The sequence below is a fragment of the Amycolatopsis sp. cmx-11-12 genome (assembly GCF_046269425.1).
Taxonomy (GTDB): domain Bacteria; phylum Actinomycetota; class Actinomycetes; order Mycobacteriales; family Pseudonocardiaceae; genus Amycolatopsis.
The window spans coordinates 1-42,084 of the sequence record NZ_JADNQM010000054.1 but is presented as its reverse complement, the minus strand read 5'-3'; the positions used below and the strand labels follow the sequence as shown (position 1 = coordinate 42,084).

35 protein-coding genes are annotated in these 42,084 nt (G+C 66.0%); 18 read left to right on the top strand and 17 right to left on the bottom strand.

Annotation, left to right across the window (positions count from 1 at the left end):
• The first annotated feature begins 1,156 nt into the window (after positions 1 to 1,156).
• The 7 genes from ACLARN_RS41035 (at position 1,157) to ACLARN_RS41005 (ending at position 6,759) form a co-directional block, all read left to right on the top strand.
• A complete protein-coding gene (locus ACLARN_RS41035) occupies positions 1,157 to 1,921 on the top strand; it encodes a hypothetical protein (RefSeq protein ID WP_409496885.1) in 765 nt (254 codons plus the stop codon).
• Positions 1,922 to 1,964: 43 nt separating this feature from the next.
• On the top strand, positions 1,965 to 2,330 hold the full coding sequence (locus ACLARN_RS41030) for a hypothetical protein (protein ID WP_409496884.1): 366 nt from the start codon (positions 1,965 to 1,967) through the stop codon (positions 2,328 to 2,330).
• 146 nt (positions 2,331 to 2,476) lie between these two features.
• On the top strand, positions 2,477 to 3,481 hold the full coding sequence (locus ACLARN_RS41025; protein WP_409496883.1) for a DUF932 domain-containing protein: 1,005 nt from the start codon (positions 2,477 to 2,479) through the stop codon (positions 3,479 to 3,481).
• Between the two features lie 351 nt (positions 3,482 to 3,832).
• A complete protein-coding gene (locus ACLARN_RS41020; RefSeq protein WP_409496882.1) occupies positions 3,833 to 4,231 on the top strand; it encodes a hypothetical protein in 399 nt (132 codons plus the stop codon).
• 74 nt (positions 4,232 to 4,305) lie between these two features.
• A complete protein-coding gene (locus ACLARN_RS41015; RefSeq protein ID WP_409496881.1) occupies positions 4,306 to 5,358 on the top strand; it encodes a DUF3560 domain-containing protein in 1,053 nt (350 codons plus the stop codon).
• Between the two features lie 156 nt (positions 5,359 to 5,514).
• Positions 5,515 to 6,021 carry a hypothetical protein gene (locus ACLARN_RS41010; protein WP_409496880.1) on the top strand — a complete coding sequence of 169 codons (507 nt, stop codon included), beginning with the start codon at positions 5,515 to 5,517 and terminating at the stop codon, positions 6,019 to 6,021.
• A 27-nt stretch (positions 6,022 to 6,048) separates the two neighbouring features.
• Complete coding sequence (locus ACLARN_RS41005; protein ID WP_409496879.1) at positions 6,049 to 6,759, top strand: hypothetical protein; 711 nt, start codon at positions 6,049 to 6,051, stop codon at positions 6,757 to 6,759.
• A 337-nt stretch (positions 6,760 to 7,096) separates the two neighbouring features.
• Here the strand turns inward: ACLARN_RS41005 and ACLARN_RS41000 are convergent, their stop codons facing one another.
• Positions 7,097 to 8,101 (bottom strand): LacI family DNA-binding transcriptional regulator, encoded by a 1,005-nt coding sequence (locus ACLARN_RS41000; RefSeq protein ID WP_409496878.1) that lies wholly within the window; start codon positions 8,099 to 8,101, stop codon positions 7,097 to 7,099.
• Between the two features lie 152 nt (positions 8,102 to 8,253).
• On the opposite strand from ACLARN_RS41000, the gene ACLARN_RS40995 reads away from it, so the two are divergent.
• From ACLARN_RS40995 to ACLARN_RS40980, 4 genes are read left to right on the top strand one after another with little or no spacing between them, the layout of a single operon-like run.
• On the top strand, positions 8,254 to 9,006 hold the full coding sequence (locus tag ACLARN_RS40995; RefSeq protein ID WP_409496877.1) for a glutamine amidotransferase: 753 nt from the start codon (positions 8,254 to 8,256) through the stop codon (positions 9,004 to 9,006).
• Positions 9,003 to 9,986 (top strand): DMT family transporter, encoded by a 984-nt coding sequence (locus ACLARN_RS40990; protein ID WP_409496876.1) that lies wholly within the window; start codon positions 9,003 to 9,005, stop codon positions 9,984 to 9,986. Before ACLARN_RS40995 ends, ACLARN_RS40990 begins: the two co-directional genes overlap by 4 nt.
• Positions 9,983 to 11,047 (top strand): phosphotriesterase, encoded by a 1,065-nt coding sequence (locus ACLARN_RS40985; protein ID WP_409496875.1) that lies wholly within the window; start codon positions 9,983 to 9,985, stop codon positions 11,045 to 11,047. Before ACLARN_RS40990 ends, ACLARN_RS40985 begins: the two co-directional genes overlap by 4 nt.
• Before the next feature lie 49 nt (positions 11,048 to 11,096).
• A complete protein-coding gene (locus tag ACLARN_RS40980) occupies positions 11,097 to 12,140 on the top strand; it encodes a ParB N-terminal domain-containing protein (RefSeq protein WP_409496874.1) in 1,044 nt (347 codons plus the stop codon).
• An 81-nt stretch (positions 12,141 to 12,221) separates the two neighbouring features.
• Here the strand turns inward: ACLARN_RS40980 and ACLARN_RS40975 are convergent, their stop codons facing one another.
• The 4 genes from ACLARN_RS40975 to ACLARN_RS40960 form a co-directional block, all read right to left on the bottom strand.
• Positions 12,222 to 13,925 (bottom strand): carbamoyltransferase N-terminal domain-containing protein, encoded by a 1,704-nt coding sequence (locus ACLARN_RS40975; RefSeq protein ID WP_409496873.1) that lies wholly within the window; start codon positions 13,923 to 13,925, stop codon positions 12,222 to 12,224.
• Complete coding sequence (locus tag ACLARN_RS40970) at positions 13,922 to 14,722, bottom strand: SDR family NAD(P)-dependent oxidoreductase (RefSeq protein ID WP_409496872.1); 801 nt, start codon at positions 14,720 to 14,722, stop codon at positions 13,922 to 13,924. Before ACLARN_RS40970 ends, ACLARN_RS40975 begins: the two co-directional genes overlap by 4 nt.
• Positions 14,719 to 16,542: an anthranilate synthase family protein gene (locus tag ACLARN_RS40965; RefSeq protein ID WP_409496871.1), complete on the bottom strand. Its 1,824-nt coding sequence runs from the start codon at positions 16,540 to 16,542 to the stop codon at positions 14,719 to 14,721. The genes ACLARN_RS40970 and ACLARN_RS40965 overlap by 4 nt, the downstream gene beginning before the upstream one ends.
• Positions 16,543 to 16,676: 134 nt before the next feature.
• Positions 16,677 to 17,333, bottom strand: a complete 657-nt coding sequence (locus ACLARN_RS40960; protein ID WP_409496870.1) for an isochorismatase family protein — start codon at positions 17,331 to 17,333, stop codon at positions 16,677 to 16,679.
• 240 nt (positions 17,334 to 17,573) lie between these two features.
• On the opposite strand from ACLARN_RS40960, the gene ACLARN_RS40955 reads away from it, so the two are divergent.
• Genes ACLARN_RS40955 through ACLARN_RS40945 form a run of 3 tightly spaced genes read left to right on the top strand, consistent with a single transcriptional unit; the run spans position 17,574 to position 24,184 of the window.
• Positions 17,574 to 20,354, top strand: a complete 2,781-nt coding sequence (locus tag ACLARN_RS40955; RefSeq protein WP_409496869.1) for an AIR synthase-related protein — start codon at positions 17,574 to 17,576, stop codon at positions 20,352 to 20,354.
• A complete protein-coding gene (locus ACLARN_RS40950; RefSeq protein WP_409496868.1) occupies positions 20,351 to 21,028 on the top strand; it encodes a phosphoribosylformylglycinamidine synthase subunit PurQ in 678 nt (225 codons plus the stop codon). Before ACLARN_RS40955 ends, ACLARN_RS40950 begins: the two co-directional genes overlap by 4 nt.
• A gap of 57 nt (positions 21,029 to 21,085) precedes the next feature.
• The gene (locus ACLARN_RS40945; protein WP_409496867.1) at positions 21,086 to 24,184 is read left to right on the top strand and encodes a non-ribosomal peptide synthetase; all 3,099 of its coding nucleotides are present in this window, start codon (positions 21,086 to 21,088) and stop codon (positions 24,182 to 24,184) included.
• Positions 24,185 to 24,230: 46 nt separating this feature from the next.
• On the opposite strand, the gene ACLARN_RS40940 is transcribed toward ACLARN_RS40945, so the two are convergent.
• Positions 24,231 to 24,374, bottom strand: coding sequence for a hypothetical protein (locus tag ACLARN_RS40940; RefSeq protein ID WP_409496866.1), 144 nt, complete (start codon positions 24,372 to 24,374; stop codon positions 24,231 to 24,233).
• Positions 24,375 to 24,485: 111 nt separating this feature from the next.
• On the opposite strand from ACLARN_RS40940, the gene ACLARN_RS40935 reads away from it, so the two are divergent.
• Together ACLARN_RS40935 and ACLARN_RS40930 are read left to right on the top strand one after the other, a co-directional pair.
• Complete coding sequence (locus tag ACLARN_RS40935) at positions 24,486 to 25,712, top strand: YcaO-like family protein (RefSeq protein ID WP_409496865.1); 1,227 nt, start codon at positions 24,486 to 24,488, stop codon at positions 25,710 to 25,712.
• 17 nt (positions 25,713 to 25,729) lie between these two features.
• The gene (locus ACLARN_RS40930) at positions 25,730 to 26,455 is read left to right on the top strand and encodes a TfuA-like protein (protein WP_409496864.1); all 726 of its coding nucleotides are present in this window, start codon (positions 25,730 to 25,732) and stop codon (positions 26,453 to 26,455) included.
• Positions 26,456 to 26,527: 72 nt separating this feature from the next.
• Here the strand turns inward: ACLARN_RS40930 and ACLARN_RS40925 are convergent, their stop codons facing one another.
• The 6 genes from ACLARN_RS40925 to ACLARN_RS40900 form a co-directional block, all read right to left on the bottom strand.
• Positions 26,528 to 27,967, bottom strand: coding sequence for a KamA family radical SAM protein (locus ACLARN_RS40925; protein WP_409496863.1), 1,440 nt, complete (start codon positions 27,965 to 27,967; stop codon positions 26,528 to 26,530).
• A 97-nt stretch (positions 27,968 to 28,064) separates the two neighbouring features.
• Positions 28,065 to 29,312: an MFS transporter gene (locus ACLARN_RS40920; RefSeq protein ID WP_409496862.1), complete on the bottom strand. Its 1,248-nt coding sequence runs from the start codon at positions 29,310 to 29,312 to the stop codon at positions 28,065 to 28,067.
• Positions 29,313 to 29,328: 16 nt separating this feature from the next.
• Positions 29,329 to 30,858, bottom strand: coding sequence for an amino acid adenylation domain-containing protein (locus tag ACLARN_RS40915; RefSeq protein ID WP_409496861.1), 1,530 nt, complete (start codon positions 30,856 to 30,858; stop codon positions 29,329 to 29,331).
• A gap of 37 nt (positions 30,859 to 30,895) precedes the next feature.
• Positions 30,896 to 31,162: a phosphopantetheine-binding protein gene (locus ACLARN_RS40910; RefSeq protein ID WP_409496860.1), complete on the bottom strand. Its 267-nt coding sequence runs from the start codon at positions 31,160 to 31,162 to the stop codon at positions 30,896 to 30,898.
• Positions 31,163 to 31,187: 25 nt separating this feature from the next.
• Positions 31,188 to 32,507 carry a peptide ligase PGM1-related protein gene (locus ACLARN_RS40905; protein ID WP_409496859.1) on the bottom strand — a complete coding sequence of 440 codons (1,320 nt, stop codon included), beginning with the start codon at positions 32,505 to 32,507 and terminating at the stop codon, positions 31,188 to 31,190.
• A gap of 35 nt (positions 32,508 to 32,542) precedes the next feature.
• The gene (locus tag ACLARN_RS40900) at positions 32,543 to 34,039 is read right to left on the bottom strand and encodes a condensation domain-containing protein (protein WP_409496858.1); all 1,497 of its coding nucleotides are present in this window, start codon (positions 34,037 to 34,039) and stop codon (positions 32,543 to 32,545) included.
• 445 nt (positions 34,040 to 34,484) lie between these two features.
• On the opposite strand from ACLARN_RS40900, the gene ACLARN_RS40895 reads away from it, so the two are divergent.
• Together ACLARN_RS40895 and ACLARN_RS40890 are read left to right on the top strand one after the other, a co-directional pair.
• Positions 34,485 to 34,640 (top strand): hypothetical protein, encoded by a 156-nt coding sequence (locus ACLARN_RS40895; protein WP_409496857.1) that lies wholly within the window; start codon positions 34,485 to 34,487, stop codon positions 34,638 to 34,640.
• Between the two features lie 218 nt (positions 34,641 to 34,858).
• Positions 34,859 to 35,134, top strand: a complete 276-nt coding sequence (locus ACLARN_RS40890; protein WP_409496856.1) for a hypothetical protein — start codon at positions 34,859 to 34,861, stop codon at positions 35,132 to 35,134.
• Between the two features lie 127 nt (positions 35,135 to 35,261).
• On the opposite strand, the gene ACLARN_RS40885 is transcribed toward ACLARN_RS40890, so the two are convergent.
• From ACLARN_RS40885 to ACLARN_RS40865, 5 genes are all read right to left on the bottom strand, one after another.
• A complete protein-coding gene (locus ACLARN_RS40885; protein ID WP_409496855.1) occupies positions 35,262 to 36,215 on the bottom strand; it encodes a M23 family metallopeptidase in 954 nt (317 codons plus the stop codon).
• Positions 36,216 to 36,221: 6 nt separating this feature from the next.
• The gene (locus ACLARN_RS40880; RefSeq protein ID WP_409496854.1) at positions 36,222 to 37,256 is read right to left on the bottom strand and encodes a replication-relaxation family protein; all 1,035 of its coding nucleotides are present in this window, start codon (positions 37,254 to 37,256) and stop codon (positions 36,222 to 36,224) included.
• A 69-nt stretch (positions 37,257 to 37,325) separates the two neighbouring features.
• Positions 37,326 to 39,827, bottom strand: coding sequence for a type IV secretory system conjugative DNA transfer family protein (locus ACLARN_RS40875; protein ID WP_409496853.1), 2,502 nt, complete (start codon positions 39,825 to 39,827; stop codon positions 37,326 to 37,328).
• Between the two features lie 41 nt (positions 39,828 to 39,868).
• Entirely contained in the window at positions 39,869 to 40,705 is an 837-nt protein-coding gene (locus ACLARN_RS40870) for a GP88 family protein (RefSeq protein WP_409496852.1), read from the bottom strand.
• A gap of 87 nt (positions 40,706 to 40,792) precedes the next feature.
• Positions 40,793 to 42,084, bottom strand: a 1,292-nt coding sequence (locus ACLARN_RS40865) for a VirB4 family type IV secretion system protein (protein WP_409496851.1), incomplete at its 5' end; no start/stop codon positions are given.

Genomic DNA, 42,084 nt, shown 5'->3' with positions numbered 1-42,084 from the left:
CGGGCGCTGGCTGGCGCTGTGCGGGTCGCGGGCGCGGGCGCTGGCTGGCGCTGTGCGGGTCGCGGGCGCGGGCGCTGGCTGGCGCTGTGCGGGTCGCGGGCGCGGGCGCTGGCTGGCGCTGTGCGGGCCTTCTCTTCCTCTGCGTCTTCCCTGCTTAAGGGCCCGACCGGCCCTGAGCAGCGAGGTCGACGCCGAAGGTAACGGCGAGATAACGGAACCCGCCTGAAGGTTGAAAGTGTCTAGGCAGTGTGTCAACCTAGACATGTAACCGAGACAGACCGGAGTGGATGGGACAGAGAAGGGCGTGAGGACCGGGACACGGCGTCCCGTGAGCGATCTCCTTCCTTTCTTTTCCTTAAAGGTTTGGTCGTTACGAACCATAAGACCCGCACAGCGCGGGCAGCGGCTTGGGCCGCGCGGACAGCAGCGAAACTGTGCAGGGCAGTAGTGGGGAACGACGCGTAGCCAAACGCGCATTTCTAGTCTGAGGTGCGTAGTAACTGCGCTTGCAGCCCCGTTATGTGAATCCCTTGCTATAGAGCGGAGTAGCGCGCATAAAAGGCATGCCTGCCAGGGGTGTGTCCCCAAGATAACTACATGGTGGTCTAGCACCGAAAAACGTCACAACGTGTGGGCGTCCGGATTGTGTAAAGCGGTTGCCGACATTGAACGACCCTCTCAAGCGCGTCGCGTTTTTGTCGTTCATAGCACGCTATGTCTTACGGGCATGGTTCCATGCGTTGTGCACTAGACATAACGGCTTCCCCTTTGGGGAGGTTCAGGGAATGCGCTACTGGCCGACCGGGCGCTATTGCTTGCGATTCCGCATTGCACGGACATAGAAGATGATCCCCTTTGCATGACTCGCGCCTGATGTGTCCACATTTCGGTCCGTACCAGTTCGCAACTGGCCTGAACCGCAAAAAACAGCATGCAACTACAACAAGATTGGAGAATCTGCCATGACTCGTAAGGACTTCAAAGAGATTGCGGATTCCGTACGTCGCGAAGTTGCCGCCGACGACGAACGAGAATCGCTCGCCGACGCCTTGTGTGCGTACTTCAAATCGGTAAACCCTCGATTCAACCGTGACCGTTTCTTTGCCGCATGCGGCCTGTAATACGTACTCATCCGCACCCGCTGGGAGTGTCCATCATGAACAACGTTGAAATTTCCCTGTCCGACGATGCGCACCTGTACTTCGGGCAGAATTTCCGCTACGGGGAATGGGACGGCGAAGACTGCGCCCGAGATAATGACTGGTCCGGTTTCGGATTCGTACTCGGATCGGGCGGTGACCCGCTGCCGATTCCTGGCGACTACCTCACCGGGCACCAGTGCGCCCATTTGGCGGACGTGTCCAATGGGCAAGCGGCAATGCGGCTCATGGAGGAGGCGGCACCAGGTAAAGCGGCAGAGTGGAACGGGCTTCTTGCCTACGACTACGGGGATTCCGCCGCGCGTGAGGCTGCTACCCGTATCGGTGACTCCCTCGCTGGATACCCCTTGCTCGACGACGAAGACCTGTCGGAACGGGAATCGGAGAATGCCGCGCGGGCGCTGGTCGATTCCTGCGATGTTCCGGAAGACGTCGCGGCCGACGTTGTGTCCGCGCTGAGCGATGACGGACAGGGCTTGTGCACCGACTGTCACGGCTGGGATATCGACCACATCATGTCCAATCTGGGCTATCGGGAATGCGCTGAATGTGACAAGTGGCTCGCGACAACGTTTGATGAGCCGCTGCATTACGACTGCGCCGAATACTACGCAGAAGGCGACTGCGAATGTATTTCCGTCATGGTTGACGGATACCGGCACGGTAATCACACCGTGACCATGTCCGACGTCCGCGAAACCCTGCGCGGTTGTGAACACTGCTACCCCATTGTTCACCCTTACGGCAAAAATGTTGCGTAGTGAACAAGTCAACCGCGCAACAATAATCGAGGGAGACGCGCCCGTGAATACCAAAAATCAACCCGCCGGACACGAGCGGGACCGACAGTATGTGATCTTCAGTGACTATGCAGACCTGCACGGAGTCCGGCGCGCCTATCAGGCACTGTCCATCCTCGGCGCCGACCACGAACTTATGGTGAGCCTGGTCGTTCGCTATCTCGCCGAATCAGGCCCGGATGGTCGTGAACAGTCCGGCGAAGAATCCGTATTCGCCTACGCTACCGAACACGGACACATACGGGTCGTTCTCCGGTGGCGCGGATTGTGGCGCGGGTTGGCGTTCTGTTCGGTCGAACCGGATGAAACCGAGTATGGCATCGGCATTTCACCGATGCCGAACGATGGCTTACGCAACGCGCCGTATTGAACCAAGCGGAAGAAACCATGAAGTCTCACTACGGCGACTAGGCACACCGTGTTGTGTCGTTTCGGTGCCGCGCGCGTTCGCGTGCGGACGCCGTGACCGCATAGCCGGTTTCCCGTATCACCTCCGATAACGAAAGTGGGTTCGTCATGTCCAAAGAAACCAGCGAATGGCTCAACAACAATGTTCTGATCGGGTTCACCGACAAGCGCGGGCACGCGTGGCACTACCGGGCTTCCGCGCAGGGCAGCGAGCCGAACCATTACCCCGGCGCTATCCCGGTCGCCGACGTGCAGCGCCGCCTATTCCACTGGACCGCCGAACCGGAACCGGTGCTCGTCTCGGGCAAGTTCGGTCTGCGCCGCGTGCCCAACAAGCAAGCCATTACCGCATCGGATACCGGGGACGTCCTCGGGATCTTCGCCGACGGGTACACCGTGCACCAGTACCAGGAATGGCTGCTCGACAAGGTCGGCACGCTCCTGGACGACGGTCTGTCGATCGGTTCCGCAGGCTTGCTGCGCGACCGCCGACAGGCATGGGTGAGCGTGGAAGTGCCCGAGAACATCACCACCCCGGAAGGCGTGGAGTTCCGGCCGAACCTGGTCGCCTGCACCAGCCACGACGGCAGCCTGGCCACCACCTACAAGCGGACCGTGACGAACGTGGTGTGCGACAACACGATGGCGGCCGGTCTGCGCGAGTACGGCCAACAGTTCAAGGTCAAGCACTCCAAGAACGGCAAGTTCCGCATCGTGGAGGCCCGCGACGCGCTCGCGATGGTCCACACCGTGGCTGAGGAGTTTGCCGCCGAGGTCAAGGCGCTGTGCGAAACGACCGTGACCGACCAGGCATGGCGCGCCTTCCTGGACGCACACGCCCCGGTGCCCGAGGAGAAGGGCCGCGCCCGCACCACCGCGACGAACGAGCGGGCCGCGCTCACCCGGTTGTGGAACAGCGACAACCGAGTCAGCCCGTGGCGCGGCACCGCGTGGGGAGTGGTGCAGGCCATCAACACCTACACCCACCACGAAGCGATCGTGCGCAACGCCTCCCGCGCCGAACGCAACATGTCCCGCGCGGTGGACGGAAAAGCCGACGCACTCGATCAGGAAACCGTGACCACGCTCAGCAAAGTACTGGCTTCGGTCTGAAAGGACCGTCGCCGCTTCGGTGCCCGCGCGGCCATGCGCCGCGCGGGTGCCGTGGCCGCGAAATGGCCACAACCGGCGCCCGAACCAAATCTGGCGCACACAAAACCCCAACACAGGAAGGAAAACCACCCCATGGACATGCAGGCATTCACGGCAGCGATGGCGGAAGCGCTCGACGGGACATGGACGGTCGAACCGGGCCACCACGGTCACCGCGATCGATACCTCATCGGCCCAGATGGTGAACAGCTTCACGTGTGCTACTCCGACTGGGAGAAGACGCCACGGCTCAGGCTGTCTGCCAGCCTCCCGGCCAAACTGGCGACTATCCGGCACCGCCACGGAAACCCGGTGCCATCACACGAAATCACGGTGTCCCCGACCAAGACACCCGAAACCGTCGCCGCCGAGACTGCCCGGCGGCTGCTGCCCGGCTACCGGGTCACCCTCGCGGAAACCCGCGAGCTGAAACAACGACTCGATGACCAGGCCGCCGCGCGCGACCAGCTCGCGCACGCCATCGCGGACCCGCTCGGCGCGACCGTCCACACGCCCGGCCCCAGCCCGCTCGGCCACGATCCGCAGGAAGCCATCGTGCGCTACCAGGGGCCGCTGGCCGGCACCGCCAGGGTGCCCCGTAGCGGCGGACACGTGGCCTTCGCCTTCTCGGTCGCTCCGGGCGACGCCGCCCGTGTCGCTGCGTTCCTGGCGACATTCCCGCGAACGGTGGGTTGGGACCAGGGCCACTGACCCGCCCGTATTTCGGCGGACTGAACAAGACGGCCCGCACCACATGCGAAATGAAGTGAAGGAGGCGCATCGCCATGTCCCTAGGAACCCTGACAATCCACCACGACTACGACTCCGGCACCACCGTCGAGGGCACGACGAGGAACAGCCCCGCGCACCTGGCGCTCAAGGCTCATCCGTCCTGGAAATGGTCCCGCTACGCTGGGGCGTGGCTGCTGCGGTCCTCCCGGAACCGCCAGTCGAAGCCCTACGCCCTCGCCGACATCGAGCGGGTGCTCACCAACGCGGGCTACACCGTCACGCGCGACATCGACGACACGATGCCCAGCGTCGAGCAGCAGGAAACCGATCTCGCCGACCGGATGGACGACCGGGTCGACCGGCTCACCGAGCGCTCGGGTAAGCATCAGGCCAAGGCCGACGCCACGCGGGCGAAAGCCGACTACGTGTTCCACAACATCCCGATGGGCCAGCCCCTGCTGGTCGACCACTACAGCTACAAGGCCGACCGCAACCGTCGCGAGCGCGCGTGGAACAAGCTCGGCAAATCCATCAAGCAGGGTGAGTACGCCGACGAGCTGGCGCGCCGCGCCGAGACCGCGTCGCACCACATGGGTGCCCGCCACAACCCGGTGACCGTGGCCAATCGGATCGAGAAGCAGGAAGCCGACCGTCGGCGTCTTCAGCGGGAACTCGACGGCGAACCGGGCTGGGTGACCGAGACCGACGAGCACGGCCAGCCGCGGCACCGCTGGGGAATCCAGCACCCCGGCGAGGAACGCGCGGTCTACCTGCGGCGCGAAATCACCACCCTCACCGAGCAGATCGACTACTGGAAGGGCGTCTACACCCAGCTCCAGGCTGAGGGAAAGGCGTCCACGCTGGGGCCGGACACCGTGAGCAAGGGCGACTGGGTGCTCTGCAACAGCATGTGGATGCGGGTACGGCGGGTCAACAAGAAGTCGGTAACCGTGCCGAACCCGGTCTTCCCACCGCCACGGCCGGGAGAGAAAGAGGCCACCTGGACCGTCGCCTGGCACAAGCTGCGCGGCCACCGCACCACTGAGCAGATGCCGCCGGAGGTCGTCACGGCGTACGAGGAGCCAGGCACCGACCGGATCAACTGATGCACGTACTCCGGACCCCGACCCATCGACGAAATATGGGCCACCGCGCACGCAGGCGCGCATCTAATCATTTCATTCCCAAGAGTAAGGGAAATCGCCATGAAAACCGCAATCATCGTAACCCCGGCCACTCGACTCAACTGCGGACACAATCCGGTGCCCGATGGAATCGGCACCGGATTCGCGACCGACTCCGCCACGGGCGCGACCGCCTGCTACGCCTGCGCCGACGAACGACAGCGCGACGCACTCAACCACGCGACCCGCTTCGCCGCCTACGTCGCCTGCGACAGCGCCACGGTCACGACCTGGTCAGGCGGGCATCTCGCCACCATCGACCCGGCAGACCGGCACCAGGCTGGCGAACGAGCCACCACGCCCACCGGGCACCGCTGCACCCGCTTCACCTGGCACGCCACCGACGGCGACGGCGGCAGATGGTTCGGCGTCAACGGTGGACCGGGCCTCGTGGTCTTCCTCCGCCGACTCCGGGTGTGCGCCTGGCAAACCGAATTCGGCGACGGTCGCCCGCCGCGCTACTGCCACCGGCGCGCAACCCGGCAGGCCAGCGGCGCACCGCACACCCTCTACTGCCGCCAGCACGCCGGTATGGCGCGAGATCTCTACGCCTGGACCACCCAGCCGATCACAACCACCCGATAACCCCTTTGCGCAAGGAAAGGATCTGCCATGTCCACACCGAATCTCACCGCGACCGAAGGTGAGGTGTACGTCGCCCTCGCCGACACCACACAGGTGTTCCCGGCGACCATCGAAGACGAGCGTTGGAACGGATTCGCTGTGCCCCGGTTCCGGCGCACTGTCGCCGAGTCAATTGCCTTGTGGCTCAACACGATGCACGACCACGATCCCGAAGAATGGCCCGACACCGCCACTTTCGACGGCGACGTTTTGACGGTCCTGGAAACCGAAGAGCACAGGCCGGATCGGATCGAGCCGGACGAGAACAACCGCTACGCGATCGGCTATCGCGGGTGGTGCTGGGAACTCACCGCTCCGCCAGCCGATCCGCAGGCTGATGCCGGTCTGCTGGCCGACTCCGCCCGGCTCGTGCCCGAGGACGGCGAAATCCTGGTCACGATCAACATCGACGGTACGGACCCCGTCTTTCCTGCGCTTGCCTCGGAGATCTATGGGTGGAGCAGGGCTGGATGCCCGCGCTTCCGGCGCACCGTGGCCGAGTCGGTCGTCGCCTGGATCAGCGACACCGCCCGCAAGTACCCGGAGGGATCTGACCTCGCCTACTGGGACGGCGACACGATCGTCATGGTCGACCACCAGGCCATCGGCGAAGACGGATACCTGCCTGCCCGGATCACCGCCGCCGCCGACGGCCGCTACTCGATCGGCGCCACCTTTGAGTGGGAGCGCGCCGACTGACCGGACCTGGTGGCCGACCACGATGCCGGATGGACCGGCCATCGCGGACAGTGGGGCATCCCTGACGGCACCCACCGGCTTTTCACAAGCTACGCCTTCAACCGTGCGGCTGTGCCGCGCAGATGACAGATCGAACTACGGCGGAAACAAGGGAAAGCCATACATGCCAACTCAAATCGCGTACGTCCACTCGGGCCTGTCGCTATCGACGAACTAGACCCGGCAATGTTTGCACGTGGCAGTGACCCGGGACACCCGCCATCAACGCCTATGCCGCGCAGGCCCGCGGGGGTTATGAGCCCCTTATATCGACCGTTCCCCGTTCCCTTTGGTGGCCTTACCGTGGCCGGGCAGCAGAACCTCTCACGACCAGCTGCAGTGGGAACTTCCTCACAATGCGCTCGTGCTCTGGGGATTCGATTCGAGTCTGGACGATGTCGATGGCTGAGCGCGCCAGGTCGGCGACCGGTTGTTGCAACGTGGTCAACCGCGGACGTAGCCACTCGCCGACGCCGATCCCGTCGCAGCCGACTATTGAAAGGTCATCTGGAATGCGGATCCCATGGAGTTCGGCGGCAGATAGCATGCCGACCGCAACGATATCGCTGCCGACGAACACGGCGCTGGGAGCTTTGCCAGAGTGCACGAGGTGGGGGAACGTGCTGGCGCCGAACTGCTCGGTGTACGGGCCGTGGAGGACGAGGTCTTCGTGCACGTCCAGGCCGGCGTCTGCCATCGCGTCTCGGTAGCCGCGAGCGCGGTCTCGCGTGGTCGAGAGTTCGGCCGGGCCGGCGACGTGCGCAATCCGGCGATGGCCGAGCTGGGCGAGGTAGGCCGTGGCCTGGTAGGCGCCTCCGTAGTTGTCGACGGAGATAGTGTCTGCCGTTGAAGTGCCCGAAATCTCCTCGTCGAGGACGACGACGGGTAGGCCGTTGCCGATAGCCCGCGCGAGAGCCTCGTTCTCGCGATGCATTCCAACGTAGATCAGGCCGTCGATGACATCGCTGTCGGCGACAAAGTCACTCAAGGTGGCCTCACGTCGAGCCTGGAGACCGCTGACCCCGACGAGCAACGAGACGTTGCTGGCGGCTGCGGCGGCTGCGGCGGCTTCGGTCAACTCGGCGAAGAACGGGTTGATCAGCTCGGGAACTGCCATAGCGATCACCGGGTTCTGCGGCGGATTCCGATCGCACGCCGGCGTGGTTACCTCGTACTTGAGCTCGCGAACCGCCTCGTCGATGCGTGCCGCGGTGTCCGGGTTGACCTTCAGCTGTCCACGCAGGTAGCGGGACACGGTCGAAACGGACACGTTAGCACGTTGCGCAACGTGGGCCAGCGTCATCGGTGCACCTCCTTCCGGTGTTGTGACCTGCAATAAGTAACATCCTGACGCCATTTATAACAGCCAAGTTCACCCGAGGTGCCGTTGACGCCACGCAACGCGTTTGCCTACGATTGCGCAACAGAGATGATCTTTGTGGACGGGGGCTGGGAATGGCTCGGGTGCTCCTCGCCGGTGAGTCGTGGATCAACGTCGCGACCGACATCAAGGGATACGACTCCTTCCCACACGCTCAGCTCACCGTAGGCGCGCAAGCCCTGGTCCAAGCCCTGAAAGAGGAGGGGCACTTCGTCGTGCACCTAGGCTCTCACGCTGTCGCGGCCGACTTCCCGGAGACGCTCGACAAGCTCGGGGCTTATGACGTGGTGATCCTTTCCGACATCGGCGCCAACTCCCTCCTTCTACACCCTCAGGTAGTCGAGGCAGGACGACCGTTCCCCAACCGGTTGAAGCTCCTGGCGGAGTGGGTCCGGGCGGGCGGTGGGCTGGCGATGGCCGGCGGATACCTGAGTTTCCAGGGTTTCCAGGCGAAAGCGGCCTACCACGCAACGCCGATCGAAGCTGTCCTTCCGGTCCGGATCTCCCCTTACGACGACCGGGTCGAATGCCCCGAAGGTGTATCGGGAGAGCTGACCGGCGAGGATCATCCGATCACCGCTGGGCTCGAGCACACGTGGCCGATCCTGCTCGGCTACCAGCGGCTGGTCGCCAGACCGGACGCCCGCGTGCTCGCCAGGGTAGGTGCCGACCCGTTGCTGGCCGTGAGCACGGTGGGCGAGGGACGTTCCCTGGCGTTCGCCTCGGATGTCTCACCGCATTGGGCCCCGGCCGAGTTCATGGAGTGGAAAGGCTATCGACGGCTCTTCGGCCAGGCCGTCGCCTGGCTGGCCGGGGACGACCGGTGACGGCTCAGGTCACACCCAGTGCACGGCGGACATCGCGTGCGGCCACAGCGCTGCTGGTCGTCGCCACCGTCCTGGCGGGGACCCTGAGCCCGCTCCAGTCGCTGGTCAACGGTGAGCTCGGCACAACCATCGACGACGGGAACAGCGCCGCGGTCATCTCGTTCGGCTCGGGCCTGGTGATTGTTGTGCTTCTCGTCTCCGCTCGTCCTGTCACCCGTCGCCAGGCGCGCGACCTTCCACGGCTGATCCGCAGCGGCGGACTCGGCTGGTGGAACTACCTCGCGGGCCTGTGCGGAGCGGCTGTCGTGCTGTCCGAGGGCGTCACCGTCGGCGTACTCGGCGTGGCAGTCTTCCAGATCACATTGATCTCCGGGCTGGTCATCTCAGGGGTGATCTGCGACCGTGTCGGGATCGGCGGCGTGGCCAAGCAGCCGATCTCGTTTGCCCGGCTGGCGGGAGCTGTCCTCGCGGTCGGTGCGACAGTCTTGGTCGTCGCACCCGGCATGCACGTCGCCGGAGGTGTGGCCCTGGCGGTGCTGCCGTTCGCCGCCGGGTTGCTGGCAGGCTGGCAACCGGCTGGGAACGCGGCCGTCGCCCAGGCGACGGGATCGATGCTGGTGTCCGTCGGGTTCAACTTCTTGGTCGGGTTCGTGGTGCTCCTGGCAGGTCTCGCCGTCCGCTTGAGCCTCGGCATCGGTCACTTCGCGCTACCGGCCACATGGTGGCTGTACACGGGCGGGGCCCTCGGGTTGCTTTCCATTGGGTTCATGGCGTTGCTGGTTCGCGGCTTGGGGCTGCTGCTGTTGGGCCTCGCCTCGGTCGCCGGGCAGCTCGTGGGGTCACTTGCGCTCGATGCCATCAGTCCATCGCTCGGCGAACCCGTGCACCTGGTTACCGTCATTGGCACGGTCATCGCCCTTGTCGCGGCAGGGACCGCCATGCTCCCGTCTCGCACCTCTGAACCAGAGGGAAAGCCATGATCGACGCGGTGCCCGGCGTTCAGACGGTGACCGGGCCGGTGCCCGCGGCGCAGCTTGGTGTGGTGCTTCCACACGAGCACCTTTTCAATGATCTGTCGGCCGTACTCGACCCGCCGACTCACGGGTTCAGTCGGCAGCTACTCGATCGCCCGGTCTCGGCGTTCATGGCCTGGGCACTGCGCCAGGATCCGTACTGCTGCGCCGACAACGTCGGCCCCAAGGGCTTCGAAGACGTGCTTGGTGAACTCGAGGTCTTCCGGAGGTTCGGTGGCGGGACGATCGTCGATGTCACGCCCAGCCCGGCGATCGGGCGTGATCCCGGTTCGCTGCGCCGGCTGTCCGAACGCTCCGGCATCACGATCGTCATGGGATGCGGCGCATACCTGGAGAAGTTCGAAGCGAGCCGCATCGGGTGCTCCGTAGACGTTCAGGCTTCGGCCATCGACTATGAGCTGACCCACGGGGTGGGACGAGATCAGGTGCGCCCCGGGATCATCGGCGAGATCGGGGTTTCCCCGCGCTTCACCGACGCGGAGCGTGCTTCGCTACGCGCAGCAGCACTGGCGCAGCTCAACCATCCCAAGGTTCCGCTGATGGTCCACCTTCCTAGTTGGCTCCGGCTCGGTCATGCCGTGCTGGACGTGGTCGTCGACGAGATCGGTGTGCCACCTGACCGCGTGGTGCTCGCGCATATGGACTGCTCCGGTGACGATCCCGGCTACCAGGTTTCGCTCGCCGATCGTGGGGTGTGGCTCGAATTCGACATGATCGGCATGGACATCACGTTCCCCCGCGAGGGGGCCGCTCCGACCGCGGAGGCCACCGCGAGCGTCGTCTCGACCCTGGTGTCGGACGGCTACGGCTCCCAGCTCCTGATAAGTCATGACGTTTTCCTCAAACAGATGTGGACGAGAAACGGTGGCAACGGGTTCGCGTTTGTTCCGACGGTTTTCGCCGGGATGCTGGCGGCCAGAGGTGTCGAATCTGCCGTGATCGGTCAGCTGGTGAACGAAAATCCGGTCCGGATGCTGTCCGGTTGGCCGGGTGAAGGACCCGTGTGACTGAGCCGAGAGGCGAAGGCGCGCCGATGGGATGAATCGGGGAGGATTCATGGAGGACGAGACCGCGGAAGCCGCGGGGCAGGCCAGGAACGAGGGTGACGAGTGGTTCCGGTTGGGCGAGGTGCACGTTGTGCGGATCGCCGACCTGCATCCCGCAGATTCACCTCGTGTGGACGGCGTAGACGACGACCACGTGCGAGCCCTGACACAGTTCGGGGCCTCGCTGCCACCCATCGTGGTCCACCGGTCCACCATGCGGGTGATTGACGGGATGCACCGGCTACGCGTGGCGGCTTCCAGCGGCTGGACGACAATCGAAGCCAGGTTCTTCGAAGGCACTGCAGACGACGCGTTCGTCGTGGCCGTGCAGTCGAACGCCAGGCACGGACTGCCGCTTTCCCGGGCTGATCGCGCGGCCGCGACCGCCAGGATCCTCGTTTCCCACCCTCAATGGTCGGACGTGACGATCGCTGAACGGGCCGGAGTATCCGACAAGACGGTCGCCGCGCTACGCAAACGCGCGGAGTTCGCGGTGCCCCGCGCGGAGGTCCGGGTGGGCCGGGACGGCAGAGTCCGACCGGTGGACCCTGCCGCGGGGCGGTTGCGGGCAGCCGAGTACCTCTCCGCAGAACCATCGGCGTCGATCCGGAAAGTCGCGGCGGCTGCGGGGATCACGCCGGCGACAGCGAAGGACGTCAAAGATCGCTTGCGGCGTGCCGAAAGTCCCCTTCCGCCGCGGTTGCGCACCGGGTTGCCGGAAGAGGGCCCGCCGGGAGGGGACAGCTCCGAGACGATGTCCTCGAACGTGACTCCTCTGCCCCAGCAGGTGACGGGGGTGCAGAACGACATCTTCGCTCAGCTGTCGCGGGACCCGTCTTTGCGGTTCACGGATGGCGGCCGCGCCATGCTGCGGCTCCTGCACCTGCACACGATTGACGAAGCCGGCTGGCGAACAGTGATCGACGGGGTGCCTGCGCACTGCAGTGGTGCGGTGGTGGAGGCGGCTCGTGCATGTGCGACCGCCTGGCGCCGGATCGCGGAGGAACTGGAGAGCCGCGAGTCAGGCCACAGCGGAGCCGCGGCGGCCCGGTGAGCTCCGGTGGGAGGCGACCGAGGGGGTCGCATCCCGCCGGGCCCGCCGGTCAACCTCGGAGTCTCCGAGCTCGAACTGTTCTCACCCGGTCTTGGTGTACAGGGTTCCCGCGCTCCACACGTGGTCCACCCGGCCCCAACGGATCGCCGACAGAACGTCGGGGAAGAATCCGCATCCGTTGAAGTTCGCACTGGTATTGCACAACACCGGGACTTTGCTGAGCCGGCGGTAGGTGCGGAGGATTTCGGCGAGGACTGCGTCCTCGGTGTCCGAGACGGTCTGCAGGCGGGCGCTACCGTCGAGGTGCACGACCGCCGGGATCCGCTCCCGCCACTCCGGACGGACGTCGTGGTCGAAGAGCATGTAGGGGTCGGGCGTACCTGGGGCGAACACCACCGGTGCCTCTTCCACGAGGCAGATGGGCGCGATTGGTCGGTAGTTCTCTCTTCCCTTCAGGGCGTTGAGCTTGTCCTGCATGGTGGGCGATATCGCCGGAGCGAGAATGCTGCGTCCACCCAGCGCACGCGGGCCTAGTTCGGCGCGGCCATCGAGCACTACGACAGGTTCGCCGGACTCGTGGAGCAGCGCGGCGAGTTCTGAAGGGCTGCAGGACGCCGCGGACCACCCAGTCGGCAGGTCACCGATCGGCTGCAGTCGCGGCCCGGAGCGCACATGCCAGGAAACGGCGCGGAGCCCGGAAGCACGGGCCATCGCCAGCGCCGCTCCGCCGATGGCCGATCCCGCGTCGTTGGGGAAGGGCGGAACCCACATCTCACCGACACAAGCGAGTGACCGGATTCGGCTGTTCCACTTGATGTTCAGCGCGCAGCCGCCGGCGAAGCAGAGGTTCTGCGGCGTCCCGCCACCGAGCTCGCCGAGGCGCTCGGTCAACCGCTGCGCGAGCAGCTGGGCGAAGAACTCGTGGATGCTAGCGAGCGCGTCGGCATCGGAATATCCGAGACCGGCGATGCCGGCGCGGACGGCGTCGAAGAACTCGTGCAACGGCGGCATCGACGGCTCGAAGAGGCTGCCGAAACCGCCCACCCGGCTGCGATAGGAACTCGCCTGGTCGTCGGAGCCGGTGAAGATCCGTTCGAACTCCCGGCCCAGCACGGTGATCACCGGTTCGCGGGGCTGGCCGAGCGCGATATACGCCATCAGCTTGCCCGCGACGGTCAGGTCGTCGACGTTGGGTGACTGGATCTGCCTCCGGAACGGCCCGAAGTGGTGGCCGGCGGTGGCGTAAACGTGACCTATCACGGGGAACAGCGCGCCGAGGTTCTCTACGCCCGTTGCCGGATCGGCCCGATACAGGCGTGGGAACAGCCCGCCGTCCCAGACAAGTACGAACGATGCCTCGACTCGGGCCGCGAAGGGGCTGGAGCAGTAGGCGCTGGCGACGTGGCCAGCCACGTGCTGGTGGCTGGAGTAGGCGTGGAAACGGCCGCCGAGCGGGAACTTGCCGGTCACGCTCGGCGCCAGGATATCCGGACACTGTTCCGATTCACGATACGGGCCTACCGCGAGCGTGACCGGCGCTCCGTGGCTGAGGACTTCGACCGTGCCGGGGCGGTCGCCGTCCCAGCCGTCGACGACCCACTCGTCCACATCAGACGGCTGGTAACCGAAGTCGGCGAGGATTTCGGCAACTATGTCGAGATCAGGGATTTCGCTGTACCTGGAACGGTTGTCCAGTTTTTCGATCTCCACGCTGAAAACGAGATCCCCGTCGTCGATCAGAGCCACGGACGCGTCGTGGGTGAGCTTGAGCCCGCATGTAATCACAGGTGGGTTCCTTTCCCCGTGCCGGCCGGTTCGGTTCGCGGAGGCGCGAAACTCAGGCCGAAGGGCTGGTCGGTGGGCATGATTTCGATCATGTTGATGTTCACTCGCGGAGGCCGGGACAGGCACCAGGCCACCGCTTCAGCGACGTCGTCGGCGTCCAATGGGGTGATCCCGCGGTAGGTCTCGCGGGCTCGTTCGTGGTCGCCGTCGTGACGGACCAGCGCGAACTCGGTCTCCGCCTTGCCCGGTGCGATACAGCTGACCCGCACGCCCGTTCCGTGGAGATCGGCTCGCATGTTGAGGGTCAGCTGGTGCACGAAGGCTTTGGTGGCGGCGTAGACGTTTCCACCGAGATAGGGGTAGTTACCCGCGATCGACCCGATGTTCACGACGTGGCCGGAGCCGCGTTCGACGAGGCGCGGCAGGAGCAGCTCGGTGACGTTGAGCAATCCGACGACGTTCGTTTCGATCATCTCGTGCCAGTTGCCCCAAACACCCGACTGGACGGGTTCGAACCCTTTCGAGAGGCCGGCGTTGTTGATCACTGCGGAGACGTCCCGAAAGTCCGCGGGGAGCCGATGGATCGAGCGGGCGAGTCCTTCCCTGTCTCGCACATCGACTTCGAGTGGGCAGACCGCCAAGGCCGGGTTCCTGGCGCAGAGGTCCTCCAACCGGTCGCGGCGGCGAGCGGCCGCGACGACGCGGTATCCCGAACCCGCAAGCAGTTCGGTGGTGCGCATCCCGAAACCCGACGACGCGCCGGACACGAAGACCACGCCAAGGTTTCCGTCGTTCATGGGGTGCTCCTAGACAACTTGGTGGCGCTTGAGCGGCCGGTTCGTGCGGGGCCGGGTGCCTTCCCTGCGATCAGGCGCACGAACCGGCCGAGGAACTCGTGGCCGTCCTTGCTCAGCACTGATTCCGGGTGGAACTGGAAGGAGCCCCAGTGCGGGCCGAGCAGGCCGTTCACCTCACCGGTCGACGGCTCGCTGCTGACCTGGAACCGATAGCCCGCGGCGGTTCTCCTACCGTCGTCAATCGCTACGAAGGTGTTGTAGAAACCCATTTCGAGGGGCCTCCCGAAGAACGTGACGTCCTTTTGCACGCCTTGGTTCGGGTTTTCCTTGCGGAGGACGGGCAGACCGAGCTGGGTGCAGAGCACTTGGTGACCGAGGCACACCGAGATGAACGGAAGATCGCCTACGAGCAGCGACCGCGTGAGCTGATGTATGGAACCGATGCGGGTATCGCCGACGTCCCGCGGGTCGCCCGGACCCGGGCCGACGATCACCAGGTCCGTGCCCGTCTTGGCGCGGGGATCCGACCAGCGGGTGATCTCAATGTCGAAGCCGAGCGCGGTGAGCTGGTGACCCATCATGTCGGTGAACGAGTCCTCGGCGTCGACGAGGCACACCCGCGGCGTGGGCAGGGAATCGCGTGCCGTGCTCCGAGCCGCCGGTTCGGCGAGCCAGAACGAGGACAGCCGGCGGCGGCGGCGTCGGAGCGCTGTGCGCACTCCTGGGTCCCCGGCCATGGCCGACGTTGGGAGCGGCCGATCCTTCTGCGGTGGCTCCTGTCCGCCGTCCAGAGCCGCGAGCAACCCTGCGACCTTCGACCGCGTTTCGGCCACTTCGGAGCGCGGCAGGGAGCCGCGGACGATCGTGGCGCCGACGCCGATCTCGACATCGCCGCGGCGCGAGATCTCGGCGGTGCGGATCATGATGCACGAGTCGAGCAGCGGCGCGGCGGCCGCGTCGCGGTCGAAGAGGGCCAGTGCCCCGCTGTAATACCGTCGTCCGGTTTTCTCGTGCCGCGTGATCGCGTCGAACGCACTCGCGAGCGGGCTGCCGGTCACCGTAGGTGCGAAAAGACTGCGCCGGAGGACTTCAGGCAGCGGGAGGGTGGTACGGCCGCGGAGAAGGAACTCGGTGTGCGCGAGCTTCCGCATTTCTTTGAGGAAAGGACCTTGCACGCTCGCCCCCTGTTCACAGATGCGGGACATCATCTTGAGTTCCTCGTCGACGACCATGAAGAGCTCGTCCGTCTCCTTCGAGTCGTCGAGGAAGGAGAGCAGACCGGCGAGATCGGGCCCATCCGGTGGGTGGCGGTACGTCCCGCTGATGGGGTTCATGGTGACGACACCGTCACGAGCGCTGATTTGTCGTTCCGGGGTCGCGCCGACGAGTGTCGATTCTGCTGTATGCACTAGGAACGTCCAGTAGGTTCCGCGTTCGCCGGTCAGGAGGCGGCGGAAGATTCCCAGTGCCCTTGCTACGCGGAAGTCGGCGATCCGGGCCGTGAGCGACCGCTTGACGACGAAGTTCGACCCTTGGCCGGTACCCACTTCGGCCCTGACGACGTCGGCGATCGTTTTCGCGTATTCGTCGTCGTCCTGGGCAAATCGGACGTCGGTCAGCCTGCCGGACGTTGCGGGCAGGCCTTCGACGGCTGTGGCCAGCGGGAGACACTCCCGGTGCGCAATGCGCAGGGCCAGAAGCCGTGCATCGTCGCGGTGACACGGGTGACCGAACTCGCCGATCACGTTGTAGGGCACCACGGCCAGCACGCTTCGCGGATCCTCGTGCACCAGGTTTGCCAAGTCGGCAAAGCCGGACACGGCCGAGACATTTCCCGCCAGGAGTTCGACTCTCGGAGAGGGATGTGCGTCAGGCCGGTGCAGAAGTGCGAAAGCGTCGTACCCGCGGTCGATCAAAGCGGCAGTGTCGGGCCATTCCCGTACGGCGGCAGCGTTCATGAAGCCGACTTCACTGGTGTGGCGAGCGAGTGGAGCACGGATTCGGTCGGCAGCACACAGGCCGAGCGTTCGGCGACGTAGCGCAGGGCCATCAGGTGATAGTCGGCGGTGAAGTCGGCCACGGCGTCCGCGACGAGGAAAGGTTGAATGTCGTGCGTGAAAGCGTCGATCGCGGTCACCATGCAGCCGACGTGAGCGTAGACACCGCAGATGACGAGCTGGTCTCGTCCTCGTTCCTCGAGGAACTCTCGCAGATTCGACCGGAAGAACGCGCTGTATCGCCATTTGGTGAACACCGTTTCGGAGTCCCGGGGCGTCAACGGGGCGACCATCGCACGATCAGCGTCCATAGAAGTCATCCCGGTACCCCAGAAATCCCTGAGAAGCCCGCGTTCCGCCGGGCTCATGTCGCCCGGTTGAGCGGTGAACGCGACGGGTATCCCGACGGACCTGCACTGGTTGACGAGGCGCGCACAGTGGTCGACCAATTCGACCACCGGCGATTTGCCTGCAGGAAAGAACCGAAGGAAATACTCCTGCATGTCGTGGACGAGGAGCACGGCGCGATCGGGATCGATCACCCAGTCGACGAGCTGGCGGGGCAGGTCCGACGGAGCCGGCATTTCGTATGCAGCAATCGAAGGAACGGTCATCAAAACCTCGTCCGGGAGTGTTGCGGGCGGGTACTGGCGGATGTCACTTCGTGAGAAGGCCTGCCAGTTCGTGAATGATCGGCGTGGACGCTACGTACGGTCGGTGAAAGCCGTCAAGCGAGTGATCACGCCGAGCGGAAAGTGACGAGGGTCACGCGGCATGTCGTAGTTGATCACTCTGCCGGTGCGCTTGAGTGTGGGTGTCGTGGGTTCGAACTGACAGCAATGACGAGGAGTTCGGTGATCCGCAAGTTTTCGGTGAGTCATGCGGGGGACAGAGAGCCGGACGTGGTCGAGGCTGGCCGGGCACTAGGTCTGGCAGACCTCGAAATCTCCCGCGCCTACTACATCGAATTCGACACCGACCCCAGTGACGCCCAGATCGCCGAGGTGTGCGCGGCACTGGGCGGTGCCGACATGATCGTGGAACCGGACATTCCGCTGCGGGACGGCGATGTTCAGATCGCCTATCGGAAAGGCGTGGTGGATAACGAATGCCAGTCGATCGTCACGATGTGCTCCCTGCTGGGGATCGCGGCTAGGGCCGGGAAGGCAGTGACGATTTACCGTTCAGCGGCGCCCGATCTCGCGAGCAGGCTTCGGCAAGCGCGGGTGAATCCGACGATCGAGGAGTTGCACGTCGAGGAGCCCCACTACAAGACCTTGATGCCTGCCGGGAGTCAAGCCAGGGCTGAACACCACGACCTCCGTGCTGTTGACGAGAAAGGGTTGCGGGAGCTCGGTTCGGCCGGTGGACGCAACCTTTCGCTCGCACAGATGCAGCGCATTCGCGCCATTCAGGTGGAAACCGGTGCGGCGTGGGTCAGCGACGTCCTGCTGGAGGCGCTGGACGCGCGCTGGAGCGACCACTGCGCGCACACGACCTGGAAGTCGCTGGGACACCTGCTCAAGAGATTGGTCGACGCATCGGCGGCCACCGGAAATCCGAACATTCTCAGCATGTTCCACGACAATGCGGGCGTCTGGTCGTTCTACGACGGACTCGCCATCGCCATCAAGGCGGAGACGCACAACGGTCCCTCGGCGATCGCGGCTTACTTCGGGCAGCTCACAAAGGTCGGCGGTGTCCTGAGGGACATCCTCGGCACGGGGCTGGGCGCGGATCCGATCGGCAGTTTCGAGTACACCGCCCTGGGCGTTCCCGGTACTCCGGCCCCGATCGCCGGCAGGCCGGCGGCCCGCGAACTGGCGAAGGACACCATCCGGGCCGTCAAAGAATACGGCAACACCTTCGGTGTCCCGATGATGTCCTCGCGCATGACGTTCCACCCCGCCTATCGGGCGAAGCCGTTCGCGTTGGGCGGCAGCCTGGGGATCCTGCCGGCCGAGCTGGCCGACAAACGGACGCCACAGGCCGGTGACCTGGTGGTGCTCATCGGTGCTTTGACGGGAGACGAGGGCATTCACGGGGCGTCGGCCAGCTCGGCGGGCGCGACGATGGATGTCGGTTCCGTCCAGATCGGATCACCGCTGGAACAGGTCAAGTTCCGTAAGGCGCTGATCGATCTCCGGGACGCGGGATGTCTCCGCGCTTTAACCGATGTCGGCGGGGCCGGGCTGAACAGCGCAGTGGGGGAGATCGGGGAACCGACGGGGGTGTGGGTCAACACCGCGCTCGTGCCGTTGAAGACCGCGACCCTGCCCATGTGGCGTATCCTGCTCTCCGAGTCGCAGGAGCGGATGCTGCTGGCGATCCCGCCCGAGGCCCACGCTTCGGCGAAGCGGATCCTCGACCGCCACCAAACCCGCAGCGCGGTCATCGGCCGGTTCTCGGGCAGCGGACGATACTGCGTCTTCCACGATCCTTCGCAGACCGAAGAGGACGTCCTGGCCCAACCGACCGGCGCTGTGCCGGGCGAGGTCGGCGATCTCGGGTTCGACGTCCCCTACGAACTGCTCGACTTCGACGTTCCGCAACTCGCCACCGACATCCTCCCCGTCCGTCGACTGCCGGAAGGGCGGTGGCCTGCGATGAACACGGGTGAGATCGGGAAGCTCTTGGCAGAGGTCGTGTCCGACGGCGAGGTCTGTTCACAGCACTATGCCGACTCGCAGTACGACTCGACGGTGCAGGGCAACACTCGGCACGGGCCGCGCTACGGCGACGCGCACCCGGTCCGCAGCGGGTATTGGGCGGGTACTCCGGTCGACGGGTCCCTGGCCGCGGCGGTCGTGACGACGGCCTTCAATCCGTGGCTGTTCGAGATCGATCCCGTCGACGCTCTCCGGCACACGTTCTCCGACGTCGTCGCAGGTCAGGTACTGGTGGGCGTCGAACTCGCAGACGTCTGCTTGTGTGACAACTTCTACACCCCGCATCGTTCCGAAGGCTGGGCGGAGTGGCTCGTCGCGATGGTCGACGAGCTCGCGGCGCTGGTACGTCGATTCGGCGTGCCGGTGTTGTCGGGCAAGGACTCTTCGGCAGGTTCTACCGCGACGGACGAAGGCATTGTGCACGTTCCGCCTGCGGTTTTCCTGACAGCGCTGGGGAAAGTCCCGGACGTTGGCGACCTCGTACCAGAGCAGTGGCACACCGTCGGCAACGTCCTGGCACTCATCGGGCCTCGCATGGCGTCACCGGCCGGAACCGTCGCGGCGCGCAAGCTGGGCCTGCCGGACAGCCGACTCGATCCCATCGACCTCGAGGCATTCAGCCGGTACCTGGCCGCACTCAGCCAACACCGCGGGCGGTTCACGAGCGCCGTCAGACTGGGGCCTGGTGGCCTCGCGGTGGCGCTTCTACGGGGAGCCCTCGCGAGCGGCCTCGGCGTTGATGTCGCCGACAGCATGGCCAGCGCTGGATCACTGTTCGCCGAGCACCGCGCGGGCGCCCTGGTGGAAGTCACGGCCGAGGTATTTGAGTCCCTGCCGCCCGAGCTCGAAGCCGTCGAGGTCGGGCGCGTAGCCGTCGGCGCGGGAGTTCGCGCCAACGGCGAAGAGCTGCTCACGCCGCTCGTCCGCGAAAACTGGCTGGAATCATTCGCCCGGAGCCTGGCATGACCGTTACCGTCAACGTTCTTCATTTTCCCGGCACCAACTGCCAGGACGAGACCATGCGAGCCTTCGCGCAGGTGGGCGCCGCGCCACGGTTGCGTTACATCGCGGACCTGATGGCCGGTGACGAACGGCTCGACGACGCGGACATACTCTGCATCCCGGGTGGCTTTTCGTTCGGGGACCACCTCAGGGGCGGCCTGATCGCCGCACTGGCCCTGCGCACCCAGTTGTCCACGCAGTTCCGCAGCTGCCGCGCGCGGCCGATGATCGGCATTTGCAACGGTTTCCAGATCGCGGTCCATGCCGGGTGTTTCGGCACCGACGTGGCTCTGCGTACCAACCGGCAGGGAACGTTTTTCGACGAGCCTTCCGCCGAGCACGTCGTCGAGGACGTCGCAGGCGACGTCTGGCTGGCAGGCTTGGACGGTCAGTCGCTGACCTTCCCACTGGCCCACGGCGAAGGTCGCTTCGAGTGCCCCGACCCGGCCGGCGGCGAGCACTGGCGACCGGCGCTCCGCTACGCGAAAGGTGCGGAGGTGGACGGGTCCGCTGGTGCGATCGCCGGCATCACCAGCACGGACGGCCTGACTTTCGGCCTGATGAACCACCCGGAGCGGGCCACCGATCCCGCCGTGCGGCTGGCTTTTTTCGAGAACGGGGTGCGCGCCGCGAGATGACGGCGGCCTGTCAGGACGTGTTCGCGCGAAAGGCAGTTGATGGCAGAGGGACGGACAATGCAGGAATTCCCCTTGTCGCCGGGGCAGGAACGGCTGTGGCTGATGCACCACCTGGCGCCCAGTAGCGGTGCCTACCATGTCGTCTTGCCGCTGGCGTTCCGCTCGGCCGTCAACGAACGCGCACTGCGGGCGGCCTTGCTCCTGCTGATTGAGCGGCATCCGCAGCTGTGCGTCACCTATCACGGTCCCGACGATCAAGGGGCAGTCCATCAGGTCGTGCGGGAGCCCTTCGACATCCCGCTCGAAACGGTGGGACAAGCCGCAGACGGCTGGGGCCCGGTGGCCAGGACCGCGGTGGCGGAGCTGTTCAACCTGTCGTCCGCGCCGCCACTTCGCGGAGTGTTGGTGCGAGGCGGCCCCGGGCCGGACGTGCTGCTTCTGGTGATGCACCACCTGCTTGTCGACGGAATGTCCCTGTCGATCATGGAGCGAGACCTGGCGGCCCTCTACCGGGCGAGCCTGGCAGGCGACGACGCCTGCTTACCCGAACTGCGCACTACCTACGCCGACTACGTCGCTGGCGTCCGCGATGACGGACACCTCGAATATTGGGCCGATCGGTTGCGCGGTTTCGAGAGGACGACTCTGAACACGGACTTCGTCCGGCAGGGCGAACCCGACCGGACCGCGGGACACGTCGCGTTCGAAGTCCCTGCCGAATTGTGCCGCAGGCTCCGGGAGTTCGCCTTCCGGGAACGCGCGGCTCTCTCGAGCGCTGTGGCGGCCGCGTTCATCGCGCTGCTGGCGCGCCGGACCGGCCGGAGGGACGTCACGGTCGGCTCGGTGCTGACCGGGCGGCCGGAGCGCGGCTTCCAGGACGTCGTCGGGTTCTTCTCCCAGACGGTGGCGCTGCGGGCGGACGTACCCGAAGCCGGCTCGTTCCGTGGACTGCTCCGGCACGTGAACGACCGGCTCCTCGAGGCTCACGAGCACCAGTCGGCGCCCTTCGAACGCGTGGCGGCGGCTGTGGAGCCGAACCGCCCGCTCGATCGCAATCCCGTCTTCGACGCGGCGTTCGTGCACCAGGGCGAACGGCCGGAGCGCGGTGACGCGGTCTTGCGGGCGCTGGACTGGCAGGAGCCGGATCTCCGGTTCGACCTCGAGCTCGACACGGTGGTCGACGGCGACGGCCGGCTCAAGGGAACGCTCGGCTACCGGCGCGACCTCTACACGGAGGCCACGATCGCGGTGCTCACCCGGCAGCTGGTGCTGCTGCTTCGGACGGCGCTGGGTGATCCGGACCGGTCGCTCGCCGACCTCGACCTGCTGGAGGGCGCCGATCGGGCGACGTTGCTGGAGTGGGGGACCGCCACCGGCGCCCCTCCGCCGGAACGGACGTTCAGCGACCTCTTCGAGGCTCAGGTCGCGGCGACGCCGGACAACATTGCGGCGATCAGCGCCGGTTTCGAGGTCACGTACTCGGAGCTCAACGTCCACGCCAACCGCCTGGCACGACGTTTGGTCGAGGTGGGCGCGCGTCCGGAAGCGGTCGTCGCAGTGGCCGTGCCGCGTTCGATCGACATGGTCGTCGCCGTTTTGGCGGTGCTGAAGTCCGGCGCCGCAGTGCTGCCGATCGACCTCGGATACCCGCCGGACCGGATCGACACCATGCTCGCGGACGCCCGGCCGATCGCGGTGATCGGCGCCGTACCCGGCCAAACCGGACTGACCGTCGTCCCGGTGCATGGTCACCGAGAGCGAGCGGAGTCGAATCTCACCGACGCCGACCGGTCGAGCAGCACGGATCTGCGGAACGCCGCGTTCCTGTACTACACGTCCGGATCCACCGGCCGGCCCAAGGGCGTCGTGGTCACTCACGCGGGGTTCTCGAGCATCCAGGAAGCCCAGAGGTCGCACACAGGCGCCGGACCCGAGAGCCGCATCCTCCAGTTCGCGTCGCTGAGTTTTGACGTCTCGCTGTCGGAGATGTGCTTCGCCCTGCTGCATGGGGGTGCGCTGGTGCTGGCGCCGACCGAAGAGCTGCTGAACCCGGAGTCGCTGCGAGAGCTGACCCGGCGTACCGGCGTGACCCACTGCAACTGCACACCTTCGCTACTTGCCACCTTGCCGGTCGACGTCTTCCCGTCGGGCATGACACTGATCATGGGAGGCGAGGCGCCCGGCCCCGACCTCGTCCGGAAGTGGGGGCCGGGCCGGAAGTTGTACAACTTCTACGGCCCCACCGAGGCGACCATCTTCGCCACGGCGAGCAGGCCCCTCCGTGTGGGCGAAACAGTACGGATGGGCACCCCCGTATCCGCTCGGCAGGCATTCGTGCTCGACACCAAGCTCCGACCGGTAGCCATCGGCGTTCCCGGGGAGCTCTACCTGGGCGGCGCGGGCCTCGCCCGTGGGTACCACGAGCGTCCCGCTCTCACCTCCGAACGCTTCGTCCCGTGTCCCTTCGGTCCGCCCGGAGCCGTCTTGTACCGCACCGGAGACGTCGTCCGGTGGACGGCCGACGGTGAGCTCGAGTTCAGCGGCCGGTCCGACGGCCAGGTCAAGATCCGCGGTTTCCGGATCGAACTCGGCGAGGTCGAACACGTCCTCGCCGAGCAACCGGAGGTCGGCCAGGTTGTGGTTGTCGTTCGTGACGAAGGGCCGAGCGATCGCCGGCTCGTCGCGTACTTCGTGCCCGCGGGGGAGGGTGGACCGACCGTCGGGAACCTCCGTCGAGCGGCGGTGCGGGCGCTACCCGCCCACATGGTCCCGGCCGCGTTCGTCGAAGTCGGGCACCTTCCCCTTACGGCCAACGGAAAGCTTGATACAACGGCCCTGCCAGCACCGAAGTACGTTGATCAGCGCACCGGAAGGCCCCCGCGGAACCGCGAGGAGAAAACCGTCTGCACGGTGATCGGAGCTGTACTCGGTGTTCCGGAAGTCGGCGTGGAGGACAATTTCTTCGAAATCGGCGGAGATTCACTCCTCGCGACCAGGGTGGTGGCCCGACTCCGCAGAATCTGCGAGACGGCTCCGGCCATCCGGGAATTCTTCCGACAGCCTACGGCGGCAGCGATAGCGGAAAAGGTGACGCTCAGAACGGACCGATCCGAACCGTTCACGGCGATGCCCAAGAGGGTTTCGGGCTTGATCTGAGCAAGCGAGTGGGTGCCGGCGGGAAACCCCGCCGGCACCCGTTTCGTCAGCTGGCGTTGGAGTTCGCCCCGGCCGAGCGGACGGAGCTCTTCACCGCGTTGGAGTTGGCCCCGGCGGACCGCACGGCGGCCTTGACCGCGTTGGAGTTGGCGCCCGCCGACCGGACTGCGCTCTTGACAGTGTTCGCCATTCTGCACCTCATTGATTTCCGAAGTGAGCAATATTTTCACTATATGATGACGTCGGGGAAACTCTTGCCTCGTTCCCCTCGATGCCGTTTGGAGGTTAGCATGATCGGTAAATGCATAAAAGGGATGAGTGCGGAATGATTGCCGACGGTCGACGTGCTTTGGAAAATACTCCGTGGAGTAGGTGCGACGATGTCATCACACGTTTCCGGCCCGCCGCCGAGCACGCGGGGATAACCCGGCTCGCCGACGTCACGGGCCTGGACGACGTGGGTGTCCCGGTATACCTTGCTATCCGGCCGTTCTCGAAGTCCTTGACGGTCAGCATCGGAAAAGGGCTGGAACGATCACAAGCCCGGGTCGCCGCGATGATGGAGGCGATCGAGCTCTGGCACGCCGAGGAGATCGAGCTCCCGGCCAGGATACTGCCGTGGACTCCGGACGGGCGACCGGAGGTCGTGGACCCCAGGCGGCTGCCGGTCGCGCTGAACACCGGTGCCGGCGCATGGTCCGGGACAACCGAGTGGATCGAGGGCACCGACCTGATCACCGGTGCCCCGGCCTGGGTGCCGAAGCTCGCGGTCTCCATGGACTTCGTCGACTTCGACGCGCATCCTTGCCCGGTAGCCCGCAACTCCAACGGACTCGCCTCGGGGGAGGTTCGCGACCAGGCGATCTTGCACGCGCTCGACGAGGTCATCGAACGAGACGCGGAATGGCGTTGGCGGAACAACGACGTCAGCGCCCGCATCGCTCTGGAGACGGTGGACAACCCGCGCTGGCAGTCGCTTTCGGAGAAGCTCTCCGCGGCGGGTCTCGTGTGTGCGGCCTGGAACGTCACGTCCGACGTCGGCATCCCGGCGTTCGGCGCGGTCGTGGTCCCGGACCCGGATCACACGCCGTGGCGCACGGTCGGGCCCCACGATGGGTTCGCCGCCAACCCGGACCCGGTGAAGGCGCTCCTGGCGGCGGTTACCGAGGCGGTTCAGAAACGGCTCACGTACATCGCGGGCAGTCGTGACGACCTGAGCAGGCACGAGCTTGCCCGGGCCAACGATCCGGAACTCACCGCAGCGGTGCTGGCGCAGCTGGCCGACGAGCCCGAGGTCGTCGACTTTCGATCAGTTGCGTCGCCAGCGACCGGGGATTTCCGCGGCGACATCGATGCGGTGCTGACCCGGCTCACCGGCGCCGGCTACGACCAGGTCGTTCTCGTGAATCTCACGCGCGAGGACCTCGGGGTTCCGGTGGTCAAAGTGCTAGTTCCCGACATGTTCGGCCCGGTCGGCGCGTGTGCGCCACCCATGTCGGTGTCGGCAGTGGAAGAGGTGGGCGCGTGAGCCGGGAGCATCTCGACGTGGTCGTCTTCCTCGGTCCAAGCCTCGCTCGCGACAAGGCGGAGGAAATCGTGTCGGCGCAGTTCCTCCCGCCGGCGTCCATCGGCGACGTCTACCGGGCCTCACTCACCCGACCATCGGCCGTCGTGGTCATCGACGGCTACTTCGAAGGCGTGCCAGCGGTCTGGCACAAGGAGATCCTCCATGCGATCGACCAGGGGATCCAGGTCCACGGATGTTCAAGTATGGGGGCCTTGCGGGCAGCCGAGCTGAAGCCGGCGGGCATGACGGGATCGGGGGCCGTCTACGAGCAGTACATCTCGGGGCAACTCACTGACGACGACGAAGTTGCCGTCGCACACGCAGACGCGGACACCGGCTACCGTTCGATTTCCGACGCCATGGTGAACATCCGCCACGGGCTCCAGACCGCGCAAGCGCTCGGCCTGGTCTCGCCGGCAGCAGCAGAGGTTCTCGTCCAGACGACGAAGGCGCTCTTCTACCCGGAGCGGCATTGGTCCGTGGTCCTGCAGGCGGCCGATGAGCTCCCCGAGGTGTCCAACACGGAGGCGAAGGCGCTTCGCGAATTCGTCATGGCTGGCGCACCCGACGTCAAGGCCCGGGATGCGGCTGACGCGCTGACGGCCTTGGCTGCTGGGATGTTACTGAGGGGAACGCGGTTCCAGGGCCACTTTCCGCGGACCCACGCCTGGACGGAGTTCACGCTGGAGGAATCCGGACACTGAGCCGGTCAAGACGCGCAGAGGTGCCTCGACCTGCCGTTGAGGCACCTCTACGGCGATTCGCACGGCGCGAGGTCAGATTTCGAGGTACTGGCCGGTCTTGTGCCACCAGTCCTGGCCCGGCTGGCCGAGCGTGCCGATCGGGTCGTAGTAAGGGTAGCGCCGTCGCAAGATGTCCTCGTCGCTGGTGTCCTCGGTACGCTCGGTACCCGTCCGGTAGTTCTTGGTCCAGTAGGAGATTCCTTTTTCGCGGTCGTACTCGTCGACCTGGTGGACCCACCGCTTGCCGACGTAGGGCACGTCGCAGACGACCCGGGGCGTCGCGTAGCCGGGGAGATAGCCCATGATGCGGTGCTGGAGTTCCTGCGCCTCCCACACGGCGAGCCGCCAGTGCTCGGCATTGGGGATCATGTCGCACATGTAGAGGTAGTACGGGAGGATGTTCGCCTCACCGTGGAGTGCGAAGCACAGGGAAAGCAGAGTCGCAGCGGAGTCGTTGATCCCGCGCATCAGGACGCCCTGGTTGCGGATGTCTCGCACCCCGCGCTCGAACGCTGCGTGGCTGGCCTCGGCGACCAGAGGGGTGACTGTCTGGGCGTGGTTGATATGCGTGTGGATGGAGAGGTTGACCGCCCGCCGGCGGGCGAGCGTGGCCACCCTTTCGATGCCGTCCAGGACTTTCGGCTGCAGCCAGTGTTGGGGCAGTCCGGCCAGTGCCTTGGTGCCCATCCCGATGTCGCGGATATGGTCGATTTCCAGTAGCCGCAGGAGGAACGACTCCAGCTGGGGCCATGGCACGTTGGCCACGTCGCCGCCCGAAACCACGACCCCGCAGATGCTCGGCGTCCGCCGGAGGTAGTCGATCATCGCATCCCGGCGGTCGACCGGGCGCAGCTCCAACTTGTTCTTGGCGACCTGTGGAGTCGAGTTGCCGACGAGGTCCATGCGGGTGCAGTGGCCGCAGTACTGAGGACAGGTGGAGATGAGTTCAGCGAGAACCTTCGCCGGGTACCGGTGGGTCAGACCCTCCACCGCCCACATCTCGGCCTCGTGCAAAGAATCGCGCTCCGAATACGGATGGCTTCGCCAAACCGTGTTCCGGTCCGACGCGACCGGCAGCATGTACCGCCGGATCGGGTCGGCGAGGAACGCGTCGGTGAAGTCGTCCGGGTTCGTCGCGGCGAACGGTGCCATCGTGTTGAGCATCTGCGGCGTGACGAGCATTGACATCGTCGCGCTGGTCCGCTGGTCCTCGACGAGGTCGGCGTAGAACGAGTCGTGGAGCAGGGGCCCCGCCAGCGCCCGTAGTTGGGGGATGGTGCGTACACAGTGGACCCGTTGCCATTGGGGGTCCCGCCACTGGGCTTCGGTCACGTCGGCCCAGCCGGGCAGCCGCCGCCAGTCCGGTTCGACCAGTTCACGCCGGCGGTAGCCCAGTTCGTCCTGGCACGCGACCGGTGCGTCACCGGTATTCCGGCCGGTAGTCACCAGGGCTGATTCCTGCAGCGAAGTCATTCGATGCTCTCCATTCGATTCCGCGGTGATCGCGCGGCGAGAGTGACGGCGTCAAATTCCGTGGCACTGTCGACGATGATCACTGGCAATGCGAACGTCAATGCCGCTCAACCACCGCGGCGGATTTCGCCTGTGAATACCACGAGAATGTCAGGGCCAACGCGATCAGGACACCGATCAGGCCGGCCCAGCCGATCACGGCGCTCACCGCGAAGTGGCCCGCGAACAGCCCGCCCAGCAACACACCGCCACCTTGGAACAGGTTGAGCATGGTCATCCGGAGCCCGAACGCCTGACCCCGGGCCGAATCCGGCACTTCCATGACGAACGTCGCGCCCGCGGGGAGGTCGTAGCAGGCCGCGACTCCGGACAGGAGATAGGCGACGACCACAATGGGAAACGGAGGAGAGAACAGACAGAGAGTGAGGGCGGCACACGAGGCGACCGCGAGCGGCCCCATCCACCGCAACCGGCGCTCGGGCGGCACGAGGCGCACGAACAGCCACATTCCGATCACTGTGCCGGCTGGAACGAGGGGAAAGAGGATCGCGGCGTCCCTCACGCCGCCGCCGAGTTCGGCGGCGTAGGGCGCGATCAGTCCTTCCGGGACGATCAGGAATCCCGGTAGCACGGCCAGGAGCCACAACGTGCGGAGCCGGCCCGAACGCCAGATGAGTCGCAGGCACCCGGTCATCGACGTCCACAGGGCAGTGACGTTGGATCGTTTGTGTTCGTACTTCGTCGCCGGCTGGACCTGCAAAGCCGTCCTCAGCACTAAGGCGGACAGCAAGAACGTGGCCGCGTCCAGCAGGAGTGCGACGTTCGTGCCGAGCCAGAGGACGAGAGGGCCGCCCAACGCGTATCCCGCGACGAAGGAAAGCTGGATCGTCATGTTGCCCACTGCGGAGGCAGCGACGTACTGCTCCTTCGTGAGAACCCGAGCGATCACCCCCACGCGCGCGCCCATGAAGGGTGCCTGCAACATCTGGACCAGCACGACTAGCAAGCACAAGAACCAGAGGGGCATGCCCGGCACGACCATCAGGGCGACGAGACCCGCGCGGACGAGGTCGGTGACGATCATGACGGCTCGTCGTGGGTAGCGGTCGCCGAGCCCCGACAGCAGTGGCCCGGAAACGAGGTCCGGGAGCAGAGTCAGCGCGTACGTGAGCGCGGCCAGACTGGCGGAGCGTGTCCGCTCGAAGACCAGCAGCGTCAAGGCGACACGGGCTAGCTGGTCACCGACCTCGGACAGGACCATGCTCGAGTAGACGGCACGGTACTCACCGATGCGGAGAAGCTCCGCGAACTTGGCCGGCCGTTCCGCGGTGGTGTCCGTGGGCAACGGTTTCTCCTGCTGGTCAGGGGGCCGCGACGCGAGTGCGGACCAGCGGCAGGACAGGTGCGGGCAACTGCTTGCGGTCGATCTTCCCGCTGGTGGTCCGTGGGAACTCGGCGACGACGTCGAGGTAGCTCGGGATCATATAGACGGGAAGGCGGGACGCGAGGAGGCTCAGCACGGAGTTCCGGTCGACCTCACGCTCCGGCGCTTCGGGAACCGCGAAGGCGATGAGCTCGGAGTAGCCGTTGCCCTGATACACCGTGACGCAGGCGGATCGGATGTCGTCGTGCTCGCCCAGTACCGACTCGATCTCGGCGAGCTCGACCCGAAAGCCGCGCACCTTTACTTGACCGTCGATGCGGCCGAAGAATTCGAGTTCTCCATCGTCGTTCCACCGGACGAAGTCACCGGTCCGGTAACTGCGCTTCGGGCCATTGCTGTCCAGGCCGTCGAGCGTCGGGAACCTCTCCGCGGTGAGGTCGGGATCGTTGACGTACCCGCGGGCGAGGGTATCCCCGCAGATGATCAACTCGCCCTTCTCGCCAGGTGGCACTGGAGCGAGGTTCTCGTCGACGACGTGGAGTTCGTAGCCGGCCAGTGGGCGGCCGATGGTCACCGGCCTGCCGGGCACGCATTCGGTCGACGTCGAGTTGACTGTTGCCTCGGTGGGGCCATAGACGTTGAAGATCCGCATGTCCGGCCGGTACCACTTGTCGACGAGTTGGGCGGAGCAGACCTCCCCGCTGAGGACGAGCGTCCGCAGCGACGGGATCGGCCGAGACATCGTGGCGAGCATCGTCGGCACCGTCGAGAAGTACGTGATGCCGAGTTGCGCCACGTAGTGGCCGAGGTCGTCACCGTACCGCGGTGCGTCGGCCTCCGGAACGACCAGGGTTGATCCGTTCGAATACGCCATCCAGATTTCTTCGACGGAGCCGTCGAAGCTCATCGGGAATCCTTGGTACACACGGTCGCCGATACCTGTCGCACATACTTCGTTGAACGCGTCGACGTATTCGCTCACCTGGCCGTGTTCGGCCATGACGCCCTTGGGACGACCGGAGGTGCCCGAGGTGTAGATGATGTAGGCGAGGTCGGTGGGGCACACACCGACCTCGTCGTCTCGCAGCCGCGTAGCGGATGCGGCCGAAGGTTCGTCGGCCGCGAGCACGACAACGCCTTCGAATGCCTCCGACCACTGTTCAGCTAGCGTGGACTCACTCAGGCAGAGAACGATCTTGAGCTCGTCGACAATGTGACGGATGCGCTCGGTCGGCCAGCTCCGCTCGAGCGGCACGTAGGTGACGCCCGCCTTGTGGCTGGCGAGCACGGCAATGACGGGCAACTCGGAGCGGTCGAAATAGAGTCCAACCGCATGGCCACCGCGACCTCCGGCCCGTCGGATGCGGTTAGCCAACTGGTTGGCACGCTCGTCGACTTCCCGGTACGTCAGCTGGACGGTGCCGCATTCGAGAGCCACCACATCCGGCGTCGAGTCCACTTGGTGCTCGAACACTTCGTGGAGGCAACGGGCATCTGCCTTGGTCAACGGGAACGGTCCTTTCGGGGAAGAGTCGGCGTCTGCATCACTCGGCGAGCGTGGTTGCGCGCAGGCCCACGACGGTCCGCCAGAGCGAACCGGCCGTCGAGAACGAGGAGTCGGTCAGATCCTCTGGCCTGAACCTGACCTCGAAACCGGATTCGAGGGCGGCGAGCAGCTTGAGGCGGCGGATCGAGTCGAGGCCGTACTCGACCGTGCGCAGTTCGTCCACGATCGGTTGAACGCTGTCGAGTACCGGAAGATGCTGGGACAGTATTTCGTCGAATTTCGCGCGGGAGGAGTCGGAAGTCATTTCGGCTTTCTGATCGTCGTGGAGTTCAGGCACTCGGAAATTCTTCATCCAAGGCGGTCGCGAAGTCCGCTGCTTCGGCCGCAGAGTCGCCGATCGCGGTGTATTCGAACTTCTGGCTCGGTGTCACCGCCATTGTCAGGACAACCCCGGTCTTCGCGGCGAGGTCGAACCCGAAACCGCCGCCTTCTATGCGCTTCAACGTGTCGGAGAAATCGTGGTCGGTGTGGCGGACCTTGGTGACCATGTGCTTCCCGCCCTGCGCGGCACCGAGCACACGTTCGGCGAGGTGATGGACGTGGGTCGAACCCCCGTCGCGGACGTTGATCTCGTTGACCAGCACCCGGCCTGCGGCCGTCGCCATCCCGTCGACGCTCATAAAGCCTCGATATCCCAGCGATCGGACGGTCTCGGCGAGCCTCAGCGCGTCGGTCCGGAAAGCTTGGTACCCGGATACGTTGGCGAGGCCCCCGGGGACTGCGATGCCGTCGTTGGTCGGCGACATCAGCATCTCGCCCCGGCCGAACTCGCGGATTCCCTCGTCATCGACCTGCAACTCCAGGTAGACCGGCAGACACCCTGGTATGTAGGACTCGACGATCACTCGTTCCCGTCCGCCATCGGAGTACCGGGGCCAACTGCCCGCGACATGCCACAAGACCTCGTGCCTGCTGCCGAGGCACACAGCGGTCAGAGCACCAATCGCTTCGGCATCCGGGAGCGGGTGCAGGACCTCGTTGCCGTTCCCGCCGCACTGGTGATCCTGCTTGACGATCACCGCGCGCCCGGCAGCGATCTCCTGGGCTGCGTAGTCGGCGGCGTGGTCGGGATCCGTAGTTACGACGCCGTCGGCGATCGGGACGCCCGCGGCTCTGGCGATCGCCCGGAAATGTGCTTTGCTGTTCAGCATCCTGACTCCGCCTTCGTCGGCGAAGCCGAACCCCGGGGTCGTTTCCATCACCCCGGCCGCGCGGGCTATCGCCGTCGCGACCTGGTCGAAGTAGTACGGAGTAATCTTGGTGACGTGGTGCTCGGCTGCCAGTTCGCCGAACTGACTGAGGAAACGCCGGTTCCGGACACACTCGGCGGAAACCGTGCCGCGGCCCGGGTAGCCAACTGGAGTCTCCACGAACGCCAGCGACTGCAAATCGGTTTGCGTCAGGTCGGTCACGTATTCGGCGAACTCGCGGGTCGGCGCGATGGGAAGCACGACGATGTCATGGTCGTTGGCACCCCAGAGAACCCTCTGGCTGCAGACGCCGATCCCTTCAAGCCCGTCGGACGGGTATCGGGTCCCTGCGCCGACGAGTTCCGCGGTGAGGATGTTTCCCAGGAGGATTTTGCTCATCGGCTCTCTTTCAGGGGAAGGACACGTCGGACGCGTCACGCGGTCCATCGCGCGACTGGTTCGGGCAATTTGCTGCCGATCGAGCGCAGCAGGTTCTCGAATCGGGTCAGCCATGCACCGACTGTCTGTTCGTCGAGTACGTCCGTGGAGTATTCGACCTGGAGAACCAGATCTTCGCGCTCCTCGACGCACACGACCATCAAGTCGGTGCGGGCCGCGTCGATCGGGACGTCGAGGATGTCGGCTTTGACCCCGGGCAGGGTGAGGTCCTCCGTCACGTCGTGGTTCATGGAGAACCCGGCCACCGTCCCGCCGTCGACGTCGGCCACCACGCGGTGGTCGAGCGCCTGGGCGAGGGGCTGGGGCAGTTCCTGGTGATCGAGCGCCAACGACATTTGCCGTGCTGTGGCATATAAAAGCTCTGCGACTGTCTCCTCTGGCGAGAACCGCACACGGAGGGGGATCGGGTTGGCGAACAGACCAGGCAGCGTTTCGATGGCGGCTTCGCTCCGGTTGCCGAAGCTGCTGGTGATCAGAACATCGTCGCTGCCGCTCAGGAGCGACAGCAGCCGAGTGAAACCCACGACGAACACCGTGAAGATCGTCGAGCTCACGTGGTTCGCGGTTCGTTCGAGCTCGGTGCGTAGAGCATGGTCGAGGCGGCGGCAGATCAGACGCCCGGCGCCGGAGGGCGTAATCGGGCGGCTCCTCGGAAAGGGCAACCGGACACCGGCGCGCGCACCGGCGAGCAGCTCGAACCAGTGAGCGGTCGCGGGTTCCAGGGCTCCTTCCTTCGCTCGCCGGGCCATTCGCCGGGCGTAGTCGATGAACTGCTCCTCCGTGGCCTCCTCAGGTGTATCCCCACGTGTGATGGTGCGGTAGAGGGCGCCCAGGTCGGTCAGCAGCGTGGAGACGGACACCGCGTCCGTAAGGATGTGGTGCTGGACCAGAACCAACGTCCATTGATCGCGGTTGGTCCGAGCGAGTCCCACCCGCATGGAGGCGTCGGTGAGCAGGGAGAAAGGGATCTGCGCGATCTCGGTGCACCACTGGTCGACGACTGTCCCGCGTTCGTCCTTCGTTGATGTCGGGTCGCGGAGGTCCACGCTGACGAGATCGAGTTGCTCGAAACGAAGGACTTGTTGCACGTACACTCCACCGAGCCAGGCGAACCTCGTGCGCAACACCTGATGACGCTTGACCAGTTCTTCGAGCGATCGAATCAGTACTGCCTCGTTGAGCGCGCCGGAGAGGTCGATGCGAACGGGTACGTTCCAGACCTCAGGCCGGGGGTTGGCATCGTGGCGCAACGCCATGTGGCGCTGGATCGGTGTCGCGAGGCCGGTTCTCTCGACCGGAGGTAGCGAATCGTCGGCGAGGTAGCGGAGAATTGCTGGCTTGTGCGTTCGCAGTCGCGCGACCAGTTCGCCGGACAACACCTCTTCCGGTGCGTCAAACAGCAGGTCGTCGCCTCGTCTCGTGAGCTGTATGTCCAGAACGGCAAGCTGTCCAAGCAGGTTACCTACGTCCATCTTCGACTCTCCGGAATGGCCTGCCTGCGTGGGTTCGCACTGTGCTCGACAAGTTGAACATCCGGGCGGCGGAGTCGTTGTGGCACTGTCCGAGCGTATCCGGACTTGTTCGATCTCGGGCTTCCGAGGTTGAACATGGCAGCCGCTTTGGCGCGTCGTTCCTCGACCGCGCAACGCCGGCTCTCTGTGCGTTCTCGGGAGTCGCGCCGATCTGGCGGAGATCATCATGGCCGCAAAATCCTTAGTGGCCCGTGCCTGTTCTGAGCTTCCTCCCGCGATCCGATAGTCCCCTATTTGTGTCACTAACGCTGAGAACGATTGAGGTTCGCCGTGCCTGTATCCGATGGAAGCGTCCGCGCACGACTTTTCTTGATGCGCGCGACTGAGCCACCCACGCAATCCGTCGGCGCCTACACCGCAGTTCACTCGCTGGCGGCCAGCCCGGATGGCGAGTACGTCGCTGCGGAACTCGGGCGAGGCGTCGCCGACCGGGGCATCGCCGTTGTCAACGGCGCCGGGTTCGGGGTCGAAGCGCACGCGCTGCGGGCTGCCCGGGACCAACGAGCTGCTGCGTACCGGGATGGCCGCCGCCGTCACCTGAGTCGACGAGGTTACCGTCAAACGTGGACTCCGATAGCTCGCCGGGAACCAGGTTGGGCCAGGCCAGCAGGGGTGTGTCGCGACCAGGATCGCCAGTCACGACACACTCGTGCTGGCAGCGGGCTGTCTCGGTAAGGTGTCTAGGGCGACACGGCGGTAAACAATGGTTAGCCACGCCCAGAGGTCGGCCAACCCTGGCCACGCGAGAGAGGGCCGCAGATGGACAAGGACGAGCACATCGCGCAGCTGCGCGCCCGCCGACGCCGCGTGGAAGCGATCGAGACCACGTTGGAGAGCGTCCGGGACGTGGAAAGCTCGCTGCAGGAGATGAAAGAGATCCTGACCAAGCAGCTGAAACTCGAACGCACCGAACGGCTTGCCGACATCCGGGAAGCAGACAAGGCCGGTGTGCCGAAGACCAGAATCTCCAAGGAGGTCGGCCTCAGCCGCGCGAACCTCTACAACCACCTCAAAGGCACCCCGGCTGACGAGTAGCCGGACGCACGCGCGTCTGGACGACTGGCGGAGACCCGGGGCATGCGCCGGAACGCTCCGGGAACGTCACGCAGGCCCTTCCCGGTGGCGCCGACCAAGTGGTTGAAGACAACGCAGCTGTGCGCACCTAGCCGCAGAGCTGGCCTCCTCGCTGCCGGTAGAATTCCACGGGATCGACGGCCTGCCCGTTGGCCTCGATCTGCAGGTGCAGGTGAGCTCCGGTCGAAGCTCCCCGGTTTCCGACCGCGGCGATTGGCTGGCCGGCCTGAACGGATTGCCCTTCGCGGACCAGATTGTGGTCGTTGTGACCGTAGATCGTCACGATCCCATCCCTGTGCTGGATTCGTACCCACAGGCCGTAGCCGGACGCCGGGCCTGAGCTGATCACCGTGCCCGAGTTGGCTGCCAGGATCGGCGTACCGATGGGCGTGCCGATGTCGAGTCCTTTGTGGAATTCGCTGCCGCGGTACCCGAATTTGGAGGTGCAGGTGCCGCTCGTGGGGATCGTCCAGTCGTCGGTCGTCGCGCCGGTGGTGCAGGTGGCACCTTGGACGGCCCCGACGATCTGGCGTGCTGCTGGCTCGAATTTCGCGTAGCGGTCAGGAAAGCCCGATCGCTGCACGGTCTGGGCGGCGACGGTGACCGGCATGTTCTGCCAGTTCGGCAGCGCCAGCAGATGCCGGTAGAACTGCTCGCTGCTGTAGGTGGGGTCCATGATCTGCGCGACCGTTCCCCAGCCTTGCGAGGGCCGCTGCTGGAACAGGCCGACACTGTCGCGATCGCCGTAGTTCAGGTTCTTCAGCCGCGACTCGGTGAGCGCCGTGGCGACCGCGATGACCCAGCCCTGCTCGGGCACGTTCATCCGTTTGCCGACAGCGACGATCGTCGCCGCGTTGCCCATCTCCTGCGGTCCGTATCCCGCTGCGGAGGTTGCGCTCGCCCCGGCAGGAGCACAGTTCACGCCCTCGGCGGAACTGCTGGAACTGCCGAACACGGCTTGAACCACAGCGATGGCGCCGCCGCCAATTAAGAGCATGATCACGACGACGAACCCAGCACCGGCGGCGGCCACCTTGCCCATTACGCATCACCTCCACGGATGGGCGGGGTCGGGCGGAGGCATCGGGGAGGGCGGGGCCACCTCCGGACGTGCGGTGGCAGGCGTGGCGGCTGTCGGACGCTGTCCACCGCCGGGAGCCGAGGCGCGCAGGTCCGGCCAGAGGGTGGGCAGGTCAGCCAGCGCCACGCGACCGGCGGTGCTGGACTCGTCGAGCCGTCGCCAGCGCGGCGCGGCCATATCGAGCGGGTCCGCGGCGGCTTCGCCGCTGCTGGTCGCCACGGGTACGCGTGCGGGCCGGTCGAGACCGCGCAGCGCCTCGGCCATCGCCCTGCGCGCGTTGACCTCGCGCCTCGCGCTGGGCACCCACACCAGCACGGGTGTGGTGATGCCCGTGACCTCGGCCAGCCGCTCGTAGCGGGCGAGCTTGCCTGCCAGGCGGGACAGTTGCTCGGTGCCGAAGTCGAACTCGATGAACCACTCGACCTCCCGGCCGGCCTCGTGCCAGCGGCCGTAGCCGTCCGGGGTGACGATGTCGCCCCAGTGCCGCCCGCACCGGGCGGCCGACCACCACGCGGCGAGCACACCAGCGGCACCGGGTTGACGCGCTCGGCGGATCAGGGCGGTGAACAGTCCGTTGCAGCCGACGGTGTGCGCCAGCTGCAGTGAGAATGCGCGTCCGATCTCGCGCTCACGGCTGTAGCCCAGTTCCTTGGGATCGATGCCGTCCTCGCGGGCGAGGGCGACGGCCCCGGCCGTGTCGAGGACGTAGTACATCGGGTGCGAACCGCGGTCGCGGTGCGGCTGGAACCGGTGCACCACGCCCCACTGGTAGAGGCTGCGCAGGCGCAGGTTCGCCCCACGGCGCCCGGCGAAGGCGATATCGATGATCTGGGTGCTGGTGAGCACGTGGTGCTCGAACAACATCCGGCACAGCCACCGGTCGCGGTCGGTGAGATGCCGGGCCAGCCACGCGTGATGCTCGGCGGAGTTGAGCACCCGCGCCACGGGACGTTCCGGTCGGTGCGAACGCAATTGTCGCTGCGGAGTGGGATTGCTAGCCATCGTAATCTGGACCTCCAAACCCGAAGGACGCGAGAACGCCCTGTGGGCAAACGGAAAAGCTGAGCGGGGTCAGGCCGCGCGGCGGGGATCGAACGCCACCGGCTGGACGTTCTCGGCCGGTTCCGGCGTGTTTCGAGGCTCGGTGTTCACGAGCGCGAGCCGACGGATCTCCTTGGCGCGCCCGGGAATCGCGGGCGGAAGCTTCTTGGTGACCGCGGTGAACGGGGGAGCTTCCTCACTGTCGAGCACCAGCCGCGCGGCGATATGGAAACGGCCGAGATTGGCGAGATCGTGCTCGGAGAGCCGGGGCGCGGTGTGTCGGGCCAAGTGACGAGCGTCTTCGGGCGACGCCGAGAAAATGATCTTCGAGCGGGCGTTGGTGCTGATGCCTTCCTCCAGTTCGCGCGGCAGCTGCCGCAGGTACTGGTGCGCGAGCGTCATCGACATCCGGTAACCCCGGGCTTCGGCGAGCATGTCCTCCATCGGGTACGCCAGATTGAGGAAGTTGTGGCATTCGTCGATGTAGAGCGAGGCATCGTGCCGTTCGCGCTGCGGAATCCGGGCACGACGGGTCGCGGCCTGCCACGTGCGGGCCACGACGATCGAGCCGATCAGCCGCGCGGTGTCCATCCCGAGCGCGTCTTTGCCTAGGCGGACCAGGCAGATTCCGCCGTCGAGCACTGCGTCCATGCCCACGGTGGATTCGCCACCGGCGAGGGATGCCCGCACGAACGGGCGCAGCAGCAGGCCGCGGAGCTTGTTCATCAGCGGCGCGACGACCTGTGCCCGGCTGGCGTCGGACAGATCGTCGTACCAGTGCCAGAAGCCGGTCAGGACATCGTCAGAGATCTGCTCGAGCGCGCGCTGCCGGAACGCGGGCACCGTCAACAGTTTCGGCAGGTCCGTCAGCGTGGGCGTTCCGGGCAGCTCGCGCAGGGTCAGCAGCCCGGAGCGCAGGATGTCCTCGGTGCGCGGCCCCCAGCTGGAGGCGTAGACGTGGGAGAAGATCGAGACCAGGTTGTCCACGGTGCGGGCGGTGTCGTCGCCTTCGAGCGGGTTGAGCACCGGCGGGCGGGAGCGGCTGTCGGCGTCGAAGAGCACGACCTTCTCGCCGAGCCGTGCGGGCAGCCGCATCAGGGTGTCGGCGACCAGATCGCCCTTGGGATCGATGACGACCAGCCCGCGGCCGGCGTCGGCGTCGTCGAGGATCATCCGCGCCATCAGCTCGGACTTGCCCGACCCGGTCGCACCCAGGATGTGCAGATGATGGCGGGCGTCGGCCATGCGCAGCCCCACCGGCCGGGAGTGGCCGGAGTCGGTGATCCCGATCGGTTTCACTCCGGCGCCCTCGGTGGCGATTCCCGGTGGTGGCGGCACCGCTTTGGCTCCGGCACGCTGCAGACCGGGCACGGCCTCGTCGGTCGGGACGTGCGCGAGCGCGGCCAGCTCGGCGATCGAGAGCAGATCACCGGAGGTGAGGCGGCGTTCGGCCACGGCCCGGATGGAGTTGGTGAGCCGGACGCGGCGGTAATAGTTGTGTTCGCTGTAGGCCGCGAACGCGCTGGCGATGGCATGTCCGCGTCCGCGCAAGTGTTCACGCACCGGAACCCGCTTCGCGCCGCTGGTGTGCTCGTCGACCAGGGTGGCCACGGCATACCGGATGCGGGTCTCGTACTGGGAGCTGCGCTGCTTGGCCACGATGGCCCGGTCCTGTGCGGAGTTCTCCAGCGAGGTCTGGTGGTCGACGATCGGCTGTTTCGCGGTCGTGCTGGGCTTGAGCGATCCGGTGTGCGGGGTGATGAGGTCCAGGAGGCGTCCGGCCAGCCGGACCGAGCTGCCTGTGCGGACGCGGCGGGCGGCTCGGCGGGCTTTGCGGACACGGGCGCCGGTGACCGGGCGCGCGAGGATCTGCACCACGGCACGTTCGTGGGTGGCCATGCCGACCGGGGCGCCCAGCAAGGCTCGGACGGGATCAGTGGGGAAGTCGGATCGGATGGGCAGTGCCTCGCTGCGGGCCAGGCGCAGTTCGCCGCCGACGGCCTCGACCGCTTTGCCCGGCGGGTTGGATAAGGGGATTGGCGGCTTGGCCGGTGTGGTCCGGGTGTGTGCGCCGGGCCAGGCGGCCTCGATGGCGCGCTCGGCCATGCCGGGCGGCACGACGCCTGGCAGCCACAGCCGCAAGGCGACTCCGGCATGGGAAAACACGTACTCCCACACGATGTGCGGCTGGCCGTGCATCCGCCGTTTCCAGCCGGACCGCAGCAACCCGACCAGGTTGGAGTACAAGGCTGCCGCGCCGTCCGGATCGACCGTGGGCGGAGCCAGCACCGTGACCACCCGGGCGTCGGCGGCCATCCGGTCATGGCACCGGCGGGCCCACCACCGTCGTCCGACCACGACGCCAGCCACCGCGAGCGCAACGGCCGGCCCGACGAGTGGCCCCCAGGACAGTGCGAAGTCCTGCAATGCCACGACGACAGTGCGCGCTGCGGCGCCGGGATCGCGGAGGTAGTCCTGCAATGGTGAGGCAAGCGTCCTCGATGAAGCGACAACAGACTGAGTTGATGACATCAGAAATCCCCTCTCGCAAGGAAAGTCGAAAGGCCGCGGATTCAGGCCGCGTATCGCTCGGCGGCGTCCGCGCTCGGTTGGCCGTCCGGCATCGGGGTAGGCGCTGACGGGTCGTTGGGCACGAGTCGCAGATGACGGCGCCGCTTGCGTGTTCGTTCGGCGTCGATCTCGGCCTGCCACTGCGACAGCCGCCGCCCGCCCATGCGCTTGAGGAAATGCGGGATGCGGTTCGCGGGCACCCCGACCAATCGCGGACCGAGCACGGCGAGCAGATCCGACGCTTCCTGCGACGACCACCCGGCCTCGGTGATGGCGTCCTCATCGGGAAACACATCGGCGACCCGGTCACGGTCGGGGTCGATCAACGAATCCTCGCGACCGCCGTAGCTGTACACCCACAGGAAGTTCTCGGGTGGGTCCGGTTCAATCAGCCGCTTGAACCGTCGAACTTCCTTGGTATAGGCATAAAATGTCACCGGTGGGCACGCGCGCATCACGCGACACCACGCCAAAGTGTAGGCATCACTGAAAAAATCCCCGGCGTCGTGCACTCTGACAAATTTCCCGATGAGGCGCGGCGCTGACAGTTCGCGGATCATCGCATCTGTCCAGCCGGGTAGATCGTCCAGGACGTACGCGAGATTGGCGGTATGCTTGGCTTTGACCGCAGGGAAGAGATAGGTTCCGTTGCGCGCGTAGCAGATCCGCGCGCACGCGCTCGCCGCCGGGCAGGTCACCTGCGTCCGTCCATCAGGCAGCCGGGCGGCCAGCGCGGGCAAAGTCCAGTTCCAGACACCGATCGCGCGCATCTCCCGGTTCTGCGTCAGCAACCGGGCCGGCCGCGCCGGAACCGTGGTCACGCTGGCGGAAGAAGACATACGACACCTCGCAAAGGAAAGTCAGGCGAGTACAAGAAACGGGCAGAAACGTTTGTGGTTGAAGAGATCCGCAGCGAGCGGGTTGGGCTATGCGGCGCTGCCGAGGTCGACGTGGCCGTCAGCGTCCGCGTCGAGAGCCAGCTCAGTGTCATAAACGCCGAGGTCCACAAACGCGCCGTCGTCCGTGCTAGATTCGTGGTCTGCGTACTGCGCCAACTCGGCCGGATCAGTTGTGATGAGCGCGTTTTCCTGCGGAGACGCCAGCGACTGGAACGCGACTCTCTGCGTCCCGGTCGAGAGCAGACCTTGTCCCTTGTCCGCGGAAATCAGGAACTGTTTCTCGCCTTCGGACAGGTTGAAGGTCGCCACGATCTCATCGATCGCTTGCGGCGCTTGGCGTAGGAGAATCTGCGTCGCGGCGTTGGCGATGATCGCCTTGCCCAGGTCTGTCCCGAGGACGTCGCCGACATCTTGGGTCGCGATCGTCAAGCCAGCCCAGTGTTTCCGGGCTGCTTTGGCCATCCGGTGCAGAAACCGCGCTCCGGCAGGATCCTGCATGAGCAGCCATGCCTCGTCGACCGTGATCAGCCTCGGGCGCCGGATGGCCGGGTTGGACACCCGCCGCCACACCGTGTCCAGCGTGAGCAGCGTGCCGATCGGCCGGAGTTCGTCGGGCAGGTCACGCAGGCTGAACACCGTCAGGTGCCCCTCAGCACGGGTGGTGGTCGGCCCGGAGAACAGCGTGGAAAACGCGCCCTCGACGAACGGGTGCAGTCGGGCGCCCAGGTCCGCCGCGACCGGGTCCGCGGTTCCGGTGAGGACCGCGGCGAGATCAGCGAGCAGCGGCGCCTGCCGACCCCAGGTCCGCGGGTCACTGGTGATCCCAGCCTGCTGGTACGTGGCCATGATCGCCCGGTCGAGCACGGCGCGTTGCTGCGCGGACAGCTCGGTGCCGAGCAGCACCCCGACGACGGTGTGCAGGAACAGCGCCCGGCGCGTCAGGGCGTCCTTGGGTGCGGTGCGGCGCCCGTCCGGGCGTACCGCGATCGGCAGGTCGAAGGGGTTGATGCGGACGTCGGCGTCGCCGAGGTGGATGTAGGTGCCGCCGATGGCCTCGCACAGCCGTCGGTACTCGTCCTCGGGGTCGATGATGGATACCTCGACCCCGCGGTAGAGGCTGCGCAGGGTTTCCAGCTTTACCAGGTAGGACTTGCCCGCGCCGGAGCGCCCGAGTGCCACCGCGTTGTAGTTGTCGGCGGAAAAGCGGTCCCAGTGCACTAAACCCTGTGATCCGACGTTGAACCCGTACAACACACCGGCCGGTGCGGCGACACTGGTCGGGTCTGCTGGTGGAAGGTCCGGTGAGGTGAAGGGGAACG

Bases quoted from the DNA above. Each gene is read 5' to 3' on its own strand.
- ACLARN_RS40950 (WP_409496868.1), top strand. From the start codon at position 20,351: ATGACCGTTACCGTCAACGTTCTTCATTTTCCCGGCACCAACTGCCAG.
- ACLARN_RS41005 (WP_409496879.1), top strand. From the start codon at position 6,049: ATGTCCACACCGAATCTCACCGCGACCGAAGGTGAGGTGTACGTCGCC.
- ACLARN_RS40870 (WP_409496852.1), bottom strand. From the start codon at position 40,705: ATGTCTTCTTCCGCCAGCGTGACCACGGTTCCGGCGCGGCCGGCCCGG.
- ACLARN_RS40885 (WP_409496855.1), bottom strand. From the start codon at position 36,215: ATGGGCAAGGTGGCCGCCGCCGGTGCTGGGTTCGTCGTCGTGATCATG.
- ACLARN_RS41025 (WP_409496883.1), top strand. From the start codon at position 2,477: ATGTCCAAAGAAACCAGCGAATGGCTCAACAACAATGTTCTGATCGGG.
- ACLARN_RS40890 (WP_409496856.1), top strand. From the start codon at position 34,859: ATGGACAAGGACGAGCACATCGCGCAGCTGCGCGCCCGCCGACGCCGC.
- ACLARN_RS40985 (WP_409496875.1), top strand. From the start codon at position 9,983: ATGATCGACGCGGTGCCCGGCGTTCAGACGGTGACCGGGCCGGTGCCC.
- ACLARN_RS40980 (WP_409496874.1), top strand. From the start codon at position 11,097: ATGGAGGACGAGACCGCGGAAGCCGCGGGGCAGGCCAGGAACGAGGGT.
- ACLARN_RS40875 (WP_409496853.1), bottom strand. From the start codon at position 39,827: ATGTCATCAACTCAGTCTGTTGTCGCTTCATCGAGGACGCTTGCCTCA.
- ACLARN_RS40935 (WP_409496865.1), top strand. From the start codon at position 24,486: ATGCATAAAAGGGATGAGTGCGGAATGATTGCCGACGGTCGACGTGCT.
- ACLARN_RS40925 (WP_409496863.1), bottom strand. From the start codon at position 27,967: ATGACTTCGCTGCAGGAATCAGCCCTGGTGACTACCGGCCGGAATACC.
- ACLARN_RS40940 (WP_409496866.1), bottom strand. From the start codon at position 24,374: ATGGCGAACACTGTCAAGAGCGCAGTCCGGTCGGCGGGCGCCAACTCC.
- ACLARN_RS40900 (WP_409496858.1), bottom strand. From the start codon at position 34,039: ATGGACGTAGGTAACCTGCTTGGACAGCTTGCCGTTCTGGACATACAG.
- ACLARN_RS40970 (WP_409496872.1), bottom strand. From the start codon at position 14,722: ATGAACGACGGAAACCTTGGCGTGGTCTTCGTGTCCGGCGCGTCGTCG.
- ACLARN_RS40905 (WP_409496859.1), bottom strand. From the start codon at position 32,507: ATGAGCAAAATCCTCCTGGGAAACATCCTCACCGCGGAACTCGTCGGC.
- ACLARN_RS40880 (WP_409496854.1), bottom strand. From the start codon at position 37,256: ATGGCTAGCAATCCCACTCCGCAGCGACAATTGCGTTCGCACCGACCG.
- ACLARN_RS41000 (WP_409496878.1), bottom strand. From the start codon at position 8,101: ATGACGCTGGCCCACGTTGCGCAACGTGCTAACGTGTCCGTTTCGACC.
- ACLARN_RS40995 (WP_409496877.1), top strand. From the start codon at position 8,254: ATGGCTCGGGTGCTCCTCGCCGGTGAGTCGTGGATCAACGTCGCGACC.
- ACLARN_RS40895 (WP_409496857.1), top strand. From the start codon at position 34,485: ATGGCGAGTACGTCGCTGCGGAACTCGGGCGAGGCGTCGCCGACCGGG.
- ACLARN_RS40960 (WP_409496870.1), bottom strand. From the start codon at position 17,333: ATGACCGTTCCTTCGATTGCTGCATACGAAATGCCGGCTCCGTCGGAC.
- ACLARN_RS40910 (WP_409496860.1), bottom strand. From the start codon at position 31,162: ATGACTTCCGACTCCTCCCGCGCGAAATTCGACGAAATACTGTCCCAG.
- ACLARN_RS41015 (WP_409496881.1), top strand. From the start codon at position 4,306: ATGTCCCTAGGAACCCTGACAATCCACCACGACTACGACTCCGGCACC.
- ACLARN_RS40945 (WP_409496867.1), top strand. From the start codon at position 21,086: ATGCAGGAATTCCCCTTGTCGCCGGGGCAGGAACGGCTGTGGCTGATG.
- ACLARN_RS41035 (WP_409496885.1), top strand. From the start codon at position 1,157: ATGAACAACGTTGAAATTTCCCTGTCCGACGATGCGCACCTGTACTTC.